The organism is Variovorax frigidus, assembly GCF_051216515.1.
Taxonomy (GTDB): domain Bacteria; phylum Pseudomonadota; class Gammaproteobacteria; order Burkholderiales; family Burkholderiaceae_C; genus Variovorax.
Window position 1 is genome coordinate 611572 of the sequence record NZ_JBPJZF010000003.1, and the last position, 47009, is coordinate 658580.

Annotated in this window: 45 protein-coding genes (1 of these 45 running past the window's edge); 26 read left to right on the forward strand and 19 right to left on the reverse strand. The window is 69.1% G+C overall.

Annotation, left to right across the window (positions count from 1 at the left end):
- Together ACSFBC_RS12215 and ACSFBC_RS12220 are read right to left on the reverse strand one after the other, a co-directional pair.
- Positions 1–66: the 5' end (the start) of an ABC transporter permease gene (locus ACSFBC_RS12215; RefSeq protein ID WP_435510585.1), read on the reverse strand. Its footprint begins 711 nt before the window's first position; 66 of the gene's 777 nt are visible here — the first part of the coding sequence; the start codon lies at positions 64–66; its stop codon lies beyond the left edge, outside the window.
- Position 67: 1 nt separating this feature from the next.
- Positions 68–1066 (reverse strand): ABC transporter substrate-binding protein, encoded by a 999-nt coding sequence (locus tag ACSFBC_RS12220; RefSeq protein WP_435510586.1) that lies wholly within the window; start codon positions 1064–1066, stop codon positions 68–70.
- Positions 1067–1410: 344 nt separating this feature from the next.
- Between ACSFBC_RS12220 and ACSFBC_RS12225 the strand changes: the two genes are divergently transcribed.
- Positions 1411–1848, forward strand: coding sequence for a hypothetical protein (locus tag ACSFBC_RS12225; protein WP_435510587.1), 438 nt, complete (start codon positions 1411–1413; stop codon positions 1846–1848).
- A 13-nt stretch (positions 1849–1861) separates the two neighbouring features.
- Here ACSFBC_RS12225 and ACSFBC_RS12230 read toward each other — a convergent pair whose 3' ends face one another.
- Positions 1862–2473, reverse strand: a complete 612-nt coding sequence (locus tag ACSFBC_RS12230) for a YceI family protein (protein WP_435510588.1) — start codon at positions 2471–2473, stop codon at positions 1862–1864.
- Entirely contained in the window at positions 2470–3228 is a 759-nt protein-coding gene (locus tag ACSFBC_RS12235) for a CDP-alcohol phosphatidyltransferase family protein (RefSeq protein ID WP_435510589.1), read from the reverse strand. Before ACSFBC_RS12235 ends, ACSFBC_RS12230 begins: the two co-directional genes overlap by 4 nt.
- Positions 3229–3326: 98 nt before the next feature.
- On the opposite strand from ACSFBC_RS12235, the gene ACSFBC_RS12240 reads away from it, so the two are divergent.
- The 4 genes from ACSFBC_RS12240 to ACSFBC_RS12255 are packed head-to-tail and all read left to right on the forward strand — an operon-like array spanning position 3327 to position 6749.
- Positions 3327–4334, forward strand: coding sequence for a zinc-dependent alcohol dehydrogenase (locus tag ACSFBC_RS12240; RefSeq protein WP_435510590.1), 1008 nt, complete (start codon positions 3327–3329; stop codon positions 4332–4334).
- 26 nt (positions 4335–4360) lie between these two features.
- Positions 4361–4780, forward strand: coding sequence for a 6-pyruvoyl trahydropterin synthase family protein (locus ACSFBC_RS12245; RefSeq protein WP_435510591.1), 420 nt, complete (start codon positions 4361–4363; stop codon positions 4778–4780).
- An 11-nt stretch (positions 4781–4791) separates the two neighbouring features.
- Positions 4792–5859: a glycosyltransferase family 4 protein gene (locus ACSFBC_RS12250; protein WP_435510592.1), complete on the forward strand. Its 1068-nt coding sequence runs from the start codon at positions 4792–4794 to the stop codon at positions 5857–5859.
- A complete protein-coding gene (locus ACSFBC_RS12255) occupies positions 5856–6749 on the forward strand; it encodes a hypothetical protein (RefSeq protein WP_435510593.1) in 894 nt (297 codons plus the stop codon). The genes ACSFBC_RS12250 and ACSFBC_RS12255 overlap by 4 nt, the downstream gene beginning before the upstream one ends.
- 3 nt (positions 6750–6752) lie before the next feature.
- Here ACSFBC_RS12255 and ACSFBC_RS12260 read toward each other — a convergent pair whose 3' ends face one another.
- The 4 genes from ACSFBC_RS12260 to ACSFBC_RS12275 all read right to left on the reverse strand — a co-directional run bounded on the left by ACSFBC_RS12260 (position 6753) and on the right by ACSFBC_RS12275 (position 10794).
- Complete coding sequence (locus ACSFBC_RS12260; protein ID WP_435510594.1) at positions 6753–7616, reverse strand: RibD family protein; 864 nt, start codon at positions 7614–7616, stop codon at positions 6753–6755.
- A 118-nt stretch (positions 7617–7734) separates the two neighbouring features.
- On the reverse strand, positions 7735–8595 hold the full coding sequence (locus ACSFBC_RS12265; RefSeq protein WP_435510595.1) for a hypothetical protein: 861 nt from the start codon (positions 8593–8595) through the stop codon (positions 7735–7737).
- Between the two features lie 124 nt (positions 8596–8719).
- Positions 8720–9703: a Bug family tripartite tricarboxylate transporter substrate binding protein gene (locus tag ACSFBC_RS12270; protein WP_435510596.1), complete on the reverse strand. Its 984-nt coding sequence runs from the start codon at positions 9701–9703 to the stop codon at positions 8720–8722.
- Between the two features lie 2 nt (positions 9704–9705).
- The gene (locus ACSFBC_RS12275; protein ID WP_435510597.1) at positions 9706–10794 is read right to left on the reverse strand and encodes an adenosine deaminase family protein; all 1089 of its coding nucleotides are present in this window, start codon (positions 10792–10794) and stop codon (positions 9706–9708) included.
- An 80-nt stretch (positions 10795–10874) separates the two neighbouring features.
- Here ACSFBC_RS12275 and ACSFBC_RS12280 point away from each other — a divergent pair, with 80 nt between their 5' ends.
- From ACSFBC_RS12280 to ACSFBC_RS12290, 3 genes are all read left to right on the forward strand, one after another.
- Positions 10875–11819: a LysR family transcriptional regulator gene (locus tag ACSFBC_RS12280; RefSeq protein ID WP_435510598.1), complete on the forward strand. Its 945-nt coding sequence runs from the start codon at positions 10875–10877 to the stop codon at positions 11817–11819.
- A gap of 68 nt (positions 11820–11887) precedes the next feature.
- Positions 11888–13390, forward strand: coding sequence for an amino acid permease (locus ACSFBC_RS12285; RefSeq protein ID WP_435510599.1), 1503 nt, complete (start codon positions 11888–11890; stop codon positions 13388–13390).
- Positions 13390–13914, forward strand: coding sequence for an AAA family ATPase (locus ACSFBC_RS12290; RefSeq protein ID WP_435510600.1), 525 nt, complete (start codon positions 13390–13392; stop codon positions 13912–13914). The genes ACSFBC_RS12285 and ACSFBC_RS12290 overlap by 1 nt, the downstream gene beginning before the upstream one ends.
- Before the next feature lie 324 nt (positions 13915–14238).
- Here ACSFBC_RS12290 and ACSFBC_RS12295 read toward each other — a convergent pair whose 3' ends face one another.
- Complete coding sequence (locus ACSFBC_RS12295) at positions 14239–15114, reverse strand: hypothetical protein (protein WP_435510601.1); 876 nt, start codon at positions 15112–15114, stop codon at positions 14239–14241.
- A 363-nt stretch (positions 15115–15477) separates the two neighbouring features.
- Between ACSFBC_RS12295 and ACSFBC_RS12300 the strand changes: the two genes are divergently transcribed.
- The 10 genes from ACSFBC_RS12300 to ACSFBC_RS12345 all read left to right on the forward strand — a co-directional run bounded on the left by ACSFBC_RS12300 (position 15478) and on the right by ACSFBC_RS12345 (position 23695).
- Positions 15478–15960 (forward strand): rhodanese-like domain-containing protein, encoded by a 483-nt coding sequence (locus tag ACSFBC_RS12300; RefSeq protein ID WP_435510602.1) that lies wholly within the window; start codon positions 15478–15480, stop codon positions 15958–15960.
- Between the two features lie 38 nt (positions 15961–15998).
- A complete protein-coding gene (gene epsC, locus ACSFBC_RS12305) occupies positions 15999–16907 on the forward strand; it encodes a serine O-acetyltransferase EpsC (RefSeq protein ID WP_435510603.1) in 909 nt (302 codons plus the stop codon).
- Entirely contained in the window at positions 16904–17200 is a 297-nt protein-coding gene (locus ACSFBC_RS12310; RefSeq protein WP_435510604.1) for a helix-turn-helix domain-containing protein, read from the forward strand. The genes epsC and ACSFBC_RS12310 overlap by 4 nt, the downstream gene beginning before the upstream one ends.
- 67 nt (positions 17201–17267) lie before the next feature.
- Positions 17268–18200, forward strand: coding sequence for a family 2A encapsulin nanocompartment shell protein (locus ACSFBC_RS12315; RefSeq protein ID WP_435510605.1), 933 nt, complete (start codon positions 17268–17270; stop codon positions 18198–18200).
- Positions 18201–18301: 101 nt separating this feature from the next.
- Positions 18302–20224 (forward strand): family 2A encapsulin nanocompartment cargo protein cysteine desulfurase, encoded by a 1923-nt coding sequence (locus tag ACSFBC_RS12320; protein WP_435510651.1) that lies wholly within the window; start codon positions 18302–18304, stop codon positions 20222–20224.
- A gap of 131 nt (positions 20225–20355) precedes the next feature.
- Positions 20356–21306 carry a sulfurtransferase gene (locus tag ACSFBC_RS12325; RefSeq protein ID WP_435510606.1) on the forward strand — a complete coding sequence of 317 codons (951 nt, stop codon included), beginning with the start codon at positions 20356–20358 and terminating at the stop codon, positions 21304–21306.
- A 97-nt stretch (positions 21307–21403) separates the two neighbouring features.
- Positions 21404–22624 carry a YeeE/YedE family protein gene (locus tag ACSFBC_RS12330; protein ID WP_435510607.1) on the forward strand — a complete coding sequence of 407 codons (1221 nt, stop codon included), beginning with the start codon at positions 21404–21406 and terminating at the stop codon, positions 22622–22624.
- A gap of 119 nt (positions 22625–22743) precedes the next feature.
- Positions 22744–22953: a hypothetical protein gene (locus tag ACSFBC_RS12335; RefSeq protein ID WP_435510608.1), complete on the forward strand. Its 210-nt coding sequence runs from the start codon at positions 22744–22746 to the stop codon at positions 22951–22953.
- A gap of 137 nt (positions 22954–23090) precedes the next feature.
- Positions 23091–23276, forward strand: coding sequence for a DUF3606 domain-containing protein (locus ACSFBC_RS12340; protein ID WP_435510609.1), 186 nt, complete (start codon positions 23091–23093; stop codon positions 23274–23276).
- Between the two features lie 248 nt (positions 23277–23524).
- Positions 23525–23695, forward strand: coding sequence for a hypothetical protein (locus ACSFBC_RS12345; protein WP_435510610.1), 171 nt, complete (start codon positions 23525–23527; stop codon positions 23693–23695).
- A 13-nt stretch (positions 23696–23708) separates the two neighbouring features.
- Here the strand turns inward: ACSFBC_RS12345 and ACSFBC_RS12350 are convergent, their stop codons facing one another.
- From ACSFBC_RS12350 to ACSFBC_RS12365, 4 genes are all read right to left on the reverse strand, one after another.
- Positions 23709–23966 (reverse strand): DUF3253 domain-containing protein, encoded by a 258-nt coding sequence (locus ACSFBC_RS12350; protein WP_435510611.1) that lies wholly within the window; start codon positions 23964–23966, stop codon positions 23709–23711.
- A 67-nt stretch (positions 23967–24033) separates the two neighbouring features.
- A complete protein-coding gene (gene panE / locus ACSFBC_RS12355; RefSeq protein ID WP_435510612.1) occupies positions 24034–24966 on the reverse strand; it encodes a 2-dehydropantoate 2-reductase in 933 nt (310 codons plus the stop codon).
- Between the two features lie 69 nt (positions 24967–25035).
- Positions 25036–26265: an N-methyl-L-tryptophan oxidase gene (solA, locus tag ACSFBC_RS12360; RefSeq protein WP_435510613.1), complete on the reverse strand. Its 1230-nt coding sequence runs from the start codon at positions 26263–26265 to the stop codon at positions 25036–25038.
- Complete coding sequence (locus ACSFBC_RS12365) at positions 26262–27233, reverse strand: aliphatic sulfonate ABC transporter substrate-binding protein (RefSeq protein WP_435510614.1); 972 nt, start codon at positions 27231–27233, stop codon at positions 26262–26264. Before ACSFBC_RS12365 ends, solA begins: the two co-directional genes overlap by 4 nt.
- Positions 27234–27434: 201 nt before the next feature.
- On the opposite strand from ACSFBC_RS12365, the gene ACSFBC_RS12370 reads away from it, so the two are divergent.
- Genes ACSFBC_RS12370 through ACSFBC_RS12385 form a run of 4 tightly spaced genes read left to right on the forward strand, consistent with a single transcriptional unit; the run spans position 27435 to position 30350 of the window.
- Positions 27435–28265, forward strand: coding sequence for a transporter substrate-binding domain-containing protein (locus tag ACSFBC_RS12370; RefSeq protein WP_435510615.1), 831 nt, complete (start codon positions 27435–27437; stop codon positions 28263–28265).
- 5 nt (positions 28266–28270) lie between these two features.
- Positions 28271–28915, forward strand: a complete 645-nt coding sequence (locus tag ACSFBC_RS12375; RefSeq protein ID WP_435510616.1) for a cysteine dioxygenase family protein — start codon at positions 28271–28273, stop codon at positions 28913–28915.
- A gap of 8 nt (positions 28916–28923) precedes the next feature.
- Positions 28924–29661: an amino acid ABC transporter permease gene (locus tag ACSFBC_RS12380; protein ID WP_435510617.1), complete on the forward strand. Its 738-nt coding sequence runs from the start codon at positions 28924–28926 to the stop codon at positions 29659–29661.
- Positions 29658–30350 (forward strand): amino acid ABC transporter permease, encoded by a 693-nt coding sequence (locus ACSFBC_RS12385; protein WP_435510618.1) that lies wholly within the window; start codon positions 29658–29660, stop codon positions 30348–30350. The genes ACSFBC_RS12380 and ACSFBC_RS12385 overlap by 4 nt, the downstream gene beginning before the upstream one ends.
- A gap of 13 nt (positions 30351–30363) precedes the next feature.
- Here ACSFBC_RS12385 and ACSFBC_RS12390 read toward each other — a convergent pair whose 3' ends face one another.
- The 5 genes from ACSFBC_RS12390 to ACSFBC_RS12410 all read right to left on the reverse strand — a co-directional run bounded on the left by ACSFBC_RS12390 (position 30364) and on the right by ACSFBC_RS12410 (position 34751).
- Positions 30364–31371 (reverse strand): isopenicillin N synthase family dioxygenase, encoded by a 1008-nt coding sequence (locus ACSFBC_RS12390; RefSeq protein WP_435510619.1) that lies wholly within the window; start codon positions 31369–31371, stop codon positions 30364–30366.
- Between the two features lie 234 nt (positions 31372–31605).
- A complete protein-coding gene (locus ACSFBC_RS12395; RefSeq protein WP_435510620.1) occupies positions 31606–32340 on the reverse strand; it encodes an amino acid ABC transporter ATP-binding protein in 735 nt (244 codons plus the stop codon).
- Positions 32337–33056, reverse strand: a complete 720-nt coding sequence (locus ACSFBC_RS12400) for an amino acid ABC transporter permease (protein WP_435510621.1) — start codon at positions 33054–33056, stop codon at positions 32337–32339. The genes ACSFBC_RS12395 and ACSFBC_RS12400 overlap by 4 nt, the downstream gene beginning before the upstream one ends.
- The gene (locus tag ACSFBC_RS12405) at positions 33053–33748 is read right to left on the reverse strand and encodes an amino acid ABC transporter permease (RefSeq protein ID WP_435510622.1); all 696 of its coding nucleotides are present in this window, start codon (positions 33746–33748) and stop codon (positions 33053–33055) included. Before ACSFBC_RS12405 ends, ACSFBC_RS12400 begins: the two co-directional genes overlap by 4 nt.
- A 166-nt stretch (positions 33749–33914) precedes the next feature.
- Positions 33915–34751: an ABC transporter substrate-binding protein gene (locus tag ACSFBC_RS12410; RefSeq protein WP_435510623.1), complete on the reverse strand. Its 837-nt coding sequence runs from the start codon at positions 34749–34751 to the stop codon at positions 33915–33917.
- A gap of 232 nt (positions 34752–34983) precedes the next feature.
- Between ACSFBC_RS12410 and ACSFBC_RS12415 the strand changes: the two genes are divergently transcribed.
- The 3 genes from ACSFBC_RS12415 (at position 34984) to trhA (ending at position 38680) form a co-directional block, all read left to right on the forward strand.
- Positions 34984–37008: a putative bifunctional diguanylate cyclase/phosphodiesterase gene (locus tag ACSFBC_RS12415; protein ID WP_435510624.1), complete on the forward strand. Its 2025-nt coding sequence runs from the start codon at positions 34984–34986 to the stop codon at positions 37006–37008.
- 465 nt (positions 37009–37473) lie between these two features.
- Entirely contained in the window at positions 37474–37935 is a 462-nt protein-coding gene (locus ACSFBC_RS12420; RefSeq protein ID WP_435510625.1) for a hypothetical protein, read from the forward strand.
- Between the two features lie 130 nt (positions 37936–38065).
- Entirely contained in the window at positions 38066–38680 is a 615-nt protein-coding gene (gene trhA / locus ACSFBC_RS12425; protein WP_435510626.1) for a PAQR family membrane homeostasis protein TrhA, read from the forward strand.
- Positions 38681–38764: 84 nt separating this feature from the next.
- On the opposite strand, the gene ACSFBC_RS12430 is transcribed toward trhA, so the two are convergent.
- Complete coding sequence (locus tag ACSFBC_RS12430; protein WP_435510627.1) at positions 38765–39256, reverse strand: dihydrofolate reductase; 492 nt, start codon at positions 39254–39256, stop codon at positions 38765–38767.
- 793 nt (positions 39257–40049) lie between these two features.
- Between ACSFBC_RS12430 and ACSFBC_RS12435 the strand changes: the two genes are divergently transcribed.
- A partial coding sequence (locus tag ACSFBC_RS12435) for an ESPR-type extended signal peptide-containing protein (RefSeq protein WP_435510628.1) occupies positions 40050–47009 on the forward strand: 6960 nt, incomplete at its 3' end.

A 47009-nucleotide genomic window follows, 5' to 3' on the forward strand; every position in this document is an offset into this window, starting at 1 on the left:
CAGCGACAGCACGCTGAGCCAGGCCAGGGAGCCCGCACTCTTGCGGGGTTTCACGACTTCAGCCATCTCAGAGGTAGCTCGCGTCCAGCCAGTTGCGGACCACGGGCGCCTTGTCGATCTGCTTGAGCGACACCAGCATCTCGGCCAGCTTCTGCATGCCGGTCACGAAGCTGCCCGGCGCGACCAGCAGGCTGCGCTGCTGCTCGGCGTTGTACCAGCCGGTCTGCTTGATGGTGTTGACCTGCTCCTCGAGCGTGAGACCCGTGATCTCGATCAGCACCTTGGCCGCTTCTTCCGGCGCGTTGGTCAGCATCGCGTTGGCCTCGAAGATGCCCTGCAGGAAGGCCTTGATCGCGGCCGGATCTTCCTTGGTCAGCTTGGTGGTGGCCAGCAGCACGTCCGGGCCGGGCGTGATGCTGTATTCCTTGTAGAGCGAGAAGGAGGTGTCGTCGGCCAGCACGCGCGTGTTGGGCAGCGCCTTGATGCGGTCGAAGGACGGTGTCCAGGCCGCGGCCGCATCGATCTGGTTGCCCTGGTAGGCCGACAGCAGGTTGGGGGCGGGCAGGTTGATCAGCGAGACGTCGCTGTCGGGGTTCATGCCGGCCTGCTTGAGCAGGTCCAGCACCAGCACATGCGTGCTCGAGGCGAAGGTCACGCCGATCTTCTTGCCCTTGAGCTGCGCGATGCTCGACACGTTGGAACGCACCAGCAGGCCTTCGGCGCGGCCGAAGTTGTTCGGCGTCGCAATGACCTTGAACTGGCTCGCGCCGGCCGCCATGAGCGCGAGCGACGAGACCACGCCCGTGCCGGCCAGGTCGATGCTGCCCGCCATCACCGCGCCCATGCGGTCGGACGAAGTGGGGAAGCTCTGCCATTTGATCTCGAGGCCCTTCTTGCTGAAGATGCCGGTCTTGATCGCGATGTAGGCCGAGTAGTGGCCCAACCATGCGGAACCACCGTAGGTGTAGGGCCGGTTGGCGGCCCGGCCGATCAACGGAAATCCGCCAATGACCGGGACGATGGCTGCGGCGGAACTACGAATGAGGGCGCGTCGATTCATTGGCATGGAAGTGCAACACCTTGGAGTCAGGGTTAAATTCCATGATCTTATGAGCCGCTTTTTTTGCGCCGACAGCATAAGCAAAGTTGATGCTGTCCTTCAGGCTCAGGCCCCGTGCAGCGCGGGGAAAGGCCTCGGCGCCAGAGAACGATGCGCCATCGGCCCGGATGCCCTATGCAGGTGCGGCAACGCACGCATCCGGGCGTTCCGGGGTGTGCGGGATGCAGCCGGCAAGTGTCGTGATTCATGCATGCACGATCAATGCCTGCAAACCCTCGATGGGGCGTGCGTCAATGCTGGCGGTCGGGAGGGCCGTGACGATCGGGCCATTGGCTGGCATGCTCGGCGACATGACATTGAACACGCATCCCAGGTCCCTGCGCACCTTGCTCGCCATCGGTGCCATCGGCTGCCTGTCGGGCTGCGACCTCGGCCTTTTCGAGTCGAAGTCGTCGGACCCCTTGCTCAGCAAGGAGGCCATCGCCACCCGCGCGGCGCCCCAGCAGTTGATCTTCGAGGGCCGGCTCGGGGGCGAATCGATGTTCCTGCTGGTGCACGACTGCGAGGTGTACCGCGTCGAGCGTCGCGAGGGCGGCGGCGTGCAGTGGACCAGTGTCCTGGCGCCCGACTTCTACCCCTTCTGGACCGTCTGCGAGCGGCAGTCGCTCGCGATCAAGCCGGATCTCCTGACGGTCACGCTGGGCCGTCGCGCGGTGGGTGCCGGCGGGTGCTGTGCCAGCGGCGGCACCTACAGCTCGGTCGATGGGCGGAACTGGAAGAAGCGCTGAGGCGCGATGCGCCTCACTGGCGGACGGCCTCGAATTCGATGATCAGCTGCACCTCGTCGCCGACCCAGCCGTTGCCCACCCCGTAGTTCATGCCGTAGGCACTGCGCAGGAAGCTGCCGCGCGCCGACACGCCCATCACATAGGAGGACTTGGCGATCGGCGAGGGGCCGCTCTTGTTCCAGGTGGCCTGCAGCGTGAGCGGCTGCGAGCGGCCCAGCAGCTCGAGCGCGCCGGCGATGGCGAAGTGGCGCTCGGCGCTGCGCGTGGCATTGGCGGCGGTGAACACCATGCGCGGAAACTCGGCCGCGTTGAGGAAGTCCGCGCTCTTGAGGTGCTGGTCTCGCTTGACGTGGTTGCTGAACACGCTGCGGGTGTCGACCTCGATGCGGATGTCCTTGAGCTCCCCGCTGGCTTCGTCGAAGCGATAGCTGCCGCGCGCGGCGCGGAACATGCCCAGCACCCTGGCATAGCCGATGTGTTCGACCAGGAAGCCGACGCTGAGGTGCTCGGGATCGATCTCGTAGCGCGCGGGCTCCGCCAACGCCGTGTCCGGGCCCAGCGCGATCCAGCCGAGCAGCCCGGCGCCGAAGGCGCGGCGGGTGGGTGAGGTCCTGTCGTGGTTCATGTGCCGACCTCCATGGCGTGGGCTCGATGGCGCACGAGCCAGTGCACGTCGACCGCGAAGGACCCGATCAGCGCGAGCAGGCCCGCGCCGGCGACGAGGCTGGCCCAGGAGGCCTCGACGACCGGGCCCAGGCAGACGATCAAGGTGGCGATCTGCGCCACGCACACGGCCTTGCGCCGCAGGCTGGGCGGCAGCGGGTGCGCGAGCCACGGCCAGCGCCAGGCGGCGGCCACGAAGGCATAGCGCATGGCGCCGGAGGCCAGGATCCAGGCGCCGGCCTTGCCCTGCTGCAGCACCAGCGCGCAGAGCACGAGGATCAGCAGCGCGTCGGTCTCCATGTCGAAGCGGGCGCCGAAGGCACTGGCCTCGTGGCGGCGTCGTGCCACAGGCCCGTCCACCGCGTCGAGCAACGCCGCCACCGTGGCCAGCGCCACCAGCGCCCAGCCGAAGGCGGCCGTGTCGGCGGACGATTCACCGAGGGTCGCGGCCAGCAGCGCGATCAACGCCAGCCGCCCGAGGGTGATGCCGTTGGCCGCGCCGAAGCGCGCATGCGGCGCATGGGTGGCCAGGCCCGCCCACATGAGCAGCGCCCCGATACCGAAGACCGCCATCGCCTTGGGCACGAGCCACAGGCTCATGCCGTGCAGCGGCGCAGCGAACGCGACCACGGCCAACCCGGCCGCCAGCAGCAGGGCCACGCACGTCACCGCACGGGCGGCATCGCGGCGCAAGGTCGCGAGAGCCGGTGCGGCCATGGGGGGATGGGAGCCTGGGGTCGAAAGCATGGTCTTAAGATCCTTCTGCGCCGGAGGGCCCACCACACGGAGGGCCGCGGCGGTGGACACGAAAGAGCATGCCAGCAATTCGGACGCCTGTGGTCAGCGATGCGTTTCAAGCCCTCTGGACCGAGGCACCGGGCCGGGCCGCGCTGCGCGCTGGCACGCTCGGCGCGCTGGCCGAAGACCATGTGCGCGTGCGGGCCCTGCACAGCGCCGTGAGCCGCGGCACCGAGCTGCTGGTGTTCCGAGGCGAGGTCCCGCCCAGCGAGTTCGCGCGCATGCGCGCTCCCTTCCAGCAGGGCGAGTTCCCCGGGCCGGTGAAGTACGGCTACGCCAGCGTCGGCATCGTCGAGGCCGGTCCGCCCGCGCTCCAGGGCCGCGCGGTGTTCTGCCTGCATCCGCACCAGTCGCGCTACGACGTGCCTGCGACGGCCGTCCATCCCTTGCCCGAAGGCCTGCCGGCCGCGCGCGCCGTGCTGGCGGCGAACATGGAGACGGCCGTCAACGCCTTGTGGGATGCGGCCCCGCGCCTGGGCGACCGCGTGGCGGTGGTGGGCGGCGGCGTGGTCGGGCTGCTGGTGGCCTGGCTCGCTTCGCGCATCCCGGGCTCCGCGGTGCAACTGGTCGACGTGCGCGCCGAACGCGCTGCGGTGGCGGCCCGGCTGGGGCTGGACTTCGCGCTACCGGACGCGGCGGCGCGCGAGGCCGACCTGGTGGTGCACGCCAGCGGCCAGCCGGCCGGACTGGCGAGCGCGCTGGGCCTCGCGGGCTTCGAGGCCACGGTGCTCGAGCTCAGCTGGTATGGCCAGCGCGCCGTGACCCTGCCGCTGGGCGAGGCCTTCCATGCGCAGCGCCTGACGCTGCGCAGCTCCCAGGTCGGCCAGGTGGCCACGGCCCAGCGCGCGCGTTGGAGCCATGGCCGCCGCATGGATCTGGCGCTGTCGCTGCTGGCGCAGCCGGCGGCCGCCGTGCTGGACGCGCTCGTCACCGACAGTGCACTGCTGCAGGAACTGCCGGCCGTGCTGGCGCGCCTGGCGGCCGGTGCGCCCGACACGCTGTGCCAGCGCATCGACTATTCCTGAACCTGTTTTTCCGAAGGCACTTCACCATGTACAGCGTCAACGTCCGCGACCATTTCATGATTGCCCACAGCTTTCGCGGCGAGGCCTTCGGCCCCGCGCAACGGCTGCACGGCGCCACCTACGTGGTCGATGCGACCTTCCACCGCCGCGCGCTCGATGCCGACGGCATGGTCGTCGACATCGCGCGCGCCACCACCGTGCTGCGCGAGGTGCTGGGCGAGCTCAACCTGCGCAACCTCGACGACGACGGCGCCTTCGCCGGCCAGAACACCACCACCGAGTTCCTGGCGCGCGTGATCTTCGAGCGCATCGCCGACCGCATCGTGACCGGCGAGCTGGGCCCGCATGCCGGCGGCATCGAGCACCTGGGCGTGCGCCTCAACGAGTCGCACGTGGCCTGGGCCGCGTACGAGGCGGCGCTGCCGCGCGCGGCGTCGGGCGGCTGAGCAAGCGAGCGATGCGTCCGGCCTGCACCTTCCTCGTTCCCGGTGACTGGGAGAGCCGTACCGGCGGCTACCTCTACGACCGCCAGATCGTCGACCAGCTGCGCACCGCGGGCCGGGAGGTGGCCGTGGTCTCGCCGGGCGACGGCTTCCCCTGGCCCGACGCCGCGGCGCGCCGCCATGCGCAGCAGGTGGTGGAGGCCCTGCCGGATGGCGCGCTGGTGGTCGCCGACGGCCTGGGCTTCGGCGTGCTGCCCGAACTGGTCGCGATGCACGCGGCCAGGCTGCGCTGGGTCGCGCTGGTGCATCACCCGCTGGCGCTCGAGTCCGGCCTCTCCGAGCCGCAGAAGGCGCAGCTGTTCGACAGCGAGCGCCGCGCACTCGCGAGCGCACGGCAGGTGATCGTGACCAGCGCGTCGACGGCGCGCGCCTTGGCGCCCTATGGCGTGGCGCCAGCGCGCATCGACGTGGTGGAGCCCGGCACCGATCCGGCCTCGTCGGCCCCGGGCGGCGGTGCGGGGCCGGAGGCACTGTCGCTGCTGTGCGTCGCGACCGTCACGCCACGCAAAGGGCATGTGCTGCTGCTCGAGGCCCTGGCCGGCCTGCGCGACCGGCGCTGGCATCTGCATTGCGCCGGCAGCCAGACGCGTGATGCGGACGAGGGGCGAAGGGCCGTGGCGGCGGCCGATCGGCTCGGGCTGGCCGAGCGCGTGACCTGGCATGGCGAGGTCGATGCAGGCCCGCTCGCTGCGCTCTATGCCCAGGCCGATCTGTTCGTGCTGCCGTCGTGGCACGAGGGCTATGGCATGGCGCTGGCCGAGGCGCTGGCGCGCGGCCTGCCGGTCGTCAGCACGGCCGCCGGCGCGATCGTGGACACCGTGCCTGCCGACGCCGGCATCCTGGTGCCGCCGGGCGACGTGGAAGCCTTGCGCGAGGCGCTGCGACGCGTGATGGACGCGCCGTCCGCGCGCCGTGCGCTGGCCGCGGGCGCGCGGGCCGCTGCCATACGGCTGCCGCGCTGGGCCGATGCCGGCCAGCGCTTCGCGGCCGCGCTGCAGGCGATCGGGCCCATGCGGCCATGAGCGGTTTCGACGCCGGCTGGCTGGCGCTGCGCGAGCCCTTCGACCTGGCGGGGCGCGCGGCGTCGGCGCCCTTGCTGGGCTGGCCCGCGCTGGCCGCGCGGCTGCACAGTGGCCGTGAGGCCGACGCCGCGCTGCAGGTGGTGGACCTGGGCTGCGGCACCGGTGCCAGCCTGCGCGCGCTCGCGCCCCGGCTGGGCGGGCGCCAGCATTGGCGGCTGCTGGACCATGACCCGGCGCTGCTGGCCGCGCTGCCGGAGGCGCTGTCGGCGTGGGCGGTGGCGCGGGGCTGTCGTGTGGCCATGGGAGACGACGGCATGGCGATCGACGGACCGGGCCTGCAGCTCACGCTCGCGTGGCAGTGCGCGGATCTGGCCGACCTGGCCGGTGTCGCGGCGATCGACGGCGCACAGCTCGTCACGGCCTCTGCGCTGCTGGACCTGGTGTCGGCCGCATGGCTCGATGCGCTGGTCGCGCGCTGCCGTGCGGCCGGCGCGGCCGTGTGCTGGGCGCTCAGCGTGGACGACCGGCTGCAGTGGCAACCCGTCGACGGCGCGGACGCGCTCGTGCATGCGCATTTCCGTGCCCACCAGCGGCGCGACAAGGGCTTCGGTCCGGCATTGGGCGGTGCCGCCGTCGCCAACGCCGCCGAGCGACTGCAGCGCGCGGGCTACCAGGTCGCCGTCGCACCCAGCGACTGGCAGGTCGACGGCGCGCGTTCGCGGGACGACCTGGCCATGTTGCGCGAGATGGTCGACGGCATGGCCGCCGCCGCGATCGAGCAGGCGCCCGAGGCTGCAGCGGCGGTGCAGGCCTGGCGCCAGGGTCGCCATGCGCAGCGCGCGTCGATGCGACTGCGGGTCGGCCACAGCGACCTGCTGGCCTGGCTGTAGCGTTCAGCGTGCCGCGGCGCGCAGGTCCAGGTCCCAGAGCAGGTCGCCGCCCAGCGCGAAGGTCCGGGCGGCCGGGCGCAGCGCCTCGCACATCGCGTTCGAGCGGCGCACCTGCAGGCCCGGATGCCCGGCGCCGATCATCACGGGCGCGACGATCAGGTGCAGCCGGTCGAGGCAGTCCTGGCGCACGAACTGCGACAGCGTCACGCCGCCGCCTTCGACGAACAGCAGGCCCAGCCCGCGCGCGTGCAAGGCGGCCACCACGTCCGCCAGCGGCATCTGGCCGTCCAGCGCGGCGCTGCGCGGCACGGTGACGACCTGCTGCGTGCCCAGCCGGGCCTCGGCGCGGGCCTGATGTTCGGGCGCGCACACCAGCAGCGTGGGCGCCTGCCCGTCGTTGAACACGCGCGCGTCGGCCGGCACGCGCAGGCCGGGGTCGATCACCACCCGCGTGGGGTGCGGCCCCTCGACGCGGCGGGTCGTGAGCTGCGGGTTGTCCAGACAGGCCGTGCCGGCCCCCACGATCACCGCATCGCACAGCGCGCGCAGGCGGTGCACGTGCACCAGGCCCTCGGGGCCGTTGACGAAGCAGGAGTCGCCGTTGTGCGTGGCGATGCAGCCGTCCAGGCTCTGGCCGAGCTGGCCGATGACCCAGGCGGCCTTGTCTTCCCGGCGGTCGAGCAACGGCTTGAGCAGCGCGAACAGCGCCTGCGCTGGTGCGTCCCAGTCACCCTCCAGCGCGTAACCCTGGTCGGCGGACCAGGCGAGCGGCGACGGCCCGTCGAGCGCTGCTTCACCCCGGCGTCGGCGGTGAGCGATGGCCAGGCACAGCGGCCACAGCGAGGCGATGTCGCCGGGTGCAGCCAATGGAACGGAAGGGGCGGGCAGGGCGCTCAGAAGACGGACTCCTGTGATGGTCTTGCCGCCCCGGGCCGCCTGTGGCGGCACCCACGGATGCGGTCGGTCGCAGGCATGCTAGCAGCGGCTACCAGCGCGGCGTGTAGTACGGATACCCATCCCCTTCGCCCGGCGGCACGGCGTCGGGCATGGCGCCCGTGCCCGTCAGCAGCACGACCGCGATCGCCGCCGCCGCGCAGACGGCCGCGCCGGCGGCACGCCACAGGGGCCGCGCCCAGGGCGGCTGCGCGGCGCGCGGCCAGCGCGCCAGCAGCGGCCCGGCCGCGAAGCCGAGTGCGAGCAGCCCCAGCGCGGCCGCCTGGGCCTGCGTGAGCCGGGCGGTGGCATGGGCCAGGGCCAGCCAGCCCAGCGCCGCCGCGATGCGGCCCGCCGGCCCGAAGGCGATCCGCGCGCGGGGCCACAGCCACAGCGCCGTCGCGGCGACCGCCACGGCCGCGCCCAACGCCAGTTCGAACAGCAGCAGCGACGCGGACAGCATCGCCACGCCCGCCAGCCCCAGCCCGGCCACGGCCAGCAGCGCCGGCGCATCGGCGGTGTCGGCAGGCGGCTGCAGCGCGGCGCCGAGCACCGCGGTGCCCACCGCCCAGGCCACCACGCCCGCGAGCGGCGTGGCGACGCCCAGCACGAACAGCATCAGCGCCCAGGCCGCGGCGGCGGCCAGCCATTGGGTCCGGAGGCCCGCGCGCACGGCCTCCAGCGTGACGCCCAGCAGGGCCGCGCCCAGCACGGCACCCGGCAGCTTGCCGATCAGGCTGCCCGGATTCGACGGCCAGCCGACCACCCAGGCGCAAGCCACGACCAGCGCGATGGCGGTGCCCGCGGCGGCCCAGCGTGCGCCGGCCGCCTGGCGCAGCAGGCCGCACAGCACGAGCGCCAGCAGCGCAGGCGCCAGCACGCTGCGGACGAGAGGGTGGTGCAGGAGGTCCATGGGGCAGGGCGGGATGCTGTCGCATTCCAGCATGCCGGGGGGCTGCGGTAAAGGTGCGCGGCCGATCGATGCCGGGGCATCGGCCGCTTCAAGGGCGCCGCGCGCTCTGCGCGCCTGCAGCGGCTCACTCCTTGATGTTGGCGGTCTGCACGATCTTCTGGTTGCGCGCGTACTCGGCCTTGACGAAGGCGCCGAGTTCCGCGGCCGAGCCGCCGCCGGGCAGCGCGCCCTGTTCCTGCAGCTTGGCGCGCACCTCGGGGTCCTTGAGCACCGCGTTGAGCTCCTGGTTGATGCGCGCGACGATCGCCGGCGGCGTGGTGGCCGGCGCGAAGATGCCGGTCCAGCTGACCATCGAATAGCCCTTCAGGCCCGGCATCTCGTCGAAGGTCGGCACGTTGGGCAGCGCGTCGAGCCGCTGGCTGCCGGTGACGCCCAGCGCCTTCAGCCGGTTGCCGTTGACGTGCGGGATGGCGCTGGTGCTCACCAGCATGGCCAGGTCGACCTGGTTGCCGATCACATCGGTGGCGATCTGCGCCCCGCCGCGGTAGGGCACATGGGTCACGAAGAGGCCGCCGGTCTGCTTGAGCAGTTCCATCGCGAGCTGCAGCACCGTGCCCACGCCCGAGGTCGCGTAGCTGTACTTGCCCGGCGCGGCCTTGGCCAGCTTGACGAAGTCGGCATAGCTCTGCACCGGCAGGCCCGGCCGGGCGACCAGCACCATGGGCGCGGTGTTGAGCATGGCCACCGGCGCCAGGTCCTTCAGCGGATCGAACTTGAAGGCCGCGGGGTTGATCAGCTTGCCGATGGCGATCGCGCTGTCGGGCCCGGCGACCAGCGTGTAGCCGTCGGGCGCGGCGTTCACCGCCTTGGCCACGCCGATCGCGCCGCCGGCGCCGGTCACGTTCTCGATCACCACCGACTGCCTGAGCCGCTCGCCCAGTTTGGTGGCGACAAGGCGGGCGTTGAAGTCCACGCTGCCGCCCGCCGAATAGGGAACGATCAGCGTGATCGGCTTGCCGCCCGGCCAGGCGGGTGCCTGCGCGAACGCGTGGCCGCCGAGCGCTGCCAGGGCCATCGACGCGAGGAGGAGGGGCTTGATCGTGGGCATGTTCAGTTTCCGGAGGTGGGGGTGTCTTGCGGCAGCCGCGCGCGCAACGCGTCGAACTCGGCGCTCCACTGCGTGCGCCAGGCGCGTCGCGTCGTGTCGTCGATCCAGGCGCCATCGAGGCCGTTGTGCATGAAGCCGTGCAGGTCGTCCAGGCCGAAGCCGAAGTCGCGGACCATCATGGCCCAGGCCTGCGTGGGCGTGACCTTGTGCAGCGTCGGGTCGTCGGTGTTCGGATGGATGCGCAGGCCCAGGCCGGGCATGCGCCGGATCGGATGGTCGAGCGCCCAGCGCTCGGGCGGCAGCGTGCGCAGGTAGTAGGAGTTGGTCGGCACCACGGTGAACAGCACGCCGCGCTCCGCGCATTCGCGGGCGAAGGCCGGCTGGTCGACCACCGTGTAGCCGTGGTCGATGCGGTCCACCTGGAGCAGGTCCAGCGCGGTGCGCACATTCGTCCAGGGCATGCCGAACTCGCCCGCGTGGGCGGTGGTCCGCAGGCCGGCGCGGCGGGCATTGCGGTAAGCGTGCACGAAGAGCTCGGGCGGCCGGTCGTTCTCGCGGTAGTCGATGCCGATGCCGATCACTTCCTCGCAGCGGTGCGCCGTGACCCAGTCCACCATCTCGACCGCCGCTTCGGGGCTGGCCTCGCGGTCGATCGCCGCGATCAGGCGCCCGACGATGCCGAACTGCCGCTGCGCATCGTGGATCGCGCGCACGATGGCCTGCTGGGCGGCGACGTAGCCGATGCCCGAGGCATGCACGGTGCCGGTGGGGTTCCAGCAGAACTCGCTGTAGCGCACGTGGTGGGCGGCCGCGTCCTCGAGGTACTCGAGCGTGATCCGGTACAGGTCGTCCGCGCTTCGGATCAATTGGGCATCGAGCGCGCGCAGCACGCGCAGCACGCCGACGGGTTTCTCGCCCCGTGTGTAGAAGCCTTCGACCTCTTCCTCGGCCAGCGGCATGCCGGCCTGACGGTTGAGTGCCGCGAAGGTGTCGTGCCGCACCGTGCCGAACAGATGGCAGTGCAGCTCGACCTTCGGGATCGCGTGCAGGAAGGATTCGAGTGCAGGCGTCAGGGAGTGCGTGGGGGGCATGCGGCGCAGTCTAGGGAAGAAGCAGGGATAAGAAAAATTTCAAATATCTATAATTTGATTCAGGTAATGAATAACCAGCCATGAGCTCCTCGTCCCTGCGCGCACTGACATTGCGTCAGCTCCAGTTCTTCTCGGTGCTGGTCCAGGAGGGCCAGTTCGGGCGCGCGGCGCGCCGGCTTTCGATCACCCAGCCCGCTCTGAGCAATGCGATCAAGCAGATGGAGAAGCTGCTCGGCGCCGAGCTGCTGACCCGTTCCACGCACCGGCTGGAACTCACGCCGGTCGGGGCCGAGGTGCTGGCGCGCACCGACTTCCTGGTCAACACGCTGGAGGTGGTGCTGCACGACATCGAGAGCACGCTGCAGCGCGGCCGGGCCTATGTGCGCGTGGGCGTCATCCCCTCGGCGAGCGCCAGGGTCGCCGCGGCCGTGGCGGATTTCGTGCGCAGCGCGCCGCAGGCGGTCGAGTTCGCCTGGCGCGACGCGCCATCGACCACGCTCGTGGCCGAGGTGCGCGACGGCCAGCTCGACATGGCCGTGGTCGCCATCACCGAGCCGCCGGGCGGCCTGGCCTGCGTCGATCTCTTCCGAGACCCGCTGGTGCTGGTGGTGCGGCACGACCATCCGCTCGCGCAGGCGGGCGAGGTGAACTGGGAGGCCATCGGCAGCGAGCGGCTGGTGCTGTTCGAGAGCGGCAGCATGCCGGCGCTGGGCGACCCGGCGCGCGCGCAGTTCGCGCAGGGCGCGGAGCCCTACCGCGTCAGCTATTCCGAGACGCTCTACGCGCTGGTGCGCGGCGGGCTCGCGCTGGGCCTGATGCCGCAGCTCTACACCTCGTCGCTGCGCGACCCCGAGCTGGTGGTGCTGTCGCTCGCGAAGCCGCGCATCGAGCGGCGCGTGGTGCTGGTCTACCTTCCCGGGCCCACGCGCAACGTGATGGCGCAGGCGCTGATCGCGTGCCTCGAACAGCGCCTTCCGATGCCGGGCAAGGCGCCGATGCGCCGGGTCTCGCGCGCACGCCGCTAGCCGGGAGCCAAGGGGGCCGTCCGCCCGGCTACAGTGGCGTCCCTTCGTCAAGACAACAAGAGATAAACATGGAACAGCAGGCAGGGACGACCACCGCCGGGCAAGACACGCCAACCGAGAACGGGGGGCTGCATCGCGTGCTGAAGGCGCGGCATCTGTCGATGATCGCGGTGGGCGGGTCGATCGGCACCGGGCTTTTCGTCGCGTCGGGCGCGACCATCTCGCAGGCCGGCCCGGGCGGCGCGCTGCTGGCCTATGCGGTGGTCGGCCTGATGGTCTATTTCCTCATGACCAGCCTGGGCGAACTGGCCGCCTACATGCCGGTGTCGGGCTCGTTCGCGACCTACGGCGCGCGCTATGTCGACGAGGGCTTCGGCTTCGCGATCGGCTGGAACTACTGGTACAACTGGGCGGTGACCATCGCGGTCGACCTGGTGGCCGCGCAGCTCGTGATGGCCTACTGGTTCCCCGACGTGCCGGGCGTGCTGTGGAGCGCGCTCTTCCTGGCGCTGATGTTCGGGCTCAACGCGATCTCGGTGCGCGGCTTCGCCGAGGCCGAGTACTGGTTCGCGGCGATCAAGGTCCTGACCGTGATCGTCTTCATCGGCCTGGGCACGCTGATGATCTTCGGCATCCTGCGCGGCGGCTCGCCCCAGGGCTTCATGGGCAACCTCGCCAACTGGGGCGTGGGCGACGCGCCGTTCGTAGGCGGCTTCGCGGCCCTGATCGGCGTGGCGATGATCGTCGGCTTCTCCTTCCAGGGCACCGAGCTCATCGGCATCGCGGCCGGCGAATCGGAAGACCCGGCGCGCAACATCCCGCGCGCGGTGCGGCAGGTGTTCTGGCGCATCCTGTTGTTCTACGTGCTGGCCATCGGCGTGATCAGCCTGCTGATTCCGTACACCGATCCGCAGCTGCTCAAGAACGAGGTGGGCGACATCAGCCTGAGCCCGTTCACGCTGGTGTTCGAGCGCGCCGGCCTGCTGTCGGCGGCGGCGCTGATGAACGCGGTGGTGCTGACCTCGGTGCTGTCGGCGGGCAACTCGGGCATGTATGCGTCGACGCGCATGCTCTACACGCTGGCCGTCGAAGGCAAGGCACCGCGCATCTTCGCGCGCGTCACGGCCAACGGCGTGCCGCGCATGGCGCTGTGGGCGACAGCCGTGGTGGCGGGCCTGTGCTTCTTCAGCTTCATCTTCAGCCCGCAGAAGGTCTACATCTGGCTGCTCAACGCCTCGGGCATGACAGGCTTCATCGCCTGGCTCGGCATCGCGCTGAGCCATTACCGTTTCCGCAAGGGCTATGCGGCGCAGGGCCGCGACCTGAGCGCACTGCCGTACCGCGCGGGCCTGTTCCCCCTCGGGCCGGTGTTCGCCTTCCTGCTGTGCCTCCTGATCACGCTGGGTCAGAACTACCAGGCCTTCCTGGCCGACCGCATCGACTGGGCCGGCGTGGTCGCGACCTACATCGGCCTGCCGCTGTTCCTCGCGATCTGGCTCGGCTACCGGCTGGTGCGCGGCGGCGGCATCGTGCGCTACCAGGACATGAAGTTTCCGGCGCCGAAGTTCTGATGCGCATCCACATCACCGGTGCATCGGGTTCGGGCACGTCCACGCTGGGCCGGGCACTGGCCGCCGAAGTCGACGCGGTGTTCCTCGAGGCGGACGATTTCTTCTGGCTGCCGACCGATCCCCCGTTCCAGACCCAGCGGCCAGTCGACGAGCGGCGCGCCTCGTTGCTCGCTGCCATGCGCGGCGCCGAAAGGGTGGTGGTGTCCGGCTCGGTCAACGCCTGGGGCGCGGAGATCGAGGACGCCTTCGACCTCGTGGTCTTCCTCTACGTCGACACGGCGCTGCGGCTCGAGCGCCTGTGCGCACGCGAAATCCTGTTGTTCGGCAAGGCGAATCCGGCCTTCCTCGAATGGGCGGCGCAGTACGACGATGGGCCGCCCGAGGGCCGCAGCCTGGCGCGGCAGAACGCGTGGCTGGCGGCGCGTCGCTGCCCGGTGCTGCGCCTGGAGGGCGATCTCTCCACGCCGCAGCGGCTGGCGCGCATCCGGCAGTGGCTGGACGACGCTTCGGGGTCGTTCGCTTAGCCCGGCCGCTGCACGTTCGTTTTCCTTCCGCCACGAGCGCGCTCGACGCTAGCGCCGGCTATCGCTCGCGAAGCGCGTGGACGCGTCGACCGATGGCCAGGGCGCGGTGCTTGCCAGGACGCGGAGAAGCCGACGGGCGGTCGACATTCAGGTCGACGACGGCTCGCCCGCCCTCTGCGCGATCTCCTGCAGAGCACGCGGCAGGTCCGCGATGCTGTCGATCACCACATGCGCACCCATCGCAGCGTGTCCGAGGGCCCTGCCAGCGCCGCTCTGCACGAAGCCACAGCGACGACGCTTTTGCGGCCCCGGCCGCCCGCCTCGTCAGGCGCGCGGCCCACGCCAACGCGCAATGCCGAAGCCCGACGCGCCGGCCGCGCACAGGAATGCCAGCACGGCCAGCCACGTCGAGTGCGTGAGCGCATAGACACCCAAGCCGGCGCCGGCGGCCACGATGGCCGCCATCCATTCCAGTGCGGGATCGAACCAGCGCCTGGGCTGCGCCGTTTGCATGGCGCGCTCGGGATCGTATTTTTCGGTCTGCCGGGGCGTCGACGTCTGTCGGACCCGCCTTTGCCGCGGATCGGGAAAGAGTTCTCGCAGTGCCGGGGTGGGCCATGTGCCATCGGGTGACGAACTGATGCCCGCCAAGGTCCAGACCGGGTCGCAATCGTGCCGCGCGAGGTCTCGGAGGAGGCCAGGAAGTGCCTCGCCGTGTTGCAGGTCGTCGAGCTCGGCCAGGCTGCTGCGCAGCCATGGTTCGGCCTCGGCCGCGTCGGGCAGGCCCTGGGTGCGCAGCAGGATGTGATCCGGGAAGCGCTGCGCCATCAGGGCCTCGAAGGCTTCATAGACCGGGCGATAGCGTTCTCCGATCGCCCCGAGCAGCGGCTCTCGCCGTGTCGCCAGGCGCGCCAGGCCCGTGGCACGGTCGGTGACCAGGTAAGGGTAGGCGGCCTCGGCGCCGAAATCGTCGAGGCACTCCAGGCGATCGACGGCCGAGTCCTCGTCGTCGACGTCGTACGCGTCGATGAAGCGTGCGTGCCGGACATCGTCGGCACTGAACAGCGCGCGCCAGAACAGCGGGAAGAAGGCATTGGCTTCCAGCTCGGCGCCATCGCCGAAGAAGCGCCGCCATTCGTTGCGGCTGCCCTCGGGCATGCGGGGCAGGGTGGTGCTGGACAGATAGACGGGATGGGACATGCGCGGCGCTCCATGGGGGATGGGCAAGCCGCATCTTAGGGGGGGCGGGCGGTCCGGCGACTCGGCCTGGCCGCTCCTGGCCGCGCCACCGCGACGCGCAGAAGGATGTCGCGGACCTGGTGATTCCCGAACTGCAGCGGCGTGGCCTGTTTCGGACGGAGTACACGGGCCGCACGCTTCGCGAGCACCTGGGCTGGCACGGCCCGCGCATCCGGAGGCCCGCGTGGCATGACGCGGGTGCACAGACGAAGCGGTTGTTTGGATTCCACTTTTTATTCGTTGGGGAAAGTGGCCGCGGCCCCTAGATTGGTGGTCATGGTCACCCAGAAGGCCGCCCACCCAGCCAGGAGCTTCGCTTTCATCATGTCCACCGATACCACCGACGTCGCCGCCTTGCCCGAGGCCCTCGAACGCGCACAGGCCGAGGCCGCCGCGCAGAACCTGCCCTATGCGGGCGGTGTCGCGCCCGTCGATGCCTGGCAGCTCGTGCAGGACGGCGCGGCCGTGCTGGTCGACGTGCGTTCCGGCGAGGAACGCACCTTCGTCGGCCAGGTGCCCGACAGCCTGCACGTGCCATGGGCGACCGGCACCGCGCTCACGCGCAACCCGCGCTTCGTGCGCGAACTCGAGGCCAAGCTCGCCAAGCAGGGTGGCAAGGACGCGACGGTGCTGCTGCTGTGCCGCAGCGGCAAGCGCTCCGCCCTGGCGGCCGAAGCGGCAGCCAAGGCCGGCTTCGCGCGCGTGTTCAACGTGCGCGAAGGCTTCGAGGGCGAGATCGATGCGCAACAGCACCGTGGCACGGCCGACGGCTGGCGTTTTCACAAGCTGCCGTGGACGCAAGGCTGACGCCCTCAACGACAGAAGCACGAAAGAGAAGGAAACGAATGGCCCGGTTCGACATCGGCGGCATCGCCGGCGCGCTGCATGCGGCGCGCGACGAGTGGCGCGAGGCGCAGAAGCGCTCGCGTGAGCCCGGCGGGCGCGAGTTCCCGTCGCGCGACGCGCTCACGCAGATCCTGCGTTCGCTGCAAGGCGTGCTGTTCCCGATGCGCCTGGGGCCGGTCGACCTGCGCCAGGACAGCGAGGACATCTACGTCGCCTACACGCTCGACGCGGCGCTGCATGCGCTGCACGGCCAGGCGCTGCTCGAACTCAACGACCGGGCCCGCCGCACGGGCGAGCCGACGGCCGACGTCGAGGCGCGCGCCACGGCGGCCGTGCGGGCCTTCGGCGCCGCGCTGCCCGACATCCGGCGGCTGCTCGACACCGACGTGCTCGCGGCCTACCAGGGCGACCCCGCGGCGCACAGCGTCGACGAGGTGCTGCTGTGCTATCCGGGCGTGCTGGCCATGCTCCACCACCGGCTCGCGCACCGGCTCTACACGCTCGACCTGCCGCTGCTGGCGCGCATCGTGGCCGAGCTGGCCCATGGCCAGACCGGCATCGACATCCACCCGGGCGCGCAGATCGGCCCGAGCTTCTTCATCGACCACGGCACGGGTGTCGTGATCGGCGAGACGGCCGTGATCGGCCAGCGCGTGCGTGTCTACCAGGCCGTCACGCTGGGCGCCAAGCGCTTCCCGACCGATGCCGAAGGCAAGCTGCAGAAGGGCCTGCCGCGCCATCCGCGGGTCGAAGACGACGTGGTGATCTACGCGGGCGCGACCATCCTCGGGCGCGTGACGCTGGGCAAGGGCGCGACCATCGGCGGCAACGTCTGGATCACCGACGACGTGCCCGCGGGCGCCAGCGTGACGCAGGCGGGACTGCTCAACGCCAGGCCCGTGAAATGAGCGCAGTGTCCGAGACCCGGCCGCTCTACGACCTGGTCGAGACCTTCGGCATCGCGGTGCGCCAGTTGCGCGAAGTGCGCGGCTGGTCGCAGGAGCAGCTGGCCGAGCGCTCCAACCTCAACCGCTCCTACGTGGGCGAGGTCGAGCGCGGTCGGGTGATCGCCTCGATCCTCACCGCGCAGAAACTGGCGGGCGCACTCGACATCAACATCGCGAGCCTGCTCTCGCGCTGCGAACAGCTGGAGCAGCAGCGCACCGTGCGCCGCATCAACTTGGCGGCTATAGCCTGTTGAGGCGAGCCCCCGGTCGCGCTGAAACTCCGAAGCGATTTCCCTTCCTTCATCGATCACCGGAGTCCTTATGACCGCAACAGTGGGTGGAACCACCGCCCTTGGCGACAATGCCGCACGCCAGCTCGCCAATGCCACCAAGAGCGTTCCCCAGCTCGAGACCATCAGCCCGCGCTGGCTCACCCACCTGTTGCAGTGGGTGCCCGTCGAGGCCGGCACCTACCGCCTCAACAAGGTCAAGAACCCCGAGTCGATCAAGGTGGTCTGCACCTCGCGTGAAGACGAAAACCAGTTGCCGCGCACCTGGGTCGACTACGAAGAGCATCCGCGCGAGTACAACCTGAACGCCGTGAGCACCGTGCTCGACGTGCACACCCGCATCTCGGACCTGTACAGCAGCCCGCACGACCAGATCAAGGAGCAACTGCGCCTCACGATCGAGACGATCAAGGAGAACCAGGAAAGCGAGCTGATCAACAACCCCGACTACGGCCTGCTGGCCCAGGTGACGGACGAACAGCGCATCTTCCCGCTGACCGGCGCGCCCACGCCCGACGACCTCGACGAGCTGCTGACCAAGGTCTGGAAGGAGCCGGCTTTCTTCCTCACGCACCCGCTGGCCATCGCCGCCTTCGGCCGCGAAGCCACCCGCCGCGGCACGCCGCCGCCGACCGTGAGCCTGTTCGGCTCGCAGTTCATCACCTGGCGCGGCATTCCGCTGATCCCGTCGAACAAGGTGCCGGTGGCCGACGGCAAGAGCAAGATCCTGCTGCTGCGCGTGGGCGACAAGCGCCAGGGCGTGGTCGGCCTGTTCCAGCCCGGCCTGACCGGTGAACAGAGTCCGGGCCTGTCGGTGCGCTTCATGGGCATCAACAACCACGCGATCGCGTCGTACCTGATCTCGCTGTACTGCTCGGTCGCGGTGCTGACCACCGACGCGCTGGCCGTGCTCGACGACGTCGAGATCGGCAAGTACCACGACTATCCCGACACCTACAAGTAAGGCGCGCCGTGAGCACGTCACTTTCTCCAGCGGGCCTGTCGTCGCTGCCGCAACTTCCGCAGCAACCCGAGGCGCCCTTCGATCCGGCGGTATTGGCGCGCATGGCGAGCCAGCTCTTCGCGGCGCTGCCGGGTCAGGCGACACCGCTCGGCGTGCAGGCGCCGTCTCAGCTCGCGCCCGCGGGTTCGCCGCTGGTGAGCCCGGCCGGCTTCGGCCCCAGCGTGCCGGGCACGCCGATCCCGCAGGGGCAGGTGCCGGGCACCAACCTGATCCCGGGCTCGCCCACGCAGCTGCCGTCGCTGGCCCACCGCGCGCCCTCGCTGTTGCCGCACGCAGTGGCCGGCAACGGCGCGCCGGACGCTTTCCACAGCGCCTTGCCCGCCTACGAGCCACGGCTCGGCAGCGCGGTGCTGGGCGTGCCTGAAGGCCATGGAGCGCACGCGTCCACGCCGGCACTGGGCAGTGCGCAGCCGTCCGCGGGCGCATCGCCGTTCTACTTCCTGAACGGCAGCCATGGCCATCCGTCGGCCGGCGCAGTGCCCGCTGCGTCACCGCCTCTGCAGGCCTTGCCTCCTCTCCCGCTCGCGGGAGAGGGCTGGGGTGAGGGCCTGCAAACGAACCGGGATGTGGGGTCACCCCTCACCCCTGCCCTCTCCCCGGAGGGGCGAGGGAGCAGCAGCCAAGCGCAGGCGCCGCAGTACTACTTCGTCGATTCGGTGCGCCTGACCAGCGGCTACGTCACGCCGGCCAAGCCCGCGCCGCATGGCGACGTGCCGGCGGTCGCACAAGGCCAGCGCCAGCCCTTCGACGTGCATGCGGTGCGGCGCGACTTCCCGATCCTGCAGGAGCGTGTCAACGGCAAGCAGCTGGTGTGGTTCGACAACGCCGCCACCACCCACAAGCCGCAATCGGTCATCGACCGCATCGCGTACTTCTACGCGCACGAGAACTCGAACATCCATCGCGCCGCGCATGAACTGGCCGCACGCGCCACCGACGCCTACGAAGGCGCGCGCGAGCGTGTTCGCAAGTTCATCAACGCGCCCGAAGTCGAAGAAGTGATCTTCGTGCGCGGCACCACCGAGGCGATCAACCTGGTCGCCAAGAGCTGGGGCGCGCAGCACGTGGGCGAGGGCGACGAGATCATCGTCTCGAACCTCGAGCACCACGCCAACATCGTGCCCTGGCAGCAACTCGCCGCCGCCAAGGGCGCGAAGCTGCGCGTAATTCCTGTGGACGACTCGGGGCAGGTGCTGCTCGACGAATACCGCAAGCTGCTCAACGACCGCACCAAGATCGTGGCCGTCACGCAGGTCTCGAACGCGCTGGGCACGGTCGTGCCGGTGAAGGAGATCGTCGCACTCGCGCACCGGGCCGGCGCGAAGGCGCTGGTCGACGGCGCGCAGTCGGTCTCGCACATGCGGGTCGACGTGCAGGACCTGGGCGCCGACTTCTTCGTGTTTTCCGGCCACAAGGTGTTCGGGCCCACCGGCATCGGCGTGGTCTGGGGCAAGCGCGAGGTGCTCGAGGACATGCCCCCGTGGCAGGGCGGCGGCAACATGATCGCCGACGTGACCTTCGAGAAGACGGTGTTCCAGCCGATCCCGAACAAGTTCGAAGCCGGCACCGGCAACATCGCCGACGCCGTGGGCCTGGGCGCTGCCATCGACTACGTGAACAAGGTCGGCATCGAGAACATCGCGCGCTACGAGCACGAGCTGCTGGTCTACGGCATGGCGCGGCTGCGCACCATCCCCGGCGTGCGGCTGATCGGCACCGCGGACGAAAAGGCCAGCGTGATGTCCTTCGTGCTCGACGGCTACAGCACCGAGGACGTGGGCCATGCGCTCAACGACGAGGGCATCGCGGTGCGCACCGGCCACCACTGCGCGCAGCCGATCCTGCGGCGCTTCAGCGTCGAGACCACCGTGCGGCCCTCGCTGGCCTTCTACAACACCTTCGACGAGATCGATCGTCTGGTGGCGGTGGTGCGCAGGCTCGCAGGGCAGCGCCGCGCGGGTTGAAAGCCTGCCTGCATGGCGTCGCGAGACACCATGCAGGTAGACGTTTTCAGCATGCGCATATCGGATTTGCGTCGTTGGATGTCGAGCATCGGCTTCGTACAGTCGAGACAGATTCAACCTACGGAGACCGAATGTCGATCCTTCGCAAATGGTGGCACGCCGCCACGCTCGCCACCCTGACCTTCACCGCGGCGGCCCCGGCCGCCTTCGCGCAGGCCTCGACCGATGGCAGTGGGCCGCTGGTGTCCACCGAATGGCTCGACAAGAACATCAAGAATCCGAAGCTGCGCGTGATCGAGGTCAGCGTGAATCCGGGCCTCTATGAGCGCGGCCATGTGCCGGGCGCGGTCAACTTCTCCTGGCACGCCGACCTCAACGACCGCGTGCGTCGCGACATCGTGAGCCAGGCCGATTTCGAGAAGCTGCTGTCGACTGCGGGCGTCGACAACGACAGCACCGTGGTGCTCTACGGCGACAACAACAACTGGTTCGCGGCCTGGGGCGCCTGGGTGTTCGAGCAGTACGGCGTGCGCAACGTCAAGCTGCTCGACGGCGGCCGCAAGAAGTGGGAAGCCGAAGGCCGCGTGCTCGAGAACCGCGCACCGGACATCGTGGCCACCCGCTACAAGGTCACGCGCCAACGGCCCGAACTGCGTGCACGCCTTGTCGACGTGCTGGGCGTGGCCGAAGGCAGGACCGACGCCAGGTTGGTCGACATCCGCTCGGCCGACGAATACACCGGCAAGATCTTCGCGCCGCCGGGCGCCGCCGAACTCGCGGTGCGCGCCGGCCACATCCCGGGCGCCGCCAACGTGCCCTGGGGCCGCGCGGTCAACGAGGACGGCACCTTCAAGTCGGCAGCTGAACTGAAAGCGCTCTATGCCTCCGTCGGCATCGACGGCACCAAGCCCGTCATCACCTACTGCCGCATCGGCGAACGCTCGAGCCATACCTGGTTCGCGCTGACCAAGATCCTGGGCTACCAGAACGTGCGCAACTACGACGGTTCCTGGACCGAGTACGGCAACGCCGTGGGCGTGCCGGTGAGCAACCCCAGCGGCACGGTCTGGGCTTCCAAGTAGGCACCGTATTTCTTTGGGTGGGGACAACACGTTGTCTCCTCGTCGTGTGGTAACGACGTTCGGGCGGACCTGGGGGTCCGCCCTTTTTTCGTGAGGAGTGGGTTCGATGACGACGACGACAACGCAGATTCCGGCGTCCGATGGACCGGCCGCCGGCCGTGTGGGCTGGATCGCCGCCGCCTTGGTCGTGCTGCTGACCGCGGTCGGCGTGCACGCGCTGGGCGAACGCAGCGGCGGCCGTGCGCTGGCCTTTGCCGCCGGCCTGGGCGCACTGCTGGGTGTGGTGCTGCAGCGCTCGCGCTTCTGCTTCTACTGCCACGCGCGCGACTACTTCGAGCGCGGCGATGCGCGCGGCCTGCTGGCCATCGTCGCGGCGCTGGCGGTCGGCACGCTGGGGATGCATGTGGTCATGACCGGCTGGCTGCCCGTGCCCATGCCGGGGCGCCTGCCGCCCGATGCCCACATCGGCCCGGTGAGCTGGGCGCTGGTGCTGGCCGGCCTGGCTTTCGGCCTGGGCATGGTGGTGTCGGGCTCGTGCATCAGCGCGCACTGGTACCGGCTGGGCGAGGGCTCGCCCACTGCGCCCTTCGCGCTGATCGGCTCGGCCGCCGGCTTCGTGCTGGGCTTCAACACCTGGAACGCGCTCTACAGCGCAACCATCGCGACCGCGCCCGTGGTCTGGTTGCCGCACCACCTGGGCTATGCCGGATCGGCCGCCGTGCAACTGGGCCTGCTGGCCGGGTTCGCCGCGCTGCTCTGGCGCCGGCTCCCGCCCGAGGGGGCGCCATTGCCGCGTGCCGCCAGCTTCGGCGCCGCCTTGCGCCGGGCCTTTGTCGGTCGCTGGCCCGCGGTGTGGGGCGGTGTCGCGGTCGGCGCCCTCGCGGTGGTCGTGGTGCTGCGCCTGCGGCCCCTTGGCGTGACCGCGGCGCTGGGCAGTGCCGCACGCACGGTCGGCGAACACCAGGGCCTGGTGCCCGCGCGGCTCGAAGGGCTCGACACCTTCGGCGGCTGCGTGACGGCCGTGCTCGCGTATTTCTGGCAGACGCCCAACGCCTTGCTCATTGCGGGCATCGTGGCGGGCGCGCTGGCCGCTGCGCTGGCCAGCGGCCAGTTCACGCCGCGGCTGCCCAGCCTGCGCCAGGCCGTGCGCGGCCTGGGCGGCGGCGTGCTGCTGGGCTGGGGGGCGATGACCGGCCTGGGTTGCACCGTGGGCAATCTGCTCTCCGGCACGATGGCCGGGGCGTTGTCAGGATGGGTCTTCGGTGCGGCGGTGCTGCTCGCGGTGTGGGCCGGACTGCGCCTGCGCTGGAGCCTTTGACGGCGCGTGTGTGGGGTCTGCGCGCAACGAGGTTCCTCATGCGCAATCGGTCTTTGGCTTTCGCATCGGCCCTCGCAGAATCGCGTCCGGCGAAGGCCATTGAAAAAATGAGAAATGCGATGACACAGCAGCCCCCTGTTTCCCCGGTCGACCAGGCGCGACGCGTGATCGGCGTGACGCGCCAGGCGTGGCGCGTGGCACCGCTGTCCGTGCATGCCGCGGCCCGGCGTGCGCCGCATGGCTACGTGCCCTTGCGTGCGCTACGGCGGGTTCAGATTGCAGCAACCCGTCGCCCGCCGACAGCCCCCGCGCTGGCGCACTCCTGGTAAGGCGGTGACCTCGGCCCCGGTGCCAGGCAAGCGTCGAGCGGGCCGGTGTCGGGCGTTGTCCGACGCGGCTTCCCTTCCTCCTCCGGCCTGGTGCGCGGGCGGCCCGCGGCACTGTCTCCGATCTAACGGAGAGCCCCATGCAAGACGACTCGTACATCCGCGGCCCGGCAGACGCCACCCGCATCGATCTCGATGAAGAGCACGAGCTTCGCTATTGGACCCAGCTGCTCGGCGTGTCCGAAACGAAGCTTCGTGCAGCGGTCATGTTCGCGGGCGTGATGACAGGGGACGTGCGTGCCTATCTGGGGCTTCCGAGGCGCTGATTCGACGCAATATCGGGGCTTGCGCTTCGCTTGTCCTGCCGGAGAAGGGGTGACCGCCTGGAGTTTGGAACGCATGAACGCCAGGCCGGATCCGCTGCGGGGCTCGCCTGCATGCGCGCAGCGCAGAACCCGGTGCGAGATGCGCGTGGATCCGGCGCCGACTGCGTGCCGCATCCGGCCCGCCTGCCTGCGACGCGGCGGCGCGGTGTCCCACTCGTTTCAATGCGCCCGCACCAGAGAGTCGTTGCATGACCGATCCACGCAATGTCGCGCACGACAAAAAAGTGCAGCAGGAAAAGAAACACCACGGCGAAGAAATCGCACCCGGCGCGGAGCACGCACCGCAGCCGGGCAAGAAGCCCGCGCTCAAGCATGATGCCAAGGAGGACGACGCGACCGAGGGTCCCAACGACACCTGATCGCCGAGCCGCGTCAACCGTTCCTCTGCCGGCGCAGACGGATGGGGCCGCCCGCCGATTGCGCGTCCACCGTGCTCGCTCCGCGCGTGGCGCGCAGCAGTCCGTCTGCCGCCAACGCAGCGGCGACCCGTCGGACTTCGGGCATCAGGGCACGCCAGGCCACCTCGTCCGATGTCAGCATGCGTGCCACGTCCGAGGGGCAGATCGACGCAGACGCCGGTCGGGCGTCGAGCAATGTCCAGATCGCGTCGATGATCTTCTGGTCCGTCATGCGAATGGCAGAAAAGGAAGAGAGCTTGTGCCGCGCGCCACGGTTCTGCTGAAGGCCTGTTGCGCCGTCAGTGGCCCACGCTGGCGCGCTTCACCTCGTAGGCCTTGAGGTTGACGTAAGCGATCTGCAGCACCGATGGCGTGGCTTCCTGTCCCGGTGCCTTGCGCCGCAACAGGTCGCCGATGATGTGGTCGGCTTCCACCGCCGCGCCGCGCGCCATGTCCTTGTACATCGAGGCCGTGATCGGCGAGCCAGGCATCGTGAGAAAGGCGCGGCCGCGCTGCACGGCCGGGGCGCGGGGCGCGAAGCCGTTGTGGGCGGCGATGGCGCTGCACTCGTCGAAGATCGACAGGGACACGGCTTCACCACCGGCGGCCACGATCTCGCCGAAGGACGCGCGCAACAGCGTCGTGACGCCCGCGGCCGAGGCGATGAAGACCCATTTCTCCCACATCTCCTGCAGGATGTTCTCGCTGGCGTTGCTGCCGAAGTTCGCGCCCGCGAACTGGGCTGCGATGGCGTCGACGCGGGCCGAGCGGCCGCCCGCGCGCTCGCCGTAGTCGAGGTCGTGGGTGTCGTTGAGGTGCAGCACCCGGCCCTCGTCGTCGAGCGTGGCGGAGATCAGGCACAGCCCGCCCAGCACGCGGTCTTCGCCGAAGCGCTCAGCCAGTGCGTCGATGTGCTGCATGCCATTGAGCAGCGGCAGGATCACGGTGTTCGGTCCGACCGCGGGTGCGAACGAGTCCATGGTCGAGGCGAGGTCGTAGGCCTTGCTGCCCACCAGGATCACGTCGTAGGGACCGTCGATGCCGTCGGCCAGCACATGCCTGGGCGCGGGCCACTGCAGGTTGCCCCGCGGGCTCTGGATCACCAGCCCGGTCTTGGCGAGCTGCGCCACGCGCCGAGGTCGCAGCAGGAAGGTGACGTCACGCCCCGCCTCCAGCAATCGACCGCCGAAATAACCACCGAGTGCACCGGCACCCACCACGAGGAATCTCATCTTTATCACTCCCGAGTCAGACAGAAAAAGATCGACGGCGATGCTGCCGCGATCACCCGGGGGCGTACTCTACGCCGAGCCTCGCTCGCCTGGAGGGTGGCGTGAAAAAGGTTTGAGGTCGATGCCGCCGGCGCGGCCCAGCACCTGGTCGGCGATCGCATCGCCCACGCCGGCCGAGTGCTTGAAGCCGTGGCCCGAGCAGGCCGAGGCGATCAGCACGCCCGGCGCGTCGTCGAGCGCATCGATCACGAAATGGCGGTCGGGCGTCACGGTGTACATGCAGGCGCGCGCCTTGAGCAGGCGGCCGTCGATCTGCGGGAAGCGGCCGGCGACACGGCTCGCGTACATGGCGGCGCCTTCTTCGGCACCGACCTCGCGCTGCAAGGCGTCGGGCGAAGTCGTGCGCGCGTACTGCTCGGTCGCGACCTTGAGCGCGGGCTGCGAAGGGTCGGACGACGGAAAGCCGTACATGTAGTCCTCCTGCGCATCGCCGAACATCCAGATGAAGATCGGCAGCTTGCCCGGCACGAAGTCGGGTGCGGCGGTGCCGGTGTCGAACCAGTACATCACCTGCCGGTAGACGGCGAAGTCGGCATGCCAGTCGGCGCGCGCCTGCCGGCCCAGAAACTCCGGCAGCCACGGGCCCGCGGCGATCACCACGCGGTCGGCGGTGAAGCGCGCGCCGGCGGTCTGCACCGCGGTGGTGTCGCCGTTGCCCAGCGGCTCGACGGCTTGCACACGCTCGCCGGTGCGCAGCGTGGCGCCGAGGCCGCGCGCGGCTTCGAGCTGTGCCCCGATGGCCTGTTCGGGCCGCACGAAGCCGGCTTCGGGTTCGAAGTAGCCGAACTCGTCGCCCTGCAGCGCGAACTGCGGGTAGCGCGCGCGGATGCCCGCGGCGTCGAGCACCTCGTGGCGGATGTCGAAGCGCGTGGCGCAGTCGATGGTGCGGCGCACGAAGTCGGGCTTGCCGTGGTGCGCGGCGATGCGGTCGCGCGGTGCGAGGATCAGGCCGCCGGTCTGCTCGAAGATCGCGCGGCCGGTGCTGGCCTCGAGCTCGCGCCAGATGGCGTGCGAGCGCCGCACCAGTGGCACATAGGCATCGCCTTCGCCGATGGCCAGCCGCGTGATGCGCGACTCGCCATGCGACGAGCCCTGGTCGTGCGGCGGCGCGTACTGGTCGATGCCCAGCACGCGCGCGCCGCGCAAGGCGAGCTGGTAGAGCGTGGCCGCGCCGATGGCGCCGAGGCCGACGACGATGACGTCGTAGTGGCTGCCGCCCGGGCTCCTTGCGCTGCTCACAGGATCGGCAGGTTCAGGAACGCATCCTTCACCTCGATCGGTTTCGGGATCAGCTTCTGCTGCGCGAACACGTCAGCCAGGCCTTGCTGCTCGCGTGCGATCTCTGGCGTGAGCGCCACCACGCCGTACTGCCGGCGTTCGGTCGCCAGGGCCAGCACCTTGGGCTCGACCTTGAGCTGTGGCGCCAGTGTGTCCACCACCTGCTTGGGATTCGCCTGCGCCCAGGTGTTGGCCTTGCGCAGTTCGGCGAACACGGTCTTGAGCGTTTCCTGGTTGGCGCGTGCGTAGCCGGGCTGCGCGAAGTGGTAGGTGCGGTTGCCGCTCAGGCCGGTGCCGTCGAACAGCAGGCGCGAATCGGTCGCGATCTGCGCGCCGGCCAGGAACGGATCCCACAGGCCGATGGCCGCCACGCTGCCCGACTGGTAGGCCGCCACGGTGTCGGACGCGGTGAGGATGTAGACCGGCTCGATGTCCTCGTAGCTCAGGCCCGCGGCCTGCAGCGCCTTGATCAGCACGTACTGCGTGTTGTAGCCGCGACCCGTCACCACCCGCTTGCCCTTGAGGTCGCGCACCGTGCGGATCGGCGAATCCTTGGGCACAAGGAAGCCGACGCCGCCGGGGTAGGGGCTCTCGGCCGCGAGGTAGACCAGGCCCTTGCCGCTGGCCTGCTGGAAGACGCCGATGCCGTCGGAGGCATGGCCGAAATCGATCGCGTTGGCCGACAGCGCTTCCGCCAATTGGCTGCCGCCCAGGAACTCGCGCCACTCGACCTGGATGCCGGCGGGCGCCAGCGCGGTCTCGAGCTGGCCCGTGCCCTTGAGGATGTTGAGCGTGTTGAATTTCTGGTAGCCGATGCGGATCACCTTGGCGGGTGCCTGAGCGAACAGCGGGCCGGCCGCGATGGCGGCGGCGGCCCCGGCGCCGGCTTGCAGGAAGGCACGGCGGCGCGGCGAGGAGATCGATTGCATGAGAGGGTCCTGATGCGCCGCGAGGGCGCCGTTTAGCGAAAAGGGGGGCCAGCGTAGGCCGCCCCCGATCGTTGCGCCACGACGGATTTCTCATTTGCTCATGCCCCAACTGTGGGGGCATATGCAAGCAAGAAACGCTTCGTTGCGGCGCCGCCGGCGGCTGCCTAGAGTCGCGTTTTTCCCATCACGGACGGAGGACGCATGAAGCGCCAACAATTCATCCTCGGCGGCCTCGCGCTGCTCGGCACGCTGGCCTTCCCGGCCGGCGCCTTGGCCGACAAGCTCGACGACATCCGCAAGGCCGGTGTACTGCGTGTGGCGGCCTTCGACGGCAACCCGCCCTTCGGCTACATCGATGCCACGACCAAGAAGCAGGTCGGCCACGACATCGACCTGGCCAACGAATTCGCCAACAGCCTGGGCGTGAAGATCGAGTTCGTGCCGACCAATCCGGCCAACCGCATCCCGCTGCTGACCTCGGGCAAGGTCGACGTGGTGTTCGCCAGCTTCACCATCACCGACGAACGCGCCAAGGTGGTGGACTTCACCACGCCGTACTTCCTGGTCGGCCAGCAGTTCCTTGCGAAGAAGGGCGTGCTCACCGACGCGGCCCAGCTCAAGGACCTGCGCATCGGCACCGAGAAGGGCACGACGATGGAGACCAACCTGCGCACCAACTACCCCGATGCCAAGGTCGTGCTTTACGACGATTCACCCTTCGCGCTGGCCGCGCTGCGCAACGGCAACGTGCAGGCCATCACCAACGACGGCGTGAAGCTCACGGCGCAGTGGGGCCAGTTGCCCGACAAGGAAAAGTACGAGATCCCGGCGATCACGGTGTCGAAGGAATACCTGGGCGCGGCCGTGCCCAAGGGCGAGACGCGCCTGCTCGAATCGCTCAACAGCTGGCTCACCGAGATCGAGAAGAACGGCCGCGCCGTGGCCATCTACAACGCCTGGTTCGGCCCCGAGAGCAAGGCGCCACTGCCGCGCCTGCTGAAGATCGGCGAGCAACGCGTCGCTTCGCGCTGAACCGGATGAGTGCAGCCGTCATCGAGGGCGACGTCGCCGAAGTCAGGGCGCGCGCGGTCGCACGCACGATGACCGTGGTGCAGGCCTGGGTCGGCGCCGACGTCGATCCGCCGGCCCCGGTGCTCGCGCGGGTCGGCGCCTTGCTGTCCCGACTGGCCGCGGACCCCGCGCTGTTCCCCGACGCGCATTTCCCCGCACCCGCCGAGGCCGCAGGGGAAACGCTTTATCTGCTGGCCGAATCGGCCGACCGCACGCATGCGCTCTATCTCTGGCGGCCGGCGCCGGGCTTTCGCACGGTGCCGCACGACCACTCGACCTGGGCGGTGGTGGCCGGCATCGAGGGCGAAGAGCCCAACGTGCTCTGGCGCCGCACCGACGGCGGCGAAGGGCCCGGCAACGCCAAGCTCGAACGCACGGGTGCGAAGCGCATCGGGCCGGGCGCGCACATCGCCTTCGGGCCGCACGACATCCACAGCGTGGCGATCGAGGGCGAGCGTGCGATCAAGCACCTGCACCTCTACGGCCGCAGCCTGACGGACCTGCCCGAGCGGCTGGACTTCGACACCGCCTCGGGACGTTGCGTCACGCAGCCGGCGCAGCCGCAGGTGCTGCGCCCGGTCGTGGACCCGGCAGCCGACGCGTTCTCGTGAACGCGTGGGTGGACGCGTTCGCGAACGCGCGCGAACAACTGCTCGCGCCCAAATACCTGGGCTGGCTGCTCGACGGCTGGCGCATGACCATCGGCGCGTCGCTGCTGGTGATCGTCGCCTCCACCGCGCTGGGCCTGGTCTTCGCGGCCGCGCGCGGCAGCCCGCGGCCCGGCCTGCGCCGCGCCACCGCGGTCTACGTCTCGCTGTTTCGCAACACGCCGCTGCTGGTGCAGCTCTTCTTCTGGTATTTCGGTGCGCCCGCGCTCTTGCCCGAAGCGGCGCGCGAGTGGCTCAACGCCGGGCACGCTGTGAGCGTGGCCGGTGTGCGCCTGCACTGGCCGTCCTTCGAATTCCTCACCGCGATCGTCGGGCTGGTGCTCTACGCCACGGCCTATGTGGGCGAAGAGATCCGCGCCGGCATCCGCGGCGTGCCGGTCGCGCAGGTGCATGCGGGCATGGCGATGGGCTTCAGCGCCGCGCAGGTGCAGCGCCATGTGGTGCTGCCTCAGGCGGTGCGCATCGCGCTGGCGCCGCTGTTCGGGCAGTACATGAACATCGTGAAGAACACCTCGCTGACGATGGCCGTCGGTCTGGTCGAGCTGTCGTACACCTCGCGCCAGGTCGAGGCCGACACCTTCAAGACCTTCCAGGCCTTCGGCTTCGCGACGCTGTTCTACATCGTGACGATCGCGCTGCTCGAATGGACGAGCGCATGGGCGGTGCGGCGCACGAGGGTGAAGACATGAGCGGTGCCATCGCAACCCTGGTCGACAACCTGCCGTACCTGCTCTGGGGCGCCTGGCCCGACGGGCCGCTGGGCGGCGCGGCGCTGACCGTGCTGCTGAGCGCGGGCTCGGCCGTGGCGTCCGCCGTGCTGGGGCTGGTCTTCGGCGTGGCCCTGGCCATGAGCCGCGGCGCCGCGCATCGCCTGCTGGTCACGGTGCTGGGCTTCTTCCGCGCGATGCCGGTGCTGATGCTGGTCTTCTGGACCTACTTCCTGCTGCCGATCGCGCTGGGCATCGATGTGCCGGGCGTGCTGTCGGTGATGTGCGCGCTCTCGCTGGTCGGCGGCGCCTACCTGTCGCACGCGGTGCATGCCGGCATCCGCGGCGTGCCCGTGGGGCAGTGGAATGCGGCGCTGTCGCTGGGCATGGGGCGCTGGCGCGCGCTGCGCCACATCGTGCTGCCGCAGGCGTTGCGCATGATGCTGCCGTCGTTCATCAACCAGTGGGTCACGCTGGTCAAGGACAGTTCGCTGGCCTACATCGTCGGCGTGGGCGAACTCTCGTTCGTCGCGACGCAGGTGAACGCGCGCACCATGGTCTATCCGGCCGAGCTGTTCATGCTCGTGGGCGCGATCTACTGGCTGCTGTGCACCGCACTCGAGCGCGGCGTGTGGGCGCTGGTGCCGCGCGATCCGCAGCGCGGCGCCTGACGCCGTCGCGGTGTCAGAGCACCTGCTGCACCAGCTGCGGGAACACCTTCGACACCTTCTGCAGCAGGTAGTCGCCGTAGCGGCCGTGGAAGGCGTGCACGTTGGCCTGGTCCCAGCGGGTGGCGCTGTCGTCGACCAACGCGGGCACGGGCAGGCCGTCGATCTTCTGCACGCGCGCCTCGAAGTTGGGGTCGAAGAACAGCGGGAAGGACAGCCGGTCGCGCCCCGAGGTGTTGCGCACCACGCGGTGCGGCGTGGAACGGTAGAGCCCGCCCGTCATGTGGTCGAGCATGTCGCCGATGTTGATCACGAAGGCGTCGGGCACGGGCTTCGCGTCGATCCAGCCTTGGGCGGTGCGCACCTGCAGGCCGCCGATGTCGTCCTGGCGCAGCACGGTGAGCAGCCCGTAGTCGGTGTGCTCGCCCACGCCCCATTCGACGTTGGAGCCCTCGGGGATCGGCTGCGTGGGGTAGTTGAACAGGCGGAACAGGACCAGCGGGTCGGCGGTGTAGCGCGCATGGAAGTAGTCGGCCTCCAGCCCCAGGCTCAGCGCGATGCCTTCCATGAGCTTGTGGCCCAACTGCGTGACGGCTGCCATGTAGTCGAGCAGCGTCTGCCTGAAGCCTTCGAGCTCGGGGAACAGGTTGCGTCCGTGCACCGGCAGGCGCGCTTGCACGCGCGGATCGTCCTCGCCCAGTTCGCTGCCCAGGTACAGCCCTTCCTTCCAGTCGGGGCGGCCCGAGGTCAGCTCGCCGCCCAGCGGAAAGTAGCCGCGCCAGGCCGCGCCGCCCAGTTCCATGCGCCAGCGCAGCTTGGTCGCCTCGTCGAGCGCGAAGAAGGTGCGGCTCAGCGTTTCGAGGCGCTGCGTGAGGACCGGGTCGATGCCGTGCCCGACCACGTAGAAGAAACCGTGCGCGCGGCAGGCCTCGCCGATCTGCGCAGCGGCGGTGCTGCGTTCCGGCGTGCCGGCGACGAGGGCGGAGACGTCGATGAGGGGAAGGGACGAGGGACGAGTGGTCATACGAAGCCTTGAGAAAAAGCGGCCATCACTGGCTTGGTCCAGGAATACCGCGGAACCGGCTTTGCCGGGCCGCTGGTATTGCCCCCTGCAAGGGGGTTGGCGAAGCGACACGAAGTGCGCGAAGACTGGGGGAGAGCCCAGTGATACCGCGGAACCGGCTTTGCCGGGCCGCTGGTATTGCCCCCGGTAGGGGGTTGGCGAAGCGACACGCAGTGCGCGGAGCCTGGGGGGGAGTCACTTGAACGGCGAACGGATGTCGGACAGAAATTGCGCGGCGCGCGGGTGCTGCGGGCGGTTGAAGAAGTCGTCGGGCGTGGCGCGTTCGAGCACGCGGCCTTCGTCCATGAACAGCACGCGGTCGGCCACCTCGCGCGCGAAGCCCATCTCGTGCGTGACGCAGACCATGGTCATGCCCTCGCGCGCCAGGTCGCGCATCACGATCAGCACCTCGCCGACCATCTCGGGGTCGAGCGCGCTGGTGGGTTCGTCGAACAGCATCAGCGGCGGTTCCATGGCCAGCGCGCGCGCGATCGCCACGCGCTGCTGCTGGCCGCCCGAGAGTTCGCTGGGCCAGGCCTGCGCCTTGTTCGCCAGGCCGACCTTTTCGAGCAGTGCGAGCGCGCGTTCCTGCGCCGCGGCCGCGCTCAGGCCCAGCAGGTGCGAGGGCGCGAGCGTGCAGTTCTGCAAGACCGTGAGGTGCGGGAACAGGTTGAACTGCTGGAACACGAAGCCGATGCGCGAGCGGAAGGCGTTGACGTCGGTGCCGCTCGCATGGATGTCCTTGCCGTCGACCACGATGCGGCCCGACTGGATCGGCTCGAGCCGGTTGAGCGTGCGGATCAGCGTCGACTTGCCCGAGCCCGAGGGGCCGCAGACCACCACCACCTCGCCTTGCGGGATGGTCTCGGTGACGTCGACCAGCGCGTGGTAGCTGCCGTACCACTTGTTTACTTGCTGCAGTTCGATCATGCGGAGATTTTCGTTGTCTTCTTCGAAGCCAGGGCGGGTGTGCGGCGGGTCTGGCGCCGTTCGAGCCAGTAGGCGAAGCGCGAGAGGCCGAAGCACAGGATGAAGTAGGTCAGGCCCAGGATGCCGTAGACCTCGGCCGGTCGGGTGAAGACCTGCGTATTGATCTGCGTGGCGATGAAGGACACCTCGGCCAGCCCGATGATGTAGCCCAGCGAGGTCTCCTTGATGGTCGAGACGAACTGGTTCACCAGCGAGGGCAGCATGCTGCGCAGCGCCTGCGGCAGCACCACCAGGCGCATCGCGCGGACGTAGCCCAGGCCGAGTGCGCGCGCGCATTCCATCTGGCCCTTGGGCAGGCTCAGGATGCCGGCGCGCACGATCTCGGCCAGGTAGACCGCGTCGAACACCACCAGCGCGATCAGCATGGTGGTGAACTGGTCGGTCTTGACGCCGGTGACGCTGGGCAGGAAGAAGTAGGCCCAGAAGATCACCATCAGCAGCGGGATGCCGCGGACCACGAAGACCAGCGCCGTGACCGGCCAGCGCAGCCAGTGGTAGGGGCTCACGCGCGCCAGCCCGAAGACGATGCCCAGCGGCAGCGCCAGCACCAGGCCCAGCGCCGCCAGGATCACGGTGAGCGCGAGGCCGCCCAGCGGCCCGTTGGGGTACTGGCCGACCAGGAAGTAAAGCCAGTACGTATCGATGAGTTCGATCATGTGGTGCGCACCGGGAAGCGATGGTGGTACCAGGCCGCCAGGCCGGTGATGCCCAGCGAGACCGACAGGTAGGCGAGGGTGGCGAAGGCGAAGGACTCGGAGCTGCGGAAGGTTTCGCTCTCGACCTGGCCGGCCTGGTACATCAGCTCGGCCACGCCGATCACGGTGGCGATCGAGGTGTTCTTCCAGAGGTTGAGGGTCTGCGAGATCAGCGGCGGCACGGTCACGCGCAGCGCCTGCGGCAGGATCACGCGGCGCATGGTCGCGAGAAAGCCGAAGCCCAGGGCGCGGCCGGCCTCCATCTGCACCGTCGGGATCGCGCGGATGCCGCTGCGGATGTCCTCGGCCATGAAGGCCGCGGTGTAGAGCGACAGCGCGATCACCGCGCTGATGGCCTCGATCGGCCCGGCATAGAGCTTTTCGCGGAGGCCGTCGGGCAGCAGTTCGGGCGCGCCGAAATACCAGAACAGCATGTGGGCGATCAGCGGCACGTTGCGGATCGCCTCGACGTAGGCGAAGCCGATCGCACGCAGCCACGCGACCGGCGACAGCCGCAGCAGCGCGACCACCAGCGCGATGGGCAGCGCGCACAGCAACGCAGCCGCCATCAGCTGCAGCGAGAGCAGCAGGCCGGCGACGAGCATGTCGTGGTACTTGCCGGTGAGCAGCAAGGAATAGTCGAACAGGGGCATGAGAAAGCGACGGTAGCACCGTCGCGAGGGTGTTGGCTCCCTTCCCCGTTGGGGGAGGGTTGGGGTGGGGGCACGGCGGCGACCAACGCGTCACGGCCTGCTGCATGTGCAGAGGCCGCGAGCCCCCATCCCTGCCTTCCCCCGGAAGGGGAAGGAGAAACACCACTCAGTCGATCTTGTCGCTGTCGAGCTTGAAATCGCGCGTCTGGAAGCCCGAGGCCGTCTTCGGGCCGTACCACTTGAAGAAGATCTTCTGGGCTTCGCCCGAGGTCTCGAGTTCGCGCAGCGCGCTGTCGACCACGGCCTTGAGGCCGGTCTCGCCCTTCTTGATGCCGATGGCCAGCGCCTCGGTGCTCAGGTTCTGCTTGAGCACCACGTACTGCGCCTGCTGCGCGCCGAGCTTGGCGTAGCTGCGCAGCAACGCGGCCTCGTCGTCGACATAGCCGACGCCCTTGCCCTGCTGCAGCGCCTGGAAGGCCTGCTGGCTGGTGTCGAAGGTCACGACCTCGACGTTCGGCACGGCCTTGCGGATGTTGGGTTCCTGCGTGCCGCCGCGAATGGTCAGCACCTTCTTGCCCGCGAGTTGCGGCACCTCGGTGATGCCGCTGCTCTTCTTCACGATCGCCTTCTGGCCGGTCACGAAGGTGGTGAGCGAGAAGTCGATCTGCGCCTCGCGCTCCTTGTTGTGCGTGAGACCGGCGGCGACCAGGTCGACGTGACCCTGTTGCAGTTCCGGAATGCGCGCGGCCACGGCGATCTGCTTGAGCACGGTCTTCACGCCGATCTTCTTGGCGATGGCGTTGGCCAGGTCGACTTCGTAGCCGACGATCTGCCGGGTCTTGGGGTCGATGAAGGTGGCCGGTTCGTCGGTGCCGAGCACGCCGACGACGAGTTCGCCCTTCTTCTGGATGTCGGCCAGCTGGTCGGCATGGGCCAGGCCGGCCCACCCGAAGGTGGCGGCGACGAGGGAGGCGGCGAGGGTGGCGATGGGCCGGATGCGCATTTTCTTGTTCTCCGTGAAGGCGGTTCGGGGTTCGACCGGCGACGCGCCGGCCTCACGTCCGGCCGCGAGACTAAACAGGTCGGCCAGGTTTGGGAACAACCGTTTCGGCATATTCAAATTCCACGTGCCCAGCCGGGAAGAGCGGCTGCCGCGGTGTGGCAGCAATATGTAGCATTCTGTAAACTCGTCGCCTACTCTACGCCGCCGGGTGGCCTGAGCGGCGCCCTTTGTCATGAACCTCCGTGTGTCCCCTCCAGCGCTCGTCGCGCCCGTCGATACCGAGGTCCTGTCGCGCATGGTGCGGACCGACCAGCTGGTGACGGTTCGGCGCAGCGTGCTGGCCGTCATCCCGATCAACATCGCGTTGAGTCTGGTGGTCATGCTGGTGGCGTTCAATTCGGACCGCGCGATCGGCGGCCTGGGGTGGCTGCTGCTGTCGCTCCTGGTGAACGCGGCGCGCATCTTCGTCTGCCGCCTGCCTTTCGCGCCGTCGCCCGGCGTCACGCCCGAACGCGGGGTCGCGGTTTCGGCGGATGCGAAGCCGGTCGAGTGGCACCTTCGGCTGGCCGCCTGCTGCGCCGCGGCCTCGGGCGGGGTCTGGGCGCTGATTCCGCTGCTGTGCGACGGCTACACCTCGCCGCAGACCCTGTTCTACCTGACCGTGGTGTGCGGCATTTGTGCCGGCGCGGCCACCTATGGCATCGCGTACGCGGCGGTGCCGATCAGCTTCGTCATCCCGCCGCTGCTGTCGGTCATGGGGTGCCTGGTGTACGCGGGCGGCTTCGACCCGCTGAGCCTGGCGGCGATGGTGCTGCTGTACCTGGGGGCGCTGGTGCGCGGCTCGCTGCTGAGTCAGAGGGCTTTCCGGGCCGGCAGTCGATTGAAGAACGAGGCGACGGCGATGGCCTCGCAGTTGCGCGAGGCACACAAGCACCTGCAGGCTTCGGCGCAGGAACTGACGCGCCGCGCCTCGTACGACGCGCTCACGGGACTGCTCAACCGCGAAGGATTCATGCAGGCCGCGCTGCCCTTCATCGCCGCCCGGCCCGGCCGCGCGCATTGCCTGCTGCTGCTCGATCTCGACGGCTTCAAGGCGGTCAACGATGCCTTCGGCCACAAGGCGGGCGACCGCGTGCTGCGGGACGTGGCCGATTGGCTGCAGCGCGAGCTGTGGTCGTTGAACGCGATTCTCAGCCGCTGGGGCGGCGATGAATTCGCGGTGCTCTATTGCCCACGGGGCGATGCCGAAGCGCCCACCGCAGTGGCCGAGGCGCTGATCGCTGCGATCCCTTTCGCCACCGCGCACTACGGCGGCCACCTGGGCGTGAGCATCGGCATCGCGGTGGCCGACGGCACGGGCACCGTGGACATCGCCGAGGCCCTTGACCTGGCGGACGAGGCGCTCTACGAGGCCAAGCGTGCCGGGCGCAACCGCTACCAGGTCGTGGACGAAGCGCTGAACCTGCGATTGGCCACGCGCCGCGATGTCGAGCGCGATCTGCTCGAGGCGATCGAAACCCGTGCGATCGGCGTCTGGTACCAGCCGATCGTGACCAGCGAGGGCGGGCAGATCCACAGCCTCGAGGCGCTGCTGCGCTGGAACCATCCGCGGCACGGCAGTGTGGCGCCCGAGCGCGTGGTCTTTGCCGCGGCCAGCACCGGCGTCGCCGAGCAGCTGCTGCGCCACATCCTCAACGAAGTCTGTCTGGCGATGCACCAGCTGGAGGCCGAAGGCTCGGCGCTGGCCCAGGTGCCGATCGCGATGAACGTCTCGCCGCGCGAGATGGGCCAGTTGGCGGTCGACGAGATCGTGCTCGGCATGCTGCAGGTGCACGGCATCGCGCCGAGCCGGCTGCACATCGAGATCACCGAGGAGGTCGCGCTCGACACCCACGCGACCCGCGCCCGGCTGGCCGCGCTCTCGGCCGCCGGCGTGACGATCGTGGTCGACGATTTCGGTGTCGGCTATTCCTCGCTGGCCTCGCTGCGCAGCGAGTACGTCGGCCAGGTCAAGATCGACCGCAGCTTCGTCTCGGGCCTGTCGGCCTCGCCCGGCAACACGGTGCTGGTCAACTCGATCGTGCAGCTCGGGCATTCGCTGAACATCCAGGTCGTCGCCGAGGGCGTGGAAACGCATGAAGAACTCAGCGCCCTGCGGGCACTGGGCTGCACCTTGGCGCAGGGCTACCACTTCGCCCGGCCCGCCCCCTTGCCCGAGATCGCCGAATGGGCGCTTCAGCGGCAAGCACTGGCTTAGCGCGCCGGTCGTCGCCAGGGCCCGCACACCGAAACGTGCTTGTGGGCGTCTTGACATGGCTGTGACGGATATCACGCTTGCCGGCGTTTTCTGAGGTGCCCGTTGTCGCTGGGTGAGGACGGCTTGCCGCCGTCGAAGCCACGCACCAGAGGGGAGGCGAGCCATTGACAGTCGGGCGCCGTCATAAACAGTCATGAATGGTCATCAAAGACCCATGACGCCCCTCGTGCAGGCCATAAGAATGACTTGCCGAATCGTCTTCGACGGAGGCAGTCCCGTGTGCGCTTCGTGAGCTTCCCGCCCGCCGCCCACGGGCTGCGCCGCCGGGCCGATGGGCTGGCTCCTCCCAACGTTGACTGCACGCATGATCCCCACCCGTTTCTCACAGATGACCGGCACTGCAGCCGGTGCGCCCGCTTGTCCCGAGGTGATCCGGCATGCGCCGCGGCTGAGCGGCGCAGGGGCATGAAGTCGATGTCCGCCCGACCCGAATTCCCCAAGACTGCCTGTGCAGGGGTGCTCGCGCGCGACGAAACCCTGCGTCGTCGCTGCTGCGCAATGGTGGAAGACGCAGGCTACGAGGTGATCCCCTTCGCCAGCGTCGACGACCTCGTTTCGGCCTGCCTGGCCAGCGCCAAGCGCTTCGACCTGCTCGTGATGGCCTTCCCCGGCGACGTGTCCCGGGTGGTCCTCGGCCTGGAGCGGGTCTGCCGGACGATTTCCAACTCGGTGGCGGGCCTGTTGATTCTGGAAGAGCGGCAGATCGACGCGGTGCACCAGGTCCGCTGGGTGCTGCCGCGCGACTTCATCCTCGCGCCCTTCGACGACGAGGAGTTCCGGCTGCGCCTGCGGCGTTGCGGTCCGTCGGAGGGAGCGACGGGCCTTGCAGCGTCACCGACGCAGAGCGCGCTGCGCCAAGGCGCTTGAGGGACAACGCCGCCTGACCTGTGCAGCGGCCCCGTCATGCAGCGGACACTCGCGAGCGCCAGACTCGCAGCCTTCACCATCCAGCCCGCCGGGGGCCATCTCCGACGAGGCATCACCAAAGGACCGGCGCATGCACGAGGGCGAGCGACTCAACACCTTCACCCACGGGGTCGGCCTGCTGCTGGCGCTGGCCGCGGCGGTGGTGCTGGTGAGCGAGGCCGCCGCGTCGGACGACGCCTGGCGGGTGGCGAGCTTCAGCGTGTTCGCCGCGGCGATGGTGGCGCTCTATGCCGCGTCGACGCTGTTCCACGGCACGCGCGGCCGCGCCAAGGCGGCCTGGGCCCGCGCCGACCATTGCGCGATCTACCTGATGATCGCCGGCACCTACACGCCGCTGGCGCTGGTCGCATTGCGCGGCGTCTGGGGCTGGAGCCTGTTCGCCGCGGTCTGGGCCGCGGCGCTGTACGGCGTGGCGCGCGAGCTGCTGCCGACGCGCGAGCGGCCCCCCGCGGTCGCGCTCTACGTGCTGATGGGCTGGGTCGGCATCGCGGCGGTGCTGCCCATCGTCGAGCGCTTTCCCGCCGCCGGCCTGCCATGGCTGCTGGCCGGTGCCTTGCTCTACACCGGCGGCGTGGTCTTCTACGCGCGCGACGGCCGCTGGCGCCATGCGCACGGCGTCTGGCACCTGTTCGTGCTGGGCGGCAGCGCGAGTCACTGCATCGCGCTGCGTTCCCTGCTGGCCTAGGGCCTGTTAACGCTATTTCCGCGATCCCCGGAAATAGCGTTAACAGGCCCTAGCAGGCTCAGAGGCCGGCCAGCCGGCGCCTGTTCATGCAGGACTTCTTTCGAGCGTCACGAAGCTGAAGGGCAGGCCGGTGCTCGACACATGCGTTTCGCGTGCGGTCTCGCGCCAGCCCGTGCCCAGCGAGGGCGCGTGGGCATCGCCCTCGAAGTCGCGTGCGATCTCGGTCACCACCGCGCGCTGCGCCAGCGCCGCGGCCTCCGCATAGATCTGCGCGCCGCCGATCACCCACACCTCGGCCGTGCCAGCGCACAGCGCGACCGCCTCGGGCAGACCGGCCGCGCGCTCGGCGCCCGCTGCCTGCCAATCGGCCCGGCGCGTCAACACGATGTTGCGCCGGCCCGGCAAGGGGCGGAATTTCGGCGGCAGCGAGTCCCAGGTCTTGCGGCCCATCAGGACCGGGCAACCGGCCGTCATGCGCTTGAAGTGCGCCATGTCCTCCGGCAGGTGCCAGGGCAGGGTGTTGTCCTTGCCGATCACGCCGTTGGCGGCGCGTGCATAGATCAGGTTGAGGCGCATGGGGTGTTGGAAGCTGTCTGGCGGTCGCCCGAGCCCGGGCATCCGGGTCAGGAGTGAAGCGCAAGAGGGTGGGCAGGTGGTGGCGGAGTGCCTGATTATCTCCATGCCGGCCGGACGGGGGCTTTCGATGCCGACCTTGCAATTCGAAATGGCCTGAAGAAGAGGATTAGGATTTACAGGGGTTTAGTAAGTTCTTATTAGGCTTGGCTGCAGAGATCATTGACTGCAGAGGAATAAAAAGGTTGCGCCGCCTTTTCCGTGAAAGACATCGGTCCCGACTCCGATTTTCGAGGATCTGCGTCCTCCTGCATCAAATTCGGGTCGAAATCAGGCTTGCATTCAGACCCTCCAGGCGCCATGCCGTGGAATTCGATCTCGCGTTGGCGACCGGTATTGCTGCCGGATGGAAATCAGCTTTCATTCGCCAGGAGCGTCTGCTTTCGCAACGCCCAAAGGCGTGGCCCCGCTCTCGGTTCACCCGCCGCTCCCCTCTGAAACCCTTGATCCTTGAGGCGGAGGCGCCGCCGCCTCCTCAGCTCCGCTCCTTCCTTTGCGAGGCCGTGAGGGCGCGGCCAAACCCCGGGCGTGGCGTGCGCTAAATCATCCAGATGCGCTCTTTTCATATTCTCAGTTCTGAATATTCGTGATAGCGATTTTTTTCCTCAACTAAAGTTTGCAATCCGCGGGTCGTGCATACATCCGTTGACAAACGTCTATTTCTAATTTGCTTGTCGCGTTAAATGATTCATAGCGAGATGGGCAAGGATTCATCCAAACATTGAGGGGAATTCAAGTGAACAAGTCATACAAAACAATCTGGAACGAGTCGCTGGGCGCCTGGGTCGCCGCATCCGAGCTGGCGACGGGTCGAAGCAAATCCAGCCGGAGCCGGAAGGCCACCCGGGCGGTGCTGGCAGCGGGCCTCCTGCTGCAGGCGGGGGTGATGGCGCCTGCGGTGGCTGGGGCGCTGGATGGCGGCGACCCCACGACCGCCGCCGATCAACAGGCCTACGGCTACAAGGCACAAGTCACGACCGACGCGCCGGCGATGGCCATCGGGTCGAACGTCTCAGCCGGTGCGGGCCAGGCCATTGCCATTGGCTACGGGGTGACCAACAACGCGATTCAATCCATCGTGATGGGGAGTGGCATCACGCTGGACGCCAATTCGGGCGGTTCGGTCGTCTTCCAGCCCTCGAATCAGGGGGCAAATATTGGCCGCACACAGGTCAGTAGATCTAGCCACAGCTTCGTCTTCATCAATGCGGCCGATCCCTTCAACGCCAACACCGTGACCAACAGTGGGAGTGCGGTGGCGATTGGCGCGACGCTCACCAATGCGTCGAGTTCGGTCGGTATTGGACCGAAGGCCAAGGTGACGGCGGGCACTGCGGTTGCCATCGGTGCGGTGGCGCAGGCGCTGGGGCAGTCGGCCGTCAGCGTGGGCTTCGAAGCCTTGGCATCGGCTGCGCAGAGTACAGCGATCGGGAACGGGAGCACGGCTTCCGGGGCACAGAGTTCAGCGCTTGGGGTTTCAAGCACGGCTTCTGGCGGGCAGAGCCTGGCGGCCGGCTACCTGAGCAAGGCTTCCAACCTGAATGCGGTGGCCTTGGGAACGGGCGCCAACGCGGGCGGCAGTTCGGCGGTCTCCATTGGCGACGGCTCGCAGGCCGCGGGCACGCAGGCGGTGGGCGTTGGCTATTTCAGCAAGGTCAGCGGCAACAACTCGGGCGCGATCGGCACCAACAACGCGGTCGCGGCCAACAACGCCTTTGTGATGGGCAACAACATCTCGGTCGGCGCCGGCCTGGCCGGCACCGTGGTGCTCGGCAACGGCTCGGCCGCCGTGGCCGCGACGCCCGTCACCAACGTGATCCTCAGGGGCACCACCTACAACTTCGCCGGCACCGCACCCACCAGCACGGTCAGCGTGGGGGCTGGGGGGGCGGAGCGCCAGATCACCAACGTGGCGGCCGGCCGCGTGAACGCGGGCAGCACCGATGCCGTCAACGGAAGCCAGCTGAATGCGACCAATCTGGCGGTGACCAATCTCGCGGCCAACGGCGCGTCCACCAAGTACTTCAATGCCAACTCGAGCGGCGCGGACAGTGTTCCCACGGGCGCCAACAGCATCGCCATCGGGCCGGATGCCGTGTCGGCGGGGGCGAACTCCATGGCCGCAGGTCAGGGCGCGCAATCCGCCGGGCAGCTTGCGGTGGCGGTCGGCCCCAATGCCAATGCCAGTGCCTTCGGTGCCAGCGCCCTGGGCGTGAACAGCAAGGCCACTGGCGGCAGTGCCACGGCCCTGGGCAACAGCGCCGTTGCAGCCGGCAACAGCGCAGCGGCCATGGGCGAAGGCGCCAACGCAACGGGCACCAACGCAGTGGCCGTGGGTGCCAGCGCCAAGGCGAGCAGTGACTACGCGCTGGCGGTCGGCGCCGGTGCCAATGCCAGTGCCAACGGTGCCAGCGCCATGGGCGTCAACAGCAAGGCCAATGGCAACAGTGCCGTCGCCCTGGGCAATGCTGCGAGTGCGTCCAACGTCAACGCAATGGCCATGGGCACCAACGCCGTCGCATCCGGCGCCAGCGCAGTGACTGTGGGCGAAAGCAGCAGTGCCACCGGTAGCCGGTCCGCAGCCTTTGGTAACAGCGCCAGAGCACTGGCTGACGACACGCTGGCAGCTGGTTCGAGCGCCAATGCTTCGGGCCTGCAGAGCGTGGCGATCGGTTATCTGAGCAAAGCTTCCAAACTCAATGCGGTGGCGGTGGGAACGAGTGCCAATGCTTCCGGTGCCACCAGCGCGGCGTTCGGGGGAAACAGCGCGGCTGCGGGCGATCAGAGCGTGGCGCTTGGCGCCAGTGCCAATGCGAGTGCCTTCGGTGCCAGCGCCCTGGGCGTGAACAGCAAGGCCACGGGCGGCAGTGCCACGGCCCTGGGCAACAGCGCCGTTGCAGCCGGCAACAGCGCAGCGGCCGTGGGCGAAGGCGCCAACGCAACGGGCACCAACGCAGTGGCCGTGGGTGCCAGCGCCAAGGCGAGCAGTGACTACGCGCTGGCGGTCGGTGCCAGTGCCAATGCCAGTGCATTCGCTGCCAGCGCCCTGGGCGTCAACAGCAAGGCCGCTGGCAACAATGCTGTGGCCCTGGGGAATGCTGCGAGTGCGTCCAACGTCAACGCAATGGCCATGGGCACCAACGCCGTCGCGTCCGGCGCCAGCGCACTTACCGTGGGTGAAAGCAGCAGTGCCTCCGGCAGCCGGTCCGCCGCCTTTGGCAACAGCGCCAGAGCATTGGCCGACGACACGCTGGCAGCCGGTTCGAGCGCCAATGCTTCAGGTCTTCAGAGCGTGGCGATCGGCTCTCTGACGACGGCTACCAAAATCAATGCGGTGGCGCTGGGTACGAGTGCCGATGCGACCGGTGGCGGTGCGGTCGCCGTGGGTGCGGGTGCGGGTGCTTCCGGGGACGGCAGCGCTGCGTTCGGGGTCAACAGCGCTGCTTCGGGTGAGCGCAGCGTGGCGCTCGGCGCCAGTGCCAATGCCAGTGCCTTCGGTGCCAGCGCACTGGGCGTCAATACCAAGGCCACGGGTGGCAGTGCCACCGCCCTGGGCAACAGCGCCAGTGCAGCCGGCAACAGCGCGGCGGCCCTGGGTGAAAGCGCCAACGCATCCGGCACCAACGCAGTGGCCGTGGGTGCGAGCGCCAAGGCGAACAGTGACTACGCGGTGGCCGTTGGCTCCACTTCCAATGCTTCGGGCTTGCAGAGCCTGGCGGTCGGTTATCTGAGCAAAGCTTCCAAACTCAATGCGGTGGCGGTGGGAACGAGTGCCAATGCTTCCGGTGCCACCAGCGCTGCGCTGGGGGGGAACAGCGCGGCTTCGGGCGACCAGAGCGTGGCGCTCGGCGCCAATGCAAATGCAAGTGCCTTCGGTGCCAGCGCCCTGGGCGTCAACAGCAACGCCATTGGCGGCAGTGCCACCGCCCTGGGCAACAGCGCCAGTGCAGCCGGCAACAGCACAGTGGCCTTGGGCGAAAGCGCCAAGACGAGCAGCAACTTCGCGCTGGCCGCCGGCGCCTCTTCCAATGCGTCTGGCTTGCAGAGCGTGGCGGTCGGTTATTTGAGCAAAGCTTCCAACACCAATGCGGTGGCGGTGGGCGCGGGCGCCAACGCGGCCGGCAGCAACGGGGTCAGCGTCGGCGCGAACTCCGCCGCCCGCCTCGACAATGCAGTGGCTGTGGGCAACAACGCCTTGGCATCGGGCACTTCGTCGATCGCCATCGGCAACGGCGCGCAGGCCACGGGCACGCAGTCGTTGAGCGTGGGCACGGGCAACAAGGTCAGTGGCAACAACTCGGGTGCCTTCGGCGACCCGAACACCGTGACCGGTGCAGGCTCCTATGCCTTCGGCAACAACAACACCGTCGCGGCCGACAAAGCCTTCGTGATGGGCAACAACGTCTCGGTCGGCGCCAGCCTGACCGGCGCCGTGGTGCTGGGCGATGGCTCGGCGGCGGTGGCCGCGACGCCTGTCACGGGCACGACGATCAATGGCATCGGGTACGCCTTCGCGGGTACCGCGCCCACCAGCACGGTGAGCGTGGGCGCTGCCAATGCGGAACGCCAGATCACCAACGTGGCCGCGGGCCGGCTGAGCGGCACCAGCACCGATGCGGTCAACGGCAGCCAGCTGTTCGCGACCAACCTGGCGGTGAACAAGCTTGTGATCAACGGCGCGCCGACCAAGTATTTCAAGGTTAATTCGGTGGAGGCCGACAGCGTTGCGGTGGGTGCGGAAAGCGTGGCGATCGGGCCGAAGGCTGTGGCGGGGGGCGCGAACTCGGTGGCCATGGGCAACAACGCCAATGCCGCGGAAATCGGGACGATTGCCATCGGGGCCAACAGCGTGGCCTACAGCGGGATCAGCACCGCCATCCCGGGGCTGGTTTATCGAGGCGTTGCCATCGGCGCAGACAGCGAGGCCGGCGGTGGCGTGGCCTTGGGCGACAAAGCCAAATCGACGGATGTCTCCACCGCACTCGGGAATGGAGCGGTAGCAGCAAACGGTGGCGTGGCGATTGGGGCTCGTACGGAAGCTCCAACAAGTGCGACCGGAAGTGCGTCGCTCGCTGCGGGCTTCTCCGCGAACGCGTCGGGCGACCAGGCTGTGGCGCTGGGGTCCGGGAGCAGTGCTTCGTCCGCAGGCGCTGTGGCGGTCGGAGCGCAAAACGCCGTCAGTGGCGCACTCTCCGCCGCCGTAGGGGTCGCGAACAAGGTCTCGGGCAACAGCTCCGCCGCGCTGGGCGTTAGCAACAACGTCGCATCCAACAATGCCTTCGTGCTGGGCAACAACGTCACCGTCGGAACTGGCTTGGACGGCGCCGTGGTGCTGGGCAACAAATCGACAGTGGCGGCTGCACAGGCCACCACGGGCACGACGATCAATGGCAAGGCCTACACCTTCGCGGGCACGACGCCGGCCGCGGGCGATGTGGTGAGCGTGGGTGCAGTGGGCGCGGAGCGCCAGATCACCAACGTGGCCGCAGGCCGCGTGATCGCGGGCAGCACCGATGCGGTCAATGGCAGCCAGCTGTACGCGACCAACACGGAGCTGAGCAATGTGGGCTCGGTGGTAACCAGCATCACCAACGGCGGTGGCATCAGGTACTTCCGTGCGAAATCGACCGCTGCGGACAGCCAGGCACTGGGCACGGACAGCGTGGCGGTCGGGCCGGCGGCTGTGGCCAGCGGTACAGATTCGATCGCTATGGGCGTCAATGCCAATGCGAGTGCCTTCGGTGCCAGTGCCATCGGCGTCAACAGCAACGCCACAGGCGGCAGTGCCACTGCCCTGGGCAACAGCGCCACCGCCACCGGTAACAGCGCAGTGGCTTTGGGAGAAAGCGCCAAGGCGACCAGCAACTTCGCGTTGGCCGCTGGCGCCTCGTCCAATGCATCGGGCCTGCAGAGCCTGGCGGTCGGCTACCTGAGCAAGGCTTCCAACACCAATGCGATGGCGTTGGGCACCAACGCCGACGCCAGTGCCTTCGGTGCCAGCGCCATGGGTGTCAATGCCACGGCTTCTGGCGGGTCTTCGATCGCCATGGGAAACAGCGCGAAGGCATCCGACAACAGCGCCATGGCCATGGGCACCAACGCCAATGCATCCGGCAACAGCTCAGCGGCTTTGGGCGAAGCCGCCAACGCCTCGGGCAGCAAAGCCGTGGCCCTGGGTTCCAGCGCCAATGCATCCGGTAACAGCTCAGCGGCTTTGGGCGAAGCCGCCAACGCCTCGGGCAGTAGAGCCGTGGCCATGGGTTTCAGCGCCAGGGCGACCGACAACTACGCGCTGGCCGTCGGCGCTTCCTCTAACGCGTCAGGCCTGCAGAGCCTCGCGGTCGGTTACCTGAGCAAGGCTTCTCAACTCAATGCGGTGGCGTTGGGCACGGGAGCCAACGCGGGCGGCAGTTCGTCGGTCTCCATTGGCGACGGCTCGCAGGCCGCGGGCACGCAGGCGGTGGGTGTGGGCTATTTCAGCAGAGTCACCGGCAACAACTCGGGCGCGATCGGCAGCAGCAACACCGTCGTCGCCAACAACGCCTTCGTGGTGGGAAACAACATCACCGTCGACTCCGGCCTGGATGGCGCGGTGGTGCTGGGCGACAAGTCGACGGTGGCGGCTTCGAATCCGACCGCCAATGCGACGGTCAACGGCAAGAACTACACCTTCGCTGGCGCGGCACCTGCTGCGGGCGGTGTGGTCAGCGTGGGTGCAGCGGGTGCTGAGCGCCAGATCACCAATGTGGCTGCAGGCCGCCTGAGTGGAACGAGCACGGACGCCGTCAACGGCAGCCAGCTGTACGCGACCAACACCGAACTGAGCAACGTGGGCTCTGTGGTGAACAACATCAGCAACGGTGGTGGCATCAAGTACTTCAAGGCGAACTCGACGCTGCCTGACAGCCAGGCGCAAGGGCTGGACAGCGTGGCGATCGGACCGAACGCAGTGGCCAAGAACGCGAGCGACGTGGCGCTGGGCAACGGCTCGGTCACGGACACCGCGGTGGCGACCGCGGGTGCGACGATCAATAACAAGGCCGTGACCTTCGCAGGCAACGCGCCGACCAGCACGGTCAGCGTGGGCAGCGTCGGTGCGGAACGCACCATCACCAATGTGGCCGCAGGCCGCCTGACCGCCAGCAGCACCGACGCAGTCAACGGCAGCCAGCTGTACGCGACCAACACCGAACTGAGCAACGTGGGCTCGGTGGTGAACAACATCAGCAACGGTGGCGGCATCAAGTACTTCAAGGCGAACTCGACGCTGGCGGACAGCCAAGCCCAGGGCCTAGACAGCGTGGCGATCGGCCCGAACGCGGTGGCCAAGAACGCGAGCGACGTGGCGCTGGGCAACGGCTCGGTCACCGACACCGCAGTGGCCACGACCGGTGCCACGATCAATGGCAAGGCAGTGACCTTCGCCGGCAGCGCGCCAACCAGCACGGTCAGTGTCGGCAGCGTCGGCGCAGAGCGCACCATTACCAACGTGGCCGCAGGCCGCCTGACCGCCAGCAGCACGGATGCGGTCAACGGCAGCCAGCTGTACGCGACCAACACCGAGCTGAGCAACGTGGGCTCGGTGGTGAACAACATCAGCAATGGTGGTGGCATCAAGTACTTCAAGGCGAACTCGACGCAGCCGGACGCCAGTGCAACGGGCACGGACAGCGTGGCCATCGGGCAGAGGTCCGTG

What these genes read in the sequence shown, in the direction of transcription:
- ACSFBC_RS12345 (WP_435510610.1), top strand. Translation starts at nt 23,525, where the DNA reads ATGACCGATCCACGCAATGTCGCGCACGACAAAAAAGTGCAGCAGGAA.
- trhA (WP_435510626.1), top strand. Translation starts at nt 38,066, where the DNA reads ATGCACGAGGGCGAGCGACTCAACACCTTCACCCACGGGGTCGGCCTG.
- ACSFBC_RS12335 (WP_435510608.1), top strand. Translation starts at nt 22,744, where the DNA reads ATGACACAGCAGCCCCCTGTTTCCCCGGTCGACCAGGCGCGACGCGTG.
- ACSFBC_RS12285 (WP_435510599.1), top strand. Translation starts at nt 11,888, where the DNA reads ATGGAACAGCAGGCAGGGACGACCACCGCCGGGCAAGACACGCCAACC.
- ACSFBC_RS12395 (WP_435510620.1), bottom strand. Translation starts at nt 32,340, where the DNA reads ATGATCGAACTGCAGCAAGTAAACAAGTGGTACGGCAGCTACCACGCG.
- ACSFBC_RS12325 (WP_435510606.1), top strand. Translation starts at nt 20,356, where the DNA reads ATGTCGATCCTTCGCAAATGGTGGCACGCCGCCACGCTCGCCACCCTG.
- ACSFBC_RS12310 (WP_435510604.1), top strand. Translation starts at nt 16,904, where the DNA reads ATGAGCGCAGTGTCCGAGACCCGGCCGCTCTACGACCTGGTCGAGACC.
- ACSFBC_RS12290 (WP_435510600.1), top strand. Translation starts at nt 13,390, where the DNA reads ATGCGCATCCACATCACCGGTGCATCGGGTTCGGGCACGTCCACGCTG.
- ACSFBC_RS12300 (WP_435510602.1), top strand. Translation starts at nt 15,478, where the DNA reads ATGTCCACCGATACCACCGACGTCGCCGCCTTGCCCGAGGCCCTCGAA.
- ACSFBC_RS12370 (WP_435510615.1), top strand. Translation starts at nt 27,435, where the DNA reads ATGAAGCGCCAACAATTCATCCTCGGCGGCCTCGCGCTGCTCGGCACG.
- ACSFBC_RS12340 (WP_435510609.1), top strand. Translation starts at nt 23,091, where the DNA reads ATGCAAGACGACTCGTACATCCGCGGCCCGGCAGACGCCACCCGCATC.
- ACSFBC_RS12420 (WP_435510625.1), top strand. Translation starts at nt 37,474, where the DNA reads ATGAAGTCGATGTCCGCCCGACCCGAATTCCCCAAGACTGCCTGTGCA.
- ACSFBC_RS12265 (WP_435510595.1), bottom strand. Translation starts at nt 8,595, where the DNA reads ATGGACCTCCTGCACCACCCTCTCGTCCGCAGCGTGCTGGCGCCTGCG.
- ACSFBC_RS12230 (WP_435510588.1), bottom strand. Translation starts at nt 2,473, where the DNA reads ATGAACCACGACAGGACCTCACCCACCCGCCGCGCCTTCGGCGCCGGG.
- ACSFBC_RS12375 (WP_435510616.1), top strand. Translation starts at nt 28,271, where the DNA reads ATGAGTGCAGCCGTCATCGAGGGCGACGTCGCCGAAGTCAGGGCGCGC.
- ACSFBC_RS12235 (WP_435510589.1), bottom strand. Translation starts at nt 3,228, where the DNA reads ATGGCCGCACCGGCTCTCGCGACCTTGCGCCGCGATGCCGCCCGTGCG.
- ACSFBC_RS12400 (WP_435510621.1), bottom strand. Translation starts at nt 33,056, where the DNA reads ATGATCGAACTCATCGATACGTACTGGCTTTACTTCCTGGTCGGCCAG.
- ACSFBC_RS12405 (WP_435510622.1), bottom strand. Translation starts at nt 33,748, where the DNA reads ATGCCCCTGTTCGACTATTCCTTGCTGCTCACCGGCAAGTACCACGAC.
- ACSFBC_RS12410 (WP_435510623.1), bottom strand. Translation starts at nt 34,751, where the DNA reads ATGCGCATCCGGCCCATCGCCACCCTCGCCGCCTCCCTCGTCGCCGCC.
- ACSFBC_RS12225 (WP_435510587.1), top strand. Translation starts at nt 1,411, where the DNA reads ATGACATTGAACACGCATCCCAGGTCCCTGCGCACCTTGCTCGCCATC.
- panE (WP_435510612.1), bottom strand. Translation starts at nt 24,966, where the DNA reads ATGAGATTCCTCGTGGTGGGTGCCGGTGCACTCGGTGGTTATTTCGGC.
- ACSFBC_RS12270 (WP_435510596.1), bottom strand. Translation starts at nt 9,703, where the DNA reads ATGCCCACGATCAAGCCCCTCCTCCTCGCGTCGATGGCCCTGGCAGCG.
- epsC (WP_435510603.1), top strand. Translation starts at nt 15,999, where the DNA reads ATGGCCCGGTTCGACATCGGCGGCATCGCCGGCGCGCTGCATGCGGCG.
- ACSFBC_RS12430 (WP_435510627.1), bottom strand. Translation starts at nt 39,256, where the DNA reads ATGCGCCTCAACCTGATCTATGCACGCGCCGCCAACGGCGTGATCGGC.
- ACSFBC_RS12220 (WP_435510586.1), bottom strand. Translation starts at nt 1,066, where the DNA reads ATGCCAATGAATCGACGCGCCCTCATTCGTAGTTCCGCCGCAGCCATC.
- ACSFBC_RS12240 (WP_435510590.1), top strand. Translation starts at nt 3,327, where the DNA reads ATGCCAGCAATTCGGACGCCTGTGGTCAGCGATGCGTTTCAAGCCCTC.
- ACSFBC_RS12365 (WP_435510614.1), bottom strand. Translation starts at nt 27,233, where the DNA reads ATGCAATCGATCTCCTCGCCGCGCCGCCGTGCCTTCCTGCAAGCCGGC.
- ACSFBC_RS12280 (WP_435510598.1), top strand. Translation starts at nt 10,875, where the DNA reads ATGAGCTCCTCGTCCCTGCGCGCACTGACATTGCGTCAGCTCCAGTTC.
- ACSFBC_RS12295 (WP_435510601.1), bottom strand. Translation starts at nt 15,114, where the DNA reads ATGTCCCATCCCGTCTATCTGTCCAGCACCACCCTGCCCCGCATGCCC.
- ACSFBC_RS12385 (WP_435510618.1), top strand. Translation starts at nt 29,658, where the DNA reads ATGAGCGGTGCCATCGCAACCCTGGTCGACAACCTGCCGTACCTGCTC.
- ACSFBC_RS12415 (WP_435510624.1), top strand. Translation starts at nt 34,984, where the DNA reads ATGAACCTCCGTGTGTCCCCTCCAGCGCTCGTCGCGCCCGTCGATACC.
- ACSFBC_RS12315 (WP_435510605.1), top strand. Translation starts at nt 17,268, where the DNA reads ATGACCGCAACAGTGGGTGGAACCACCGCCCTTGGCGACAATGCCGCA.
- ACSFBC_RS12275 (WP_435510597.1), bottom strand. Translation starts at nt 10,794, where the DNA reads ATGCCCCCCACGCACTCCCTGACGCCTGCACTCGAATCCTTCCTGCAC.
- ACSFBC_RS12350 (WP_435510611.1), bottom strand. Translation starts at nt 23,966, where the DNA reads ATGACGGACCAGAAGATCATCGACGCGATCTGGACATTGCTCGACGCC.
- ACSFBC_RS12250 (WP_435510592.1), top strand. Translation starts at nt 4,792, where the DNA reads ATGCGTCCGGCCTGCACCTTCCTCGTTCCCGGTGACTGGGAGAGCCGT.
- ACSFBC_RS12390 (WP_435510619.1), bottom strand. Translation starts at nt 31,371, where the DNA reads ATGACCACTCGTCCCTCGTCCCTTCCCCTCATCGACGTCTCCGCCCTC.
- ACSFBC_RS12245 (WP_435510591.1), top strand. Translation starts at nt 4,361, where the DNA reads ATGTACAGCGTCAACGTCCGCGACCATTTCATGATTGCCCACAGCTTT.
- ACSFBC_RS12255 (WP_435510593.1), top strand. Translation starts at nt 5,856, where the DNA reads ATGAGCGGTTTCGACGCCGGCTGGCTGGCGCTGCGCGAGCCCTTCGAC.
- ACSFBC_RS12320 (WP_435510651.1), top strand. Translation starts at nt 18,302, where the DNA reads ATGGCGAGCCAGCTCTTCGCGGCGCTGCCGGGTCAGGCGACACCGCTC.